Annotated in this window: 48 protein-coding genes and 2 tRNA genes; 14 read left to right on the plus strand and 36 right to left on the minus strand. The window is 46.0% G+C overall.

Annotated elements, in window-relative coordinates:
* Positions 1-104: 104 nt before the first annotated feature.
* On the minus strand, positions 105-482 hold the full coding sequence (locus tag QUB13_RS14945) for a Mo-dependent nitrogenase C-terminal domain-containing protein (protein WP_333382039.1): 378 nt from the start codon (positions 480-482) through the stop codon (positions 105-107).
* A gap of 469 nt (positions 483-951) precedes the next feature.
* On the opposite strand from QUB13_RS14945, the gene QUB13_RS14950 reads away from it, so the two are divergent.
* The gene (locus QUB13_RS14950; RefSeq protein WP_333382041.1) at positions 952-1,542 is read left to right on the plus strand and encodes a rhomboid family intramembrane serine protease; all 591 of its coding nucleotides are present in this window, start codon (positions 952-954) and stop codon (positions 1,540-1,542) included.
* Positions 1,543-1,813: 271 nt separating this feature from the next.
* Here the strand turns inward: QUB13_RS14950 and QUB13_RS14955 are convergent, their stop codons facing one another.
* Complete coding sequence (locus QUB13_RS14955; protein ID WP_333382043.1) at positions 1,814-4,702, minus strand: PAS domain S-box protein; 2,889 nt, start codon at positions 4,700-4,702, stop codon at positions 1,814-1,816.
* Positions 4,703-4,717: 15 nt separating this feature from the next.
* A complete protein-coding gene (locus QUB13_RS14960) occupies positions 4,718-5,029 on the minus strand; it encodes a hypothetical protein (protein ID WP_333382045.1) in 312 nt (103 codons plus the stop codon).
* Between the two features lie 370 nt (positions 5,030-5,399).
* On the opposite strand from QUB13_RS14960, the gene QUB13_RS14965 reads away from it, so the two are divergent.
* Entirely contained in the window at positions 5,400-5,783 is a 384-nt protein-coding gene (locus QUB13_RS14965; protein ID WP_333382047.1) for a hypothetical protein, read from the plus strand.
* Positions 5,784-6,013: 230 nt separating this feature from the next.
* Positions 6,014-6,202, plus strand: a complete 189-nt coding sequence (locus QUB13_RS14970) for a DUF2949 domain-containing protein (RefSeq protein ID WP_194011192.1) — start codon at positions 6,014-6,016, stop codon at positions 6,200-6,202.
* A gap of 238 nt (positions 6,203-6,440) precedes the next feature.
* On the opposite strand, the gene QUB13_RS14975 is transcribed toward QUB13_RS14970, so the two are convergent.
* The 6 genes from QUB13_RS14975 to yqeK form a co-directional block, all read right to left on the minus strand.
* Positions 6,441-6,517, minus strand: a tRNA-Met gene (locus QUB13_RS14975).
* Positions 6,518-6,588: 71 nt separating this feature from the next.
* Positions 6,589-6,665, minus strand: a tRNA-Met gene (locus QUB13_RS14980).
* Between the two features lie 245 nt (positions 6,666-6,910).
* Positions 6,911-7,864 carry an asparaginase gene (locus QUB13_RS14985; protein ID WP_333382049.1) on the minus strand — a complete coding sequence of 318 codons (954 nt, stop codon included), beginning with the start codon at positions 7,862-7,864 and terminating at the stop codon, positions 6,911-6,913.
* A gap of 114 nt (positions 7,865-7,978) precedes the next feature.
* Positions 7,979-8,479, minus strand: coding sequence for a CGLD27 family protein (locus QUB13_RS14990; RefSeq protein ID WP_333087336.1), 501 nt, complete (start codon positions 8,477-8,479; stop codon positions 7,979-7,981).
* A gap of 1 nt (position 8,480) precedes the next feature.
* Positions 8,481-8,906 (minus strand): ribosome silencing factor, encoded by a 426-nt coding sequence (gene rsfS, locus QUB13_RS14995; RefSeq protein WP_333382051.1) that lies wholly within the window; start codon positions 8,904-8,906, stop codon positions 8,481-8,483.
* Between the two features lie 120 nt (positions 8,907-9,026).
* Positions 9,027-9,662, minus strand: a complete 636-nt coding sequence (gene yqeK / locus QUB13_RS15000; protein WP_333382053.1) for a bis(5'-nucleosyl)-tetraphosphatase (symmetrical) YqeK — start codon at positions 9,660-9,662, stop codon at positions 9,027-9,029.
* Between the two features lie 248 nt (positions 9,663-9,910).
* Here yqeK and QUB13_RS15005 point away from each other — a divergent pair, with 248 nt between their 5' ends.
* Positions 9,911-11,239, plus strand: coding sequence for a Na+/H+ antiporter NhaC family protein (locus tag QUB13_RS15005; RefSeq protein WP_333382055.1), 1,329 nt, complete (start codon positions 9,911-9,913; stop codon positions 11,237-11,239).
* Positions 11,240-11,254: 15 nt separating this feature from the next.
* Entirely contained in the window at positions 11,255-12,166 is a 912-nt protein-coding gene (locus QUB13_RS15010) for a DMT family transporter (RefSeq protein ID WP_333382058.1), read from the plus strand.
* Positions 12,167-12,304: 138 nt separating this feature from the next.
* Here QUB13_RS15010 and QUB13_RS15015 read toward each other — a convergent pair whose 3' ends face one another.
* The 6 genes from QUB13_RS15015 to QUB13_RS15040 form a co-directional block, all read right to left on the minus strand.
* Positions 12,305-13,573, minus strand: coding sequence for a WcaI family glycosyltransferase (locus QUB13_RS15015; RefSeq protein ID WP_333382060.1), 1,269 nt, complete (start codon positions 13,571-13,573; stop codon positions 12,305-12,307).
* Between the two features lie 162 nt (positions 13,574-13,735).
* Positions 13,736-14,173, minus strand: a complete 438-nt coding sequence (locus tag QUB13_RS15020; RefSeq protein ID WP_194065949.1) for an ATP-binding protein — start codon at positions 14,171-14,173, stop codon at positions 13,736-13,738.
* Positions 14,174-15,022: 849 nt separating this feature from the next.
* Positions 15,023-16,024, minus strand: coding sequence for an anti-sigma factor antagonist (locus QUB13_RS15025; RefSeq protein WP_333382063.1), 1,002 nt, complete (start codon positions 16,022-16,024; stop codon positions 15,023-15,025).
* A 524-nt stretch (positions 16,025-16,548) separates the two neighbouring features.
* Positions 16,549-17,217, minus strand: coding sequence for a DUF3318 domain-containing protein (locus QUB13_RS15030; protein ID WP_333382065.1), 669 nt, complete (start codon positions 17,215-17,217; stop codon positions 16,549-16,551).
* A 147-nt stretch (positions 17,218-17,364) separates the two neighbouring features.
* On the minus strand, positions 17,365-17,538 hold the full coding sequence (locus tag QUB13_RS15035; RefSeq protein WP_333382067.1) for a hypothetical protein: 174 nt from the start codon (positions 17,536-17,538) through the stop codon (positions 17,365-17,367).
* A gap of 260 nt (positions 17,539-17,798) precedes the next feature.
* Positions 17,799-18,053, minus strand: a complete 255-nt coding sequence (locus tag QUB13_RS15040) for a hypothetical protein (RefSeq protein WP_333382069.1) — start codon at positions 18,051-18,053, stop codon at positions 17,799-17,801.
* A gap of 153 nt (positions 18,054-18,206) precedes the next feature.
* Between QUB13_RS15040 and QUB13_RS15045 the strand changes: the two genes are divergently transcribed.
* Together QUB13_RS15045 and QUB13_RS15050 are read left to right on the plus strand one after the other, a co-directional pair.
* A complete protein-coding gene (locus QUB13_RS15045; protein ID WP_333382071.1) occupies positions 18,207-19,109 on the plus strand; it encodes a polysaccharide deacetylase family protein in 903 nt (300 codons plus the stop codon).
* Complete coding sequence (locus QUB13_RS15050; protein WP_333382073.1) at positions 19,099-20,631, plus strand: DUF5009 domain-containing protein; 1,533 nt, start codon at positions 19,099-19,101, stop codon at positions 20,629-20,631. Before QUB13_RS15045 ends, QUB13_RS15050 begins: the two co-directional genes overlap by 11 nt.
* 326 nt (positions 20,632-20,957) lie before the next feature.
* Here the strand turns inward: QUB13_RS15050 and QUB13_RS15055 are convergent, their stop codons facing one another.
* Complete coding sequence (locus tag QUB13_RS15055; protein ID WP_333382075.1) at positions 20,958-22,016, minus strand: hypothetical protein; 1,059 nt, start codon at positions 22,014-22,016, stop codon at positions 20,958-20,960.
* A 111-nt stretch (positions 22,017-22,127) separates the two neighbouring features.
* Between QUB13_RS15055 and QUB13_RS15060 the strand changes: the two genes are divergently transcribed.
* Positions 22,128-23,075 (plus strand): hypothetical protein, encoded by a 948-nt coding sequence (locus QUB13_RS15060; RefSeq protein WP_333382077.1) that lies wholly within the window; start codon positions 22,128-22,130, stop codon positions 23,073-23,075.
* Here QUB13_RS15060 and QUB13_RS15065 read toward each other — a convergent pair.
* The 7 genes from QUB13_RS15065 to QUB13_RS15095 all read right to left on the minus strand — a co-directional run bounded on the left by QUB13_RS15065 (position 23,049) and on the right by QUB13_RS15095 (position 30,854).
* Entirely contained in the window at positions 23,049-23,231 is a 183-nt protein-coding gene (locus tag QUB13_RS15065) for a hypothetical protein (RefSeq protein ID WP_333382130.1), read from the minus strand. The genes QUB13_RS15060 and QUB13_RS15065 overlap by 27 nt on opposite strands.
* The gene (locus QUB13_RS15070; protein ID WP_333382079.1) at positions 23,200-23,439 is read right to left on the minus strand and encodes a type II toxin-antitoxin system HicB family antitoxin; all 240 of its coding nucleotides are present in this window, start codon (positions 23,437-23,439) and stop codon (positions 23,200-23,202) included. Before QUB13_RS15070 ends, QUB13_RS15065 begins: the two co-directional genes overlap by 32 nt.
* Positions 23,440-23,516: 77 nt before the next feature.
* A complete protein-coding gene (locus QUB13_RS15075; protein WP_228049727.1) occupies positions 23,517-24,926 on the minus strand; it encodes a ferredoxin:protochlorophyllide reductase (ATP-dependent) subunit N in 1,410 nt (469 codons plus the stop codon).
* A complete protein-coding gene (locus tag QUB13_RS15080) occupies positions 24,907-25,197 on the minus strand; it encodes a hypothetical protein (protein WP_333382081.1) in 291 nt (96 codons plus the stop codon). Before QUB13_RS15080 ends, QUB13_RS15075 begins: the two co-directional genes overlap by 20 nt.
* A gap of 203 nt (positions 25,198-25,400) precedes the next feature.
* Positions 25,401-26,993 carry a DUF5331 domain-containing protein gene (locus QUB13_RS15085; protein ID WP_333382083.1) on the minus strand — a complete coding sequence of 531 codons (1,593 nt, stop codon included), beginning with the start codon at positions 26,991-26,993 and terminating at the stop codon, positions 25,401-25,403.
* 31 nt (positions 26,994-27,024) lie between these two features.
* Positions 27,025-27,891 (minus strand): ferredoxin:protochlorophyllide reductase (ATP-dependent) iron-sulfur ATP-binding protein, encoded by an 867-nt coding sequence (gene bchL / locus QUB13_RS15090; RefSeq protein ID WP_333087316.1) that lies wholly within the window; start codon positions 27,889-27,891, stop codon positions 27,025-27,027.
* An 806-nt stretch (positions 27,892-28,697) separates the two neighbouring features.
* Positions 28,698-30,854 (minus strand): CBS domain-containing protein, encoded by a 2,157-nt coding sequence (locus QUB13_RS15095; protein ID WP_333382086.1) that lies wholly within the window; start codon positions 30,852-30,854, stop codon positions 28,698-28,700.
* Between the two features lie 278 nt (positions 30,855-31,132).
* Between QUB13_RS15095 and QUB13_RS15100 the strand changes: the two genes are divergently transcribed.
* The 3 genes from QUB13_RS15100 (at position 31,133) to QUB13_RS15110 (ending at position 34,668) form a co-directional block, all read left to right on the plus strand.
* Positions 31,133-33,721 carry a PhoD-like phosphatase gene (locus QUB13_RS15100; protein ID WP_333382088.1) on the plus strand — a complete coding sequence of 863 codons (2,589 nt, stop codon included), beginning with the start codon at positions 31,133-31,135 and terminating at the stop codon, positions 33,719-33,721.
* Between the two features lie 244 nt (positions 33,722-33,965).
* Positions 33,966-34,241: a hypothetical protein gene (locus tag QUB13_RS15105; protein ID WP_333382090.1), complete on the plus strand. Its 276-nt coding sequence runs from the start codon at positions 33,966-33,968 to the stop codon at positions 34,239-34,241.
* A gap of 88 nt (positions 34,242-34,329) precedes the next feature.
* Positions 34,330-34,668, plus strand: coding sequence for a DUF6972 family protein (locus tag QUB13_RS15110; protein ID WP_333382092.1), 339 nt, complete (start codon positions 34,330-34,332; stop codon positions 34,666-34,668).
* A gap of 194 nt (positions 34,669-34,862) precedes the next feature.
* Here QUB13_RS15110 and QUB13_RS15115 read toward each other — a convergent pair whose 3' ends face one another.
* The 5 genes from QUB13_RS15115 to purQ all read right to left on the minus strand — a co-directional run bounded on the left by QUB13_RS15115 (position 34,863) and on the right by purQ (position 41,101).
* A complete protein-coding gene (locus tag QUB13_RS15115) occupies positions 34,863-35,093 on the minus strand; it encodes a hypothetical protein (protein ID WP_333382095.1) in 231 nt (76 codons plus the stop codon).
* Positions 35,094-35,264: 171 nt separating this feature from the next.
* A complete protein-coding gene (locus QUB13_RS15120) occupies positions 35,265-37,097 on the minus strand; it encodes a beta-propeller domain-containing protein (RefSeq protein ID WP_333382098.1) in 1,833 nt (610 codons plus the stop codon).
* Complete coding sequence (locus tag QUB13_RS15125) at positions 37,090-39,135, minus strand: ATP-binding protein (protein ID WP_333382100.1); 2,046 nt, start codon at positions 39,133-39,135, stop codon at positions 37,090-37,092. Before QUB13_RS15125 ends, QUB13_RS15120 begins: the two co-directional genes overlap by 8 nt.
* A gap of 138 nt (positions 39,136-39,273) precedes the next feature.
* On the minus strand, positions 39,274-40,077 hold the full coding sequence (locus QUB13_RS15130) for a DUF4058 family protein (RefSeq protein WP_333382102.1): 804 nt from the start codon (positions 40,075-40,077) through the stop codon (positions 39,274-39,276).
* Between the two features lie 322 nt (positions 40,078-40,399).
* Positions 40,400-41,101 (minus strand): phosphoribosylformylglycinamidine synthase subunit PurQ, encoded by a 702-nt coding sequence (gene purQ, locus QUB13_RS15135; protein ID WP_333382105.1) that lies wholly within the window; start codon positions 41,099-41,101, stop codon positions 40,400-40,402.
* A 6-nt stretch (positions 41,102-41,107) separates the two neighbouring features.
* On the opposite strand from purQ, the gene QUB13_RS15140 reads away from it, so the two are divergent.
* Positions 41,108-41,245 carry a hypothetical protein gene (locus QUB13_RS15140; protein ID WP_333382107.1) on the plus strand — a complete coding sequence of 46 codons (138 nt, stop codon included), beginning with the start codon at positions 41,108-41,110 and terminating at the stop codon, positions 41,243-41,245.
* 267 nt (positions 41,246-41,512) lie between these two features.
* Here QUB13_RS15140 and purS read toward each other — a convergent pair whose 3' ends face one another.
* Complete coding sequence (gene purS, locus QUB13_RS15145) at positions 41,513-41,797, minus strand: phosphoribosylformylglycinamidine synthase subunit PurS (protein ID WP_333382128.1); 285 nt, start codon at positions 41,795-41,797, stop codon at positions 41,513-41,515.
* 268 nt (positions 41,798-42,065) lie between these two features.
* Here purS and QUB13_RS15150 point away from each other — a divergent pair, with 268 nt between their 5' ends.
* Positions 42,066-42,458, plus strand: coding sequence for a Fur family transcriptional regulator (locus tag QUB13_RS15150; protein ID WP_194009360.1), 393 nt, complete (start codon positions 42,066-42,068; stop codon positions 42,456-42,458).
* 139 nt (positions 42,459-42,597) lie between these two features.
* On the opposite strand, the gene QUB13_RS15155 is transcribed toward QUB13_RS15150, so the two are convergent.
* Together QUB13_RS15155 and QUB13_RS15160 are read right to left on the minus strand one after the other, a co-directional pair.
* Complete coding sequence (locus QUB13_RS15155; RefSeq protein ID WP_333382110.1) at positions 42,598-43,557, minus strand: SPFH domain-containing protein; 960 nt, start codon at positions 43,555-43,557, stop codon at positions 42,598-42,600.
* Between the two features lie 329 nt (positions 43,558-43,886).
* Positions 43,887-44,318 carry an NfeD family protein gene (locus tag QUB13_RS15160; protein ID WP_194065929.1) on the minus strand — a complete coding sequence of 144 codons (432 nt, stop codon included), beginning with the start codon at positions 44,316-44,318 and terminating at the stop codon, positions 43,887-43,889.
* Between the two features lie 341 nt (positions 44,319-44,659).
* Here QUB13_RS15160 and QUB13_RS15165 point away from each other — a divergent pair, with 341 nt between their 5' ends.
* A complete protein-coding gene (locus tag QUB13_RS15165; protein ID WP_333382112.1) occupies positions 44,660-46,840 on the plus strand; it encodes a protein phosphatase 2C domain-containing protein in 2,181 nt (726 codons plus the stop codon).
* A gap of 25 nt (positions 46,841-46,865) precedes the next feature.
* Here QUB13_RS15165 and QUB13_RS15170 read toward each other — a convergent pair whose 3' ends face one another.
* The 5 genes from QUB13_RS15170 to QUB13_RS15190 form a co-directional block, all read right to left on the minus strand.
* Entirely contained in the window at positions 46,866-47,954 is a 1,089-nt protein-coding gene (locus QUB13_RS15170; protein WP_333382114.1) for an ABC transporter ATP-binding protein, read from the minus strand.
* 234 nt (positions 47,955-48,188) lie between these two features.
* A complete protein-coding gene (locus QUB13_RS15175) occupies positions 48,189-49,250 on the minus strand; it encodes an ABC transporter substrate-binding protein (RefSeq protein WP_333382117.1) in 1,062 nt (353 codons plus the stop codon).
* Positions 49,251-49,681: 431 nt separating this feature from the next.
* Positions 49,682-50,536: an ABC transporter permease gene (locus tag QUB13_RS15180; RefSeq protein ID WP_333382119.1), complete on the minus strand. Its 855-nt coding sequence runs from the start codon at positions 50,534-50,536 to the stop codon at positions 49,682-49,684.
* 419 nt (positions 50,537-50,955) lie between these two features.
* Positions 50,956-51,828, minus strand: a complete 873-nt coding sequence (locus QUB13_RS15185) for an ABC transporter permease (RefSeq protein ID WP_333382121.1) — start codon at positions 51,826-51,828, stop codon at positions 50,956-50,958.
* Positions 51,829-51,983: 155 nt separating this feature from the next.
* Positions 51,984-52,727: an OmpA family protein gene (locus QUB13_RS15190; protein ID WP_333382123.1), complete on the minus strand. Its 744-nt coding sequence runs from the start codon at positions 52,725-52,727 to the stop codon at positions 51,984-51,986.
* Positions 52,728-52,902: the final 175 nt, after the last annotated feature.

Genomic DNA, 52,902 nt, shown 5'->3' on the forward strand with positions numbered 1-52,902 from the left:
TGCAGTAGCGGTTTCAACCGCCGAATAATCTGAAAATAAAAAACCCTCCCCAACAAAGAGAAGGGAAGGTAAAAATAGAGTTAGAAATTAAAGTTTTTGGAAAATTAACAATAAGGAGTTACATCCACGCCGCACTCGTCAGCCAAATAACACAAAGCCCGAAAGCGAATCCCAACAACTTGCTCGTAAAGCGGATTTAACTTACACATTGGGGGAATGGAAAATAAAGTGCGATCGCCAAACTTGACTTCCCGCTCAAACGGACACTGCGACGGAATATATTTACACAAAAATCGAGCAAATTTTTGACTCTTAATTTCCGTGTTCTCGATCCACTCTTTCAGCGGATGTAACAAATCAAAGCGCGGCTTTTTACTATAAGGCTGAGAAATTGTAGCGAAAGTAACAGTAATTTCTTCTTTGCGATTCCATACCCAAATTGGCAGAATTCTCTGGGGTAATTTTTGCTCAAATACGTTCATATTGCTCTTCTCCTCTTTTAGAACGAGGTGCCAAGAACTCTTTGTAGAGCTTGTACTGGATTTTGTCTACAATAAGTACCTACAGCAGCTCGTTTTGCTTTACCGGATGAAAGTTCTTCAATTAATGACTAGAACCGAGACAAGTAGTTCCTGAGTTTTTAAAGACAGTGTGCGATCGCCAAAATGTCCTCACTGCCAGCTCAAGCATTTACCTATGGGGTAAAAACTCTGCCTGATACGTTATAACTTCAACCTTTGCTTAACTCTCCTAGTGCAGTTCTTCGATCATTGTGACGCATTAAGGTGAATTATTCCATACGTGAAAATGCGGAATTTCAAATCAAAGTTATAATAGTTTCAAATAAGCTCGACTGCAAAAAACCTGAAAGCTAGTGCCAAGTGTCGCTTCGCGCGATCGGCAAAAAACTCCTACAATTATAAATAATCGGTTTCACCGCCCTCACAACCCATGAGCAACCCAGAAAGCAAAAGCATCACCCGCGAATTGCAAAGCCACGCCGCCATTCTCGGCGGCTTCGTCTCCCTCCTCTGGATTATCGAAATTGTCGATGTATTCCTATTCCGAGGCGCGCTGAATGCCTACGGAGTCCGCCCCCGCAGCATCCAAGGACTTGAAGGCATCATATTCATGCCTTTTTTGCACGGCAGTTTTGCTCACTTAGCAGCTAATACCCTCCCGTTTGTGACATTTGGTTGGTTAATCATGCTGCGAGAAACTAGGGACTTTTTCATCGTGAGTGCCATCACTATCCTAGTCAGCGGATTCGGCGTTTGGCTGACAGGCGCGCCCAATTCCGTCCACATTGGTGCCAGCGGATTAATCTTTGGTTACTTCGGCTTTCTGCTGCTGCGGGGCTATTTTGAACGCAGCTTTACCTCTATTTTGGTATCTTTAATTGTAGGTTTCTTCTACGGCAGTTTAATTTGGGGAGTTTTGCCTTCGCAGCCGGGAGTTTCCTGGCAAGGGCATTTCTTTGGCTTTGCTGGCGGGATATTAGCAGCTCAACTTTTGGGGCGGCAGAAACGGCAAATTAACTAGAATAAGACTGAGGGTGCATCGTATCATCACCTTGGTTTCTTGCTCATAAATTATCGGAAAGCGCAGGTTTTTTGGCAAGAAACCCGATTTATTTTGTAATACAACTTATGAAAAATAGGGCTAAATATAGATTGTACGTGAGCATCTGTAGAGACACGCCATTGCAGTCTCGGGCTCCAAGAGCAGCGACTTTTAATAATTGGTATACTATTTGATAATTGTAGCCAAACTTTTTTTAATTGGTATAACAAGTGCGTCCCGGATAGCAAGACTAACTGCTGACCAATAATTCAACTTGAGCCGGCAAGCATACGATGAAAACCGAACCGCAATCTAACTGGCTTTGAACCTGCATATCGCCCCCCATCATCAAGCAAAAATGACGGCTAATAGTCAATCCCAAACCTGTGCCGCCGTACTTGCGCGTAGTTGAAGCGTCGCCCTGCATAAAAGCTTGAAATAAATGCTGCATTTGTTCGGCCGGAATCCCAATGCCGGTATCAGCAACGCGAAAAATTATTAAGTCGGAAGGTTCTGCTATTTCTTGAGTTGTTAAGCTGTCATGTTTAACTCTTTCAACGGATAGGGTAATAGTGCCACCTTCCGTAAATTTGGCTGCATTGCTCAGCAGGTTGAGCAATATTTGACGGGTTTTGGTAATGTCAGCATACATCATTCCCAACTCGCTAGCACAATTAACTTTAAACTGATTATTATTTTTCTCTACCAATGGTTCGACTGTCGAAACTACCTCCTCAATTAAATTAACTGGGTTGAAAGTTTCTAGGTAAAGTTCCATGCGCCCTGCTTCAATCTTAGAAATATCTAAAATATCGCTAATTAAAGACAGCAAGTGTTTGCCGGCAGTTTGAATTTTTTGCAAGTCTGGGATAATATCTTCGTGGCCTAAATCTTCAGCATCTTCTTTGAGCATATCGCTGTAACCGATAATTGCGTTGAGGGGAGTACGCAATTCGTGGCTCATATTGGCTAAAAAAGCGCTTTTGGCTTGGCTTGCAGCTTGAGCCGTTTGAGCAACTTTTTGGAATTCTTCTGCTAATTTGCGCTGGGTGATGTCTTCTGCAATGCCGACGATGCGGTAAATTTCTCCGGTTTCGTTGCGGACTGGAAAAGCCCGATCGCGCACCCAGCAAACTGAACCGTCAGATCGCACTACCCGATACTCCTCATCATAATCGCCCCGCAGGTGTTTCTCAAAAGCAGCCTTGACGCGATCGCGATCCTCCGGGTGAATAGCATTCCAAAAAGCATCCGGTTCTGAAAGCAAAATCTGATAGCTCAAATGCCATATTTTCTGGCAAGCTGGACTCACATAAATTATTTGCTGTTGATTTGGTTCTCTAATCCAAAATACCTCATGAATATTTTCTGCCAACTGGCGAAACCGCTCCTCACTAGCCCGCAACTGCTCCATCGCAGTGTGAAACTCCGTAACATCTTGAACTAGCGATGCCACTCCGATGATACAGCCGTCAGCATCAACCAAAGTAGTATTGTACCATTCACAAAGAATAATTTGGCCGTCCTTTCTAATATTCTGGTTAATGCTACTAACTCCTCCTTGATTAGTGAGCAAAGTAATAGATAGTTGCCTGACATACTCCTTAGCATTTTCAGGAACTATGAGATCGACTCCGTGGCGTCCCATTGCTTCCAAGCGATTGTATCCAAAAATTCTTTCGGCTGACAGATTCCAGTCGGCTACTTCAAAATTGAGATTCCATTCGATCGCCCCCAAAGGAGTTTGATAAAGATGGAGAGCGAGTTTTTGCTGAGATTGTTTCAGAGAGCCAATTAATTTAATTTTATCTGCGATCGCAGCTTCCACCCGTTCTTCGAGAGTAGCAAACGACTCTTCCAATTGACCGGCCATCGTATTAAAAGAGCGGGCCAGGACACCCACCTCATCCTCCCGCTCTACAGACACCATCAAGCGGGGATCTACCGCCATCGAGTCCCATTCTCCTCGCGACAGAGCCTCCGCAGCCTTGCTCAGACGCTGAATCGGGATCACAATCCACCTCGAAGTCAGAAACCCTAGAACCGTCGCCACCACCAAAGCACCGAAACACAGCCACACTGTGTAGCGAGTGTTGGCGTTAATTTCTTCCATAAAATCGGCTTCGGGAACCGCCAGCACAATCAACCAGTCGAGGCCCCTGCTGTCTGAGAAGGGTGTCACCTGTAGAAAGTGGCGTTTTCCGCCGATCGCAAAATCTAGCTGGTAAGTGGTGTCAATCTTGCTCAAATCCCCGAAGCGCTGTGTCAAATAGCGGGTTGTCGATCGAATTAAAACATTCTGGCTGCTCGCTGCAGCAATCCGTTTCGCAACGCCGTTGCTCACAATAAATGGCGGTTCTGGAGTAGAATTTGCGACCAATTGTCCAGATCTTTCTATAATAAAAGTTTTGCCAGACTTACCAATTTTTAGAGTTCCCAAGAATTGATTGATTTGGGAAAGTAGCAAATCCGAACCCACAACTCCAATCAATTCTCCTCGGTTGCCATAAACTGGTTGTGCAGCCGTAATCGCCAGTTTGGGAGTGTCAAAATAACTATAAATTTTACTCCAGGTAGGTTTGCCAGTCCGCACCGGAGCCGTATACCAAGGTCGGAGGCGGGGGTCGTAGCTGGGAATAGTCTTTAATAGCTCGATCTCGTCCCCGAACTCCGACGGCGCGTAGCTGTAAAAGTTATAGCCAGTAGATTGATTAGAAATCCGAACTTGCAACTTGCCGTTGTCGAGGCGTTCAACTCCCGTAAAAGTTTTTTGTTCGGACCCGAATTGAATGTAGCTAATTTTATCAAAGATTTTGATTTGCTTGGAGAAGTAACTGCGTAAACTAGCGGAATCCTGCACGTTCAAAATGCCGAGACGGATGGCATCGAGATTGAGTTGATTGACTTGGTGCGGCGTTTCGATATAACTATGAATGTGTTGCTCGATGCGCGATGTGACTTCCGCCCGCAGTTGCGCGGCAACATCGTTGACGGCCCTGCGCCCGTTGCGTAGCGACAGCCACCCCGTCAGCCCTACCGCAGCGAAAGTCTGGAGGGCAAAAGGCACGACAAGGACGATGCGAATTGGCATTTTACCCGACATTTTGAAAATCCGGTCTGTCAGAGATCTGATTGGCATGATCGAGCAGAAATATTACAAATCTACAACATTTAAGTAAGGTACAACCTGTTGAGCGCAGATTTTGAAAGTTGAGATTGTTTGAGCAGACCAAGTGCTGTTAAGAAATCGGAATCTGCCGCTGGTTACTGAATTTTTAACGGCTGCCACCGCCATCTTAACGCGATCGCGAGCTTTGGGAGGGCGATCGAGATGAGTCTTCGACACATTCTGGGACGATCGTACTCTGGGAGATTTGAGATTTGAGACATCGGCGCACGATCGCCCTGACGATTTAGATTGAGACAGACTTTTGTTAGCTCTTTGGTAAAAAACCGGGTTTGACAATCGACTATACTCCATCTAGACCTTTAATCCCCATCGAAACCAGATTTCTGCACTATTAATGCGTCCAGCACCGAAGCGTGTTTCTTGTTTAGTCCTCCGTGCGTAAGTCCTAAGTGTTTGAGCGTTGCTGCAACTAAGTATGTTAGTAAACGTGGTTTCATGGAACGGTTTCTGTATATTTCTCGATTTGTATTCCTCCAACAGTAAAATCCTCTCCTCCTGATCTTCTTCTCTCCCTCTCTCCGTCAAAAATCACAGACAATTCCAGATGGCGGCAGCTTATTTTCACAACCAGCTACTTTTGATAGAGCGCAACTAAACTCCGGTTGGGTACAATTAGGATAGTAGGATGCAGCTAGCGGAGGCATGGATGATGAACGCAGTTATGGCTAATTTTGGTACTGTTCTCGGACTGAGTTCAATTTTGATCGGTTTCACCCCGGCAGTTTTCGCCCAACAAAGAATGCAATCAGAGTCCCAAAATTCGGAAACGACTTTATCGGGGGATTCTCTGAGGACTGTGGAGGACAGAACAGTGGACTCGGACTACCAAAACTTGATTGGTGAATCAAAAACGGGGGCTAATTCTGCTAGGAGGGAGCGCAGCTTGGCTGATACATTTCGCCTCAAAGTTGGCCCGGAATTGGAATTTATTACTACTCCTTCCGACGCCCGACGCCAAGGAAATCCCTTACCTATTAAACCGAGCGACAGCGGCACAGAAGCGGGAGTTCAGCTTCAGCTAGGACTGTAGCCATTTTAAGTGAATTGATGTCAAGCGATCGATCGCCCGATCCTATTTTTGAGGCTGGGAGATATTGTGACTGCGATCGCCTTTTTTTATGAGTTTTATCACAAGTTGCGTGCGCTTTCCATCACACCACATCGCCCCTTATCAACAGAAAATTAGGACTATTAAACTTCAAATTCAGTCAAATCGGATACATATCTTTACAAAATCGCATAAAACAGGCGGTGAATGTGATGGGAAAGGCTCAACTGATCGATTATTTGCGGGGAGAATTGGCGCTATCGAATTCTGCGATCGCCGTTGCTCTCAGACACGGCGAAGAAGATGCCAGCCAACTGCCGATGGTGTTGTGGCAGTACGGGTTAGTGACGCTGAAACAGTTAGATTTGATCTTTGATTGGCTGCAAGCTCAATCGGCTTAGCAATTTAAAATGCAAAGTTTAAAAACAGGGATATTGAATTGCTGATTTTTGAGAAATAAAGCTTGCACAAACGGGCGTAGAAAAGTATGGGGTTGATTGTTGAGGGTCTAGTTGATTTTTTCCTTTGGAACACAAATATGCGGTAGGGACACAGCAATGCTGCGTCCCTATTTTATGAATTTTCCGATAAGATAAGCCCCAGCAACTTTTTGGTTGCTGGGGCTTATCTGATTAAATTTGGTGGCGGGAAGTGGATTTGAACCACTGACCTTCGGGTTATGAGCCCGACGAGCTACCAGACTGCTCTATCCCGCGTCGCTTTGTCTACTCTCTACTCTCAAAAATCAAACCCTGGAACTTCAACAATTACAGGGTTTGTTTCAAGTTGGTGGCGGGAAGTGGATTTGAACCACTGACCTTCGGGTTATGAGCCCGACGAGCTACCAGGCTGCTCTATCCCGCGTCGCTTTGTCTACTCTCTAATATAAACATACCTTCCGAAAAATTGCAACCCCTAAATCAAAAAAAAAATTGAGATTGTGGGAGGGGTTGCTGAAATCGGCTCAGAGTATCGAAGAGGGAGAGGGGAGGGGGAGAGGGGGAGAGGGGGAGAGAGGGGGAGAGAGGGGGAGAGGGGGAGAGAGGGGGAGAGGGGGGGGGAGGATTTTTGGTCGGTTATTTAGATCTACAATTTGAATGCAGAACAACTTAGAGCATCGAAACTTCCCCGACTACCTCCAAGCGCTTAAAATCGCTGAGAGTCAGGTAAGTGTCCGAAAGAGTTTCGGCTTGAGTCGGAGTAATCCACCCCAACTGCTTGAGCAAGTGAATTGCCACAGCAAATTTAGCGCGCTTGCCACCATCGGCGATTTTAATGGCCAAGCCCATACCTTCACCAACGCGGCCAATGCACTGCACCCCTTCTGCGCCGGACTTGCTGACCAATTCTCCTTGAGTCAAGCGCATCAGTTCCGTGTCAAATCTTCCCTCACCGGCAACCATCATCGGGTGGTGAGTCATAGCGCGGACAATCCGCTCCATATCCACATTGTCGCCGGAGGCTAACTTAGCGTACAAAGATGCCATTTGTCCCAACTGCAACAAATAGGTAGGAGCGCCGCAGTCGTCGCGAGCGCTGATAAACTCTTCGGCAGGCATGGCCAGCAAGTCAGCCACCTTGCCCAAAATAAGTTGCTGGACGGGATGTTTGCGGCGCAAATAAGTATCCAGCGGCCAGTGCATTTGCTGACAGACAGCCAGCATTCCGGCGTGTTTACCGGAACAGTTGTATTGCAGGGGGCTTTTTTTGCCTTCAGGAATGGGGCATTGAAGTTTAGATGGGTCTATGTCGCAGCGCCACAGGACGTTAAATACCTGTCGCGATTGCTCGATCGTACCTTGATGAGAACTGCAAATAATCGCTAAATCTCGATCGGTCAATTCGTAGCGTTCCAAAGTCCCGCTCGCCGTCACAGCCAAAGCTTGAAACGGTTTGAGAGAAGAACGGACAAATGTCGCCGTTTCCGAGTTACCCGCAACGGACAGAACGCGCCCGCGTTTGTCACAGACAGCGGCTTGGGCGCGATGCCTAGATTCCACAATACCTTCGCGCAGCAGTGTGACTTCCAGTTCGGGAGCTTGGGTTCGTTTTCCCCTTGTCATATCAATTTTAGATTTTAGATTTTAGATTTTAGATTTGGTGGAGGAAGTTGTAAGGGGGCGGCGACAAAAGCACACCGCCCGGACAACTCAAAACTTCCCTGTCACGATTCCCGATTACAAACAATTCCAAATTATTCCCCCGGCAACCAGCAATACAGTCAAACCATAAAATGTCTGCCGCAAACGCCTGAGAATTGGTTCTAGTTCGTAGTTGACTATCAACTGGTCTTGAGCTAAAATCTCCGGTGTTTTAGGCCAAGATTGACAATCGTACCAGCCTGACTCTTCGTAGACGACGGTGGGATTTACAAGGCGCGATCGCACGTAGAACCAACCCAAGTAAAGTCGCAGCAAAGCCAATCCTAGAATAAAACTGGCACCGGCTGCCGCGCACAGGGCAAACTGAACTGGATACTTGAAGGGAGCAAAGCTAGAAGCAGCTATCGGCCCGGATACCAAGCAACTCCAACCCCAAACCCAAGCTAGTTTTGCCAAATACTCAGGCCAATCGAGAGTTACCCAGCTAAAAAACCCAGACTCTGTAAGTTCTTGGTATTCATTAACCGGGCGCTGTTCTTGCGGAACAGGACAAATAGAAACAGAAGCGTTTTTCACATTAGCATTCCTCTGCGCTGGAAAAATCAATCCGTTCGGCGTGTCCCCAAAACGCTTCTAAATTGTAAAACTCGCGCTCTTGGGGTTTCAAGATGTGGATAATCGCGTCGCCGTAGTCCATGACTACCCAACTTGCGTCTGATAGCCCTTGTGTACGCAGCGGCAACCGTCCCCATTCTTCTTCTACTTGGTCGGCGATGGCTTGGGAGATGGCTCGTACTTGGACGTTGGAAAATCCGGTGACGATCGCAAAGTAGTCTGCCAGATAGCATACTTCTGACACTTTGAGCAATACAATATCAACGGCTTTGCGGTCATCGGCAGCTTGGGCAGCCGTCACGATCAGGCCGCGCGTTTCGTCTGAGGTGGCGCTGTCTGTTGCTGTAGACTGAGTTCTGGAATATTCGAGTTGGGTTAGATCTGACATTAAGTGTTTAAGTTCCTAATTGAGACAGTAAAGGAAAATCGGTTGTTGGCGGTTTGAGATTGGAAATAGGAGTTAGGTGGAAGTCAGAAGTAAGTAAAGGATTGCTGGTAAATTTTACTTTTAACTGGTGATTTGTTCGATCGACTTCCCTGTCGAATTTCCTGTTTCCGGTGATTGGCGAGCCATTTGCAGCGCCCAATTGCGCGTAAGTACGGTGCGCGGGTGAATGTAGCAGCGAGTTTCTAGCAAATATTTCAGAGAATAATCGCTAGTTTGCCACACGCCTGCATAAAGATTTTGCCAGCTTGCCTCGCGCAGTGCTGCTAGTTGGGGGGTGTTGCCGCGGCTCGGCTCTATAGAGTCTGCTACAAATACGGCACAACTGAGCTGGCTCATGCTTGGTCGGCCGAGGGTATGATTGGCGATTGCGTCCAAAATTTCTCGATCGACCACCCCGAATTCGTCTCTAGCGACGATCGCGCTGGCGTCTGCGTGCAGCAAATGCGGGTGTGCTTCCAACACTGAGTCTAACTCTAAACCTTCCTTCTGAGCCATTTGCAGCAACAGTTGGGGTTTGAAGTATTTTGCTGCGTCGTGCAACAATCCGGCCGATCGAGCTTTTGCTTCGTCGAGGCCGTAATGGCGAGCCAAGTCACCTGCTGTCTGTTCGACTCCGAGGATGTGTGTGATGCGGGCGGCAGGAACGCGGTGTGAGAGCCAAGCTAGGACGTTTTCGCGCGTAGGTGCAAGTGTCAAATATTAACTCCCAAATTGTAGGATCTACTATTTTAGCCTTTTGTTTTAATGAATTGCGGTGTCAGGTAGCAGTTAGGTGATATTTTCTGGTAACTGCTTGAATATTAGACTCCAATTGCATAAATCTTTGATGCACTCTTGGAAACCGCAGATCGACGCTTGCTTAACGCAGATGTTTTTCCTAATTATTTGCCTAGACCGGCAATTTACCTATTTTTTCACCTGTCCCTACTCTGAAACTTGGTCTGATGGACTTGATATTATTTCTAATTATTTCATTTGTTTTACTTTTAGTTAGTGCCATCAAAGGTTATTTTGTACTTTATCCGTTGCTAGCTTCTATGGCAATTTTTATTGCCATTTTGTTGAGAAGGGGATTTCAGATAAACAGCTTAATCAAAATGGCTGTGGCTGGCAGTCAAAAGTCTTTTTCAGTAATCGGTATTTTACTGTTAATCGGGGCAGTCATGGCCGTATGGATGGCTGCGGGGACGGTTCCGGTTCTCGTATATTGGGGAATTAAATTAATTAGCCCTCAATATTTTATTTTTTGGGCGTTTATCTTAACTAGCACGGTTTCTGTGCTGCTGGGGACTTCCTTTGGTACTGCGAGCACGATCGGCATTGCTTTAACGATCGCAGCCAAGGGCAGCGGTGTCAATCCCAATACGATCGCGGGGGCAATAATTGCCGGAGCTTATTTTGGCGATCGGTGTTCTCCCATGTCTTCTAGCGCTAATTTGATTGCCGCCATTACCCGCACAGACATTTATAAGAACCTCAAAAATATGGCGGTAACAGCTTTTTATCCGCTGATAGTTTCCAGCATCTTGTATTTAATCTTATCCTTAGCAAATCCCGTAGAAGTTGCTGGCAATAACCTGGCTTTGGAACTTGGCAAAGCCTTCAATCTCAACTGGATAACTTTGCTGCCAGCCTTGACAATTTTAATCCTTTGTGTATTGCGAGTTGAGGTCAAAATTGCCATGACTGTTAGTCTAATTGCCGGAAGTGCGATCGCCATTTTCGTGCAAGGTTATTCGCCGCTGGACATTCTGCAATTCGCGATCGCCGGATTCAAGTTAGAATCAACTTCGAGTTTAAAAGATATTGTGGCGGGAGGAGGGATTTTGTCGATGGTCAAAGTTTCAATAATTGTAATTGTATCGACAGCATTTGCCGGCCTTTTTGCAGGAACAAAAACGCTAGAATTTATTGAATTGTATCTAAACAAAGCTCGAACGAGAGGCGATTTATTTTGTGGAACGACAATCATAGGAATTTTATCGGCTGCATTTGGCTGCACCCAAACAATCGCCATCCTTCTGACTCATCAGTTAGTTGAGGAAAAATACCGAAAAGAAGGATTAGATAATTATCAACTTGCTGTAGATTTAGAAAACACCGCTGTTGTGATTTCTCCCTTAATTCCTTGGAATATTGCCGGATTAGTGCCTGCAACCATCTTGAGCGTCAATGCAGATTTTATCCCTTATGCCTTTTATTTGTATCTCATTCCGTTGTTTAACTTGATTCAAATTAAATTGGCTAAACCTCATAAAAATTCGCCCTACTAATAAATGAATAATAGAATGTCAATCGGTTATGTTTTGGCAGTAGTTGCGACTGCTATTTGGGCCGGTAACTTCATCGTTGCTAGAGCTTTGAATCAGGATGTTTTGCCGATCGGTCTAGCTTTCTGGCGATGGACGATTGCTGTGGCTACATTAGCACCATTCACCGTGCGGGCGGCAGTTGCAGATTGGAAATTGATTCAAAAATCTCTCCCTTACTTGACTGTATCGGCCCTGTTAGGCGTGACTACTTTTAACACTTTGATCTATGTTGCCGGTCACACAACCCTGGCGGTGAATATGGCGTTAATTGCCAGTTGTTCCCCGGTTTTTATTGTACTTATGTCTCGTCTTTTTTACGGAGAAACTATCTCGTTAATGCGCGCTGCCGGCATTGCGATCGCCGTCAGCGGTGTTGTATTGTTAATCGCGGGAGGCTCGTTAGAAAGGCTGCTGAGTATTTCCTTTGCGATCGGCGATTTGTATATGCTATTGGCATCTATCATCTTTGCTGGCTACACTATGCTGGTGAAGCGCAAGCCACCAAACCTGCGGATGACAACTTTTACTTTATGCACTTTTAGTTTGGGGCTGTTGTTTTTATCGCCCTTCTATGCACTGGAATGTTGGATTTATCACCCTGTGGCGTTCAATCCTTCGATCGCCCTAGCGTTACTTTATGTGGGGGTTCTGTCGTCGGTGGTGGCGTTTCTGGCGTGGAATCAGGCGATCGCCCTGATTGGCCCGAACCGCACAGCCTTAATCTATTACCTGATTCCAGTGTTTAGCGGTATTGCTGCGTGGCTGTTTCTCGGTGAAGCGATTTCGTTGGTGCATATTTTTAGTACATTGGCGATCGTCTGTGGCATTATTATTACTAATCGCACTAAATCAAGCCTTGTCGGAATCAGGAACATACCGAAAAATTGAATTATATTATCTCAGATAACATGACTATCCTCAAGTTTGTAGTGAGGACTTCAGTTTTTTCATCAGCCTTTTAGTCGATCGCGACTAAAGTCGTTACTACAAAAGAGCGCTACCTATTGCACTAATCCAATTATCTGATTACTTTGGCAGCGGTGCCAAGACTTTCTCAGCATGATTCGCCGCCACCGCCGCAAATAAAGCCTCATAATGATTCAAAGCTTCCTCAAATCCGTAATTCTCAACAGCATAATTTCTACCTTGCTCGCCCAACGCATTCACCTTAGCAGGATTTAAGAACAAATCCTCCACAGCATCAGCCAAAGCCTCCGCATCTTCCGGCGCTATTACAACCCCGCCACCGCTTTGCTGGACTGCTTTGTGCGCCGTACCAGTTTCGGGAACCGACGCCAAAATTGCCCTACCGCTGGCGAGAATTACTTGAATTTTTGAAGGCATATTGAAGTTAGTAACGCGCAGCTTTTGTACGACTAAACTCACATCAGCAGCAGCTAACAGTTCCGGCAATTTTTCTCGCGGTTCAAAGGGTAGCAACATTACATTAGTAGCTTTATAAGTTTCGCAATCTTTTTGCAAGCGCGCTAGTGCTGTTGATTCTCCGACAATTACAAAAGCAATTTCAACTATGTGTTTCAAACGGGCTGCTGCTTTGACAACTGTTTGCAATCCCTGAGTCAGGGCAATATTTCCAGCATACAGAACGACAAATTTGCCCTTGAGTTTGTGGGTTTCTCGAAAGGGGTTATTTTCTTTGGGTAAGGGGCGAATGAAATTGACATCAACCCAATTGGGAAGGCAAACTATTTTTTCTGGGGGTACTCCCTGAGAGTGCAATTTTTTGATAAAACCGCTGTCGATGACGCTGACTTGGCTGGCTGTGCTGTAGGCAAATTTTTCTAAGGCGTCAGCAATCTTAATTAGCAGTCCGTTTTTTTTCACCAAGCCGACGCGCACGGCTGCTTCTGAGACTATATCCTGTACGTTGAGGACGATCGGGCAAGCGCGACTCCAGCCGTAGAGGGCAACAGGGACGCAAATCGGTAAAGGGGGCATTGTTGAGAAAATTACGTCGGGGCGCCAGCCGCTGAAGGCTTGGACGGCGCTGGAGAGGACAAAACTGCCATCTAGTAAAAGTCTGTCTAGGAGGCTGGGATGGGGGCCGTTGACGCGCAGGTAGCTGCGCTGAATTGTGACGCCTTTGTGTTCTTCGGTGAGGTAAAATTTGCCCTGATATTGGGGATAAATCCGGCGCTGGGGATAGTTGGGCATTCCGGTGATGACTCGCACTTGGTGGCCGCGCTTGACTAAGCCTTGCGCTAGTTCTGTCATCAGGGGGGCAATGCCGATCGGCTCTGGATAGTAGTTATAGGAATAAATTAGAATACGCATAATATTTATTTTGCAGCAAATTGTCCTGCCGCGACGCGAGTCTACACCCGGTGAGTTGCAGAGGATGTGGTTGGGTTCCGGGTAGCACAACAGGGGGCGGTGCTGGAACCTTCCACTTTTTGCAAAAGAAGCCGCTCTGGATCGGGCGGGCCGCAAGCGCTTTCAGGTAAGGTTTTTTCGCATTACCAAGCAGTTGCGGCGATCGTCGGTACGGATATACCGAAGATCGTCTGTGAGCTTGTACATGAACACAAGTCCCCTTTCTCCTTCTCTGTCTAAGGGATCGCGCTGCTCTTGCATGATCGAGTGCAGCTTTGCTTCCAGGTTGAATGGTTGACCCCTGTCCCAAATCCTAATTTCTAAGTAATCGGCAAACACTTTTACCTCAATGTCGATCGGCGTCGCGGAGGGCAAGTTCTGGTGAGCGTGGCGGACAGCGTTTGTAAAGCCTTCGTTGACGATCAGCCGGCACTGCCACCAGAAATCCGCCGGCAGCAGCGGCAAAACTATATTCTCCAACCATTCCAAAATGGATGTTAAAGCCTCCAAGTCTGTTTCAACTTGAAGGTGCGACTCGGCCTTTGGTTGCTCGTTTTTCATTTTTTTTCCCCCTTGTCGGCCCCCACCAGCACTATACTCAGCACCAGAAAGAGAGGAAATTGAGGGCTCTGTCTTGGCAACATATTAGTTAAGTCAAGCTTGAGTTGAAGAAGCTCGTTTTGCCTCAAGGTGAGCATTCCTTTCGCACCATTTACTCGCACAGAAAATGAGAGACTTCCGATACTGTAACCCGCCTCAATAGGGCGTTTAAATTAGGAAAATTCCCGATTCAGCTTGCGACGAGTGGTTTGAGTTTCCACCGTGTTAGCAGTCGGTACTTTTGTGACGATCCTACTCTGAATCAAAGATTACAGTGTAGGCATCTGAGTCCTGTTAAGGATATCGAGATCTTCCTTCGAGGTACTCCAAAATGTTTCTCTCGCTCGGCGTTTTATAGTGAGGAACACGTCGGGCCCCACTGTTTTTGCAGTATATCAAAGATTGTTTGTTCAGGCTGTGAAGGTTTTCCCGTCCTACGGCTTCGGCGGGCTGCGCCAACGGCATCGGTCAACCTTCCATCCCCACACATAAACCGGGCTTTCATCCCACCCACCTATCAAAGATTAGGTCGTGGGGATTCCCGCGCCCGCTAGCTAAACATAGGTTAGTTTTTGTCGTCATTGAAAACCCTGGTGGCGTAATTCGAGCCTGACCAGAACTGCCAAATTGCTAATTCGTAGTTCGATCGCCTATTTAGCAACTAGCTGCCCATTTTTTCGGTGTGAATTTTAACACTTAATAGTAACTTAGCGATCGCTACCGAGTCTGCTTAACTAAATATCGAGTTCGAGTTCCAGCAGCCCCTCGGCAACAGCACCCGATAGTTCAGCAATGAGTTGTTGAGGACTCCTACACAGCACCGCTATTTTTGTTAAACAGGACTGTTATAGTTTTAACAATTAGTTTCAAGTCATAGATCAGGCTCCAGTTTTCTTGATATTTTAAATCTAAACGGATGACATCTTCAAAATCGCGGACTTGAGAGCGACCGTTGACTTGCCATTCGCCAGTCATCCCGGGCTTGACATCCAAACGCTGCCACTGAGGGACTTCGTAGCGATCTACTTCGTCTGGAGTAGGCGGTCTGGTGCCGACTAGACTCATTTCGCCTTTGAGCACGTTCCAAAACTGCGGCAGTTCGTCGAGACTGGTTTTGCGTAAGATTCGCCCGACTTTGGTAATCCGGGGGTCGTTGTCATTTTTGAAAAATGCGCCCGAAGCTTGGTTTTGAATTTGGTCTTTCATAGCTTCGGCGTTGGTACACATCGATCGAAATTTCCAAATCTGAAATTTTCTCCCCATCCAGCCGCAGCGGGTTTGTGCAAAAAATATCGGGCCTGGATCGTTGATGGTGATTGCTGCGGCTATGGGTACGAACAAAATTGCTGTAATCACCAAACCGACTAGGGCCCCAAGAATGTCTATCAGCCGTTTCACCAACGATTGCACTGAGGGGTGCGTCATCGGTAGGTGGTTGTCCGGGGAGTTGGTTTCTGCCGGAGTTGAGGTGGCAGGGGTCTGCTCGATCGTGAGCACTTGATCTAAACTGGTGAGAGCGAATACTGCCATCACCTGCGGCTTAAGGCTGCGAAGCACCAAGTCGCTGCCGCGCTGTTTGGCAAATTTGAGATTGCTGACTAAAGCACCAATTCCGCTACTGTCAATAAACGTCGTGTGAGTGAAGTCTAGGACAATTTTGCTGGGAGCGGTGCTTTCAGAGAAAAGTTGCTGGCAGGTTTTTTTGAAGTTTACGGCTTCAAGTACGCTCAAGCGCACGGGTATGTGAACCGAGGGAATCTCGTCGAAGTACGTAACCCGAAAATCTTCTGCCTCTGGGGTTGTGCTGACCATGAAGTCCTAGTTTCAAATTTCAAACTGATATCTTTAACCTATTCTGTCTTACCCGCTCCACCTTTACCAAATATTGTTTTTACCACCGGGCTAGCTTTATCGCAACTTTACAAAAATGCCAGAAAAGCTTGTTGCCGATCGTCCCGATATCGAAGGCCGAGGTAAACTCTAGTCTACCAGTCCCTGTTTGGGCGGAAAAATAATTTTGAACGCAGCCGCCGCCCAACTTTCACCTTTGATATCAGATACGTTCCATTGACCGCAATATGTAGTGCGGACGACCCTCCGCCCTCAGCCGGAGGACTTGCATTGGACACGGGCGATCCGTTTTTGTTCTACTAATCCACCGGACATGATATGAATCAAGATTTTTATCACTTCTGGCCGATTAATTTTGTCTTTAAAAATTCCGATGTCTGTCTTGTAGCGGGATAGCAAGCGCAGTTAACGCTTAACAGTTAACTGGAAAGTCAAGAGTTAACCGTTAACTAAAAAATCCCTGCACCAAACGTCGGGAAATGAGGTTAAGAATTGTAGACGTTTTCTGACTGGGAGGTTTCGCGGGTGATGGGTTTGACTTTGGCTTTGGCCTTGGCTGCGTTGCGTTTGAGGGCCTGGAGACGAGCTTCGTATTTAGCCCGCTGCTGTTTTTTGGAGGTTTGCTCGATTAAGGTTTTTAAGGCGCTACCGAGGCTTTTGTAGGCGTTTGGGAGAGTGTAGCCGAAGCGGGTGGCGAGGGTAAGGGCTTTTTCGTCTGCATCTACTGCTTCTTTTAGACTTTTCTCTCCGTTGTTTTTTTGGTAAAGCCTCCAGCCGGAGACGCCGCAGAGGGATAGGGCCAACACCAGCAGCAAGCCGTCTTGCACCCAAAGTTCGCCGACTGCGCCGCCTAAACCAATGGCGAGGGCTGCCATTTCCCAACCGTCTCTGGGGATGGTGTCGTTTTGGATTCTGGCGACTTCGTGCCAAAATAAAAGATTGCGCTGATCCATTGCTAGCTGTTCCCAGCGGATCAGGTCTATTTGAATTTCTACCTGGTCTTTGCCTATTTCTTCGCTGCGGATCAGGGTTGGATTAACTTCTATTGTTTTTTCTACTGTTACCCAACTTTGGAGTTCTGGGGGCAGTATATTTTTCAAGCGCCGGATCTCACTCATCTCGGCTCTTGCTGTAGAGGTTGCATAGGATGTCATAGCTCCGGCCTATTGATTTTCCAAAGGTTAATATGTGTCTATTTCTGTGAGTATAGCAAACCTTGAATCAAAATTTTGTCTGGCAGCGGGGGCGATTCACGCTCGGGATAGCTACGTTTAACGACCTTTTGGCAATTTTACTCGATTTTACTCTTTGGCGGGGCGATCGCAACTGCCTGCTACATCCTTAACTTTCGACTCTTTGATCAAAGGTTGAATTTCTTGCCGCAATTTCGACCAAGCCGCCAAAATATCAGGCTGAGAAGTTATCCTTTTTTTTGCTAAAAATAGCACTTCTGCATCGAAGGAGAATCTTTTCAACTGTTGATAGTTAAAAATATCAAATTTTTCTAATTTTTATACTCAGGGTTCGAGTTGTTCGAGGGATTACGCTAAGTCGCCATTCATGAAAAAATGCAGTCTGTGTCTAAATATTTACATCATTTTTTGAACGCATATTCTTTGCCTTGACGCTGGCTGTAAGAAATTAGTTAAATGTGATGTGTGGGGAAAGCTTTCAGTTTATTTTAGAGGATTTTTAGGGTATTGCCGGTCGAGCCGTCGTTAACAATGATAAAATTCTAACCGTGATTTTTTTGAGAAAATTCTAAAATTTTGTCACAGGTTTGCTCTATGCAATTTGCTTTGTCGTAAACAGGCTTAATTACTGCGATTTTCGTGATAGTTGTTCGATCGGGCGATCGCTCAAAGATACTACCACCTAGGGCGGGAAACCACAAGTCAAAAATTACAGGTAAAACTTCGGGTAAGAAATAAGCACAGTCAACTTTGGGCGCTAGTTGCATGAAAAGTGCGATCGGTATAAATTGTATCATGCTAGACTTGCCTTAGCCGATATTTAAGGACGACACGGGCGATCGACAATCTCAATGCTCCCAGCACCAGGCCCCGAAAAACCCTCATACTGCCGCCATAACCCTTTACCTCAAAAGCTTGTAATTGTCAATGGTAAATTATTTGATTAACAAATGGCCCGAGTATTTTCAGCCTGGTATTACGCCAAAAAAAAACGAATTATTAGCTTTTTACTAGCCTTTCTCCTAACTTTCATCACATATCAAACTATCTTAGAAATCGTCACAGTAGAAATTCCGATTTTTGGCTTTCACGATATTGTAAACCTTCAGAATCCCCAGGAAATACCGCCGCAGCGGCGAGATTCTCCCGGCGACTACAGCCAGCAAAACTTAGAACCTTTTTTAGAAGATTTAGTCATTCATAACTATTGGTTTTTGTCAACCCAAGAACTTTACGAATATTTCATCGCCAATCCCAGAAAACAGGTGCCGAGTGAATATCGCGATCGCAAAAAAGTTATGATTACCTTTGACGATGGAAACAAAAGCATTTATACCCACTTACTGCCGATTTTAGACAAACTTGAAAATAAATACGGCAAAAAAACTAAAGTAGTTGTATTTGTCAACTCTGGCTTCTTGGGCCGTCAAAACTCACTCATAAAAAAAGTAACTTGTCAAGACTTGAGACACGGAATGCAGCAAGGTTATTATGATATTCAATCCCACGGGCTGAATCACGAAAAACTCACAAAAATTTCTCTAAAAGCATTAGACAGAGAATTATCTCAAGACCAAATTAGACTGAGGAAATGCACCCAAGATTTAGACCAAAATCGCACAGTCGCCTCGCACATAGCCTACCCGTTTGGCGCTGTCAACAAACAAGTTGAAAAATACGTTGCCCAATATTTTTCATCAGGATACTTGTACGACAGTTCAAAATTAAAACTGCGCTTTTTTCCACCCAATAAATACCGAATATCGAGATTAACAGTGAATAAAAAATCCTCAACAAAAAGACTCAGCAGCTTAGCTTCAGGAAGCTGGCTGCACCAATTAATTGGCAAGTAAAATTTGGCAACTATACAGCATTCAAAACAAATCGGTAAGTGCATTGGAATACACAACATCAGATTCACAAAACACGGTAAAAAACGAAAAGCTTTTTGCAGTTGCAGCAGTTTCCCAACGCGCCGACGCGCTGGATGCGCTGCGGGGAATAGCAGTTTTAGCAATGGTTTTATCAGGTACCATAGCCCGCAAAACATTGCCGGCGTGGATGTATCACGCCCAACTCCCTCCACCAGACCACGTTTTTAATAACAAACTAGCAGGATTAACCTGGGTTGATTTAGTTTTCCCCTTTTTTCTGTTTGCAATGGGTGCCGCAATACCCCTAGCTTTGTCGCGCCGCATCGCCAAGGGATGGGATACAAAAAAAATAATTTTATTTATTTTGCAAAGAGGATGTTTATTGGCATTTTTTGCAATATTTCTCCAGCACATTCGCCCGACTGTAATTAGCCCGGAGGAAGCAAGCAGACTAAAGTGGTGGCTAGGATTGTGTGGATTTTTCCTATTATTTTTGATGTACGTTCGCTGGCCTCAAAAGTGGTCTGCATGGCTGCGTAGGGGATTGACTCTGGCTGCTTGGAGTGCGGGAATAGTCTTCGTATCTCACATCAAATATCCCAGCGGTGTAGGATTTTCAGTTGACCGCAGCGACATCATCTTGATGGTACTTGCAAATATGGCCGTTTTCGGGTCGCTAATTTGGCTGTTTACTCGTTCAAATCTGTGGCTGCGAGTAGGGTTTTTGGGCTTGTTGTTAGCGGCGCGACTGTCTTCTTCTGCTGACGGTTGGATTAACTTAGTTTGGTCGTCCTCTCCTGCACCTTGGCTGTTTCAATTTGATTATTTGAAGTATTTGTTTGTGGTGATTCCGGGTACTGTTGTCGGGGATTTACTGAATCGGTGGATAGAGTATTCTTCGCCGGCAGAGTCGAGTTATGCGAAGTGGAAGAATTGGCGCTATTTTAGCATTCTGGTTTTGATGTTGGCGATTGATTTAACCTTGTTAATTGGACTGCAAGCTAGATGGGTGTGGCAGACTTCGTTAGTGACGCTGATGCTGTGTTTGTGCGGTTGGGTTTTGTTGAAAAAACCTGGAAATGTCACGGAAAAGTTATTGAACCACCTTTATAAATGGGGGTTTTATTGGCTGGCTTTGGGTTTGCTGTTTGAGCCTTATCAAGGGGGAATCAAGAAAGATTCGGCGACGATGAGTTACTTTTTTGTAACGGCGGGAATGGCGATTTTTCTGTTAATTGGGTTGACGGTAATTATCGACGTGTTTCAGAAAAGATGGTTTTTGCAGTTGTTTATTGATAACGGGTTAAACCCGATGATTGGCTACGCAGGATTTGCGAATATTATCTGGCCGATTCTGGTTTTGACTAAATGGGAACCGGTGATTGTTGAGATGACTTCAAGGAATCCGTTTATGGGGTTTTTGAGGGGGTTTGGATATACGGCGATTTTGGCGTTAATTGTGATGGGGTTTACCAGGTTGAAACTATTTTTGAGAACGTGAGATAATTAAAGGGCGAGAACATCTTCACGTTTGGTAAATATAATTTCCTCATCGGCTTGCCTAAACTCAATATTAAACTTATCAAACACAACTTCTCGCCCTAAAAGCATGATATCATTTCCGGTTTGCGATCGTCAGAAAAAAGGTTCGTAGTACGGACTTGCATAGGCTTTCATTTTGCGGACTTAAGTCCGCACTAGGAACGAATCTGATTGCGGTAAATCGAACGGACATAATATGACATCTGCTTTTGCAGGGGTTTTGTTCATAGATGATGCTGTGATTTGCTAGAAATATTTGCTGGGAAAATCCTAGGGAGTTACAGTCTATGAAACTGACTTGAGAATGCCACTTTCTAGCTGATAAATTGCTGCCATAATTCCAGTTTCAGGATTTGTGAGCAGGGATTTTTTGACATCTTTCAAGTATTCTACAATGTGTTCCCGCAAAATCGGTCTTTCTACTGTGACTGTGTGATTGTAATCCCACAAATCCCAGATGATAATGCCGATGCCGACAATCGGGTCGATTAAACCTACTCCCAACTGACTTGCAACTGTACCGCCTGTTTTTGTAGCTACTTTGGCTGCGGCTTTGCTGGCAACTTTTGCGGTAACTTTGCTGCCAATTTTTGCAGCCATTCCCAAGATTAACGGCTTGGCAATCAAGTAACCGCTGCCGCCAACTAATACTTTTAATGATAAATTAGAAATGTTTCCTTGGTCATTAATTGTGGTGGCAATATCGTTAAGATATTTGTCCCAATGTACTTGCGGTATGTTATAATTATTTTGAACTACTTTTACATTTTTGCTAACTTCGGCTATGTACAAGTTAGCAGTATCTTGAGTGATCAATTGAAATCGCATTTGAGCGTTTTTGGGAACCAGCACGCGGTTAGCAAATTCTCTTTGGAAGTCTTCGGTTAATTTTTCAGCAACAGATTGAGATGCTGCTGTCATGTCAAATTTGTTGAATACGGCGGATTTGACGAAAGTGAAAGGGACTGTAAACTCCATCTTTTTTTGATTGAAGTAATCGAAGTACCAATCGAGGAAGTTGTTGTCTACTCGTGCAATTACTTCGGTTTCCCATTTGTCCAATTCTTTTGATGCAAAAGCTTCGGCTGTTGTATGGGATTGTTGGATGGCGTTTTTAATGTCTTGGTTGACTTTGCTAAAATCGTGGGGCGGGGAGACTACAACGGCTGTGGTTGCAGTATTTGTTAGGGACTGGGATATGAGAAAGTTACCTAATAGGGGAATGATGACTACTAGAATGACAACTGTCCAAACCATCGGTGTCACGGTTTTGATAAACTGAGCGAGCACCTTGAGGCGTTCTGTTTTTTCTGAATAGGTAGTTTTTTCCTTGTCTTGACTCATGGCGGTTCTACAAGTGATGAGAATGGGGGCTAGTTTTGATTATAGGCGGCGTTTTGGGCGATCGACCTACGGGTGTGGTTTAAGATTCTAGAATAGTGGAGGGGAAAGCGCGTGAAGCGCAGCTATCCGACACAAAATCGCCAGTTTTTAATTCTTGACTGCATAGAAATTAAAGTGGTACTATTTTTGAATATATTTCAAGCTGTCAATATGACTTCAGATCCTTTTATCCGCAAGCTAGCAGCCATAAATCAAGCTTTATCTTCCCTATCAGCACAAACCTGCACGGAGCCCGGATGCAATCAAGCAGTTCCAAAACCCGGTCACAAATTATGCTACGAACATTGGAAAGCTAACAACGCTCAACCCGTGTCAGCGCCCAAAACTAAACCCCAACAACTCTCTTCTCCCTCACTTCTGTCCGCTACCAGCATCAGCGATAAATTAGAAATATCAAAGCACAAAGTTAACCCAATTTTAGCAGAGTTAGGATTAGTAAACAAAGAGCGCAACGGCTGGGTAGCAACTAAGCGGGGGATGGGTTTTGGGGCGGTGCAAAAAACTTACCCTCAAGACAACACTCCTTATGTGCTTTGGCCAGAATCTATACTGACAAATCAAGTTTTTCTGGCGACTCTTGAGAGTTTGAAAGGTGAAAATTCAGAACAGAGCAAAACAGAAGTCAACACAAAGCTAGGGTTCCGCGAGAAGTTTCGGGCGAGTGCACAGCATCGAACAACCGACGGTCATTTTGTGCGGTCTAAAGCTGAAGTTTTGATTGATAATTGGCTCTATATGGCGGAGCTCGTTCACGCCTATGAACGCCGACTACCCATAGAGGAAGAAGCTTACTGTGACTTTTATATTCCTGGGGGAAAGGTGTATATTGAATACTGGGGATATGAGAACAACCCGGAGTATGCGGCGCGCAAGAAAGTCAAGCAAGAACTATATCAGAAGTACGAACTAAACCTGATTGAGTTAACAGATGAACATATCAAGAATTTGGATGATTATTTGCCTAGAATGTTATTAAAATTTGGCGTAATTGTAAATTGATTTAAAAGTTCGATCGCATTTTTCATCCGCGTTCATCTGCGTTAATCTACCTTCATCAGCGGTTGACCAAAAAATCCAAGAGCGATCGCCCTTTACCGCCCCTGAAACTCGATCGTCCTTGATGCTAAACATCAGCCGCAGGTAAAGGAATCTCATCACCGCACTCACAAGCAGTCTCTATCCACAATTCCCTAGCTTCCTCAATGTTCTCCATCGCTTCCGACAAAGTTTCACCCACAGACATACAACCCGGAAGGTCTTTAATTATCACCGTATAACCTTCCGATTCTGGATAAAAAGTAATAGGATATTTCAGACTCAAATAATAATCCAGAGATTTGAATTGACTTTCATCCGCGTTCATCCGCGTTCATCCGCCTACATCAGCGGTTCAAAAAAATAAGGTGAGCAACGCCCACCTTACCATCTTACAAAAAACGATTAAACCTTCGCTTCATTCTTCACCAAATTACCCCAACCCAAATCCTTCAGCGAATTATTCCGGCGCAGCGGGCGAGTCACCAACTCCAAAATATCCCGCGCATTTCCAAAGCCGTGAATTTGAGCAAAAGTAAATTCTACTGACCACTTAGTATTAATTCCCCGCGCTTCCAAAGGATTAGCGTGAGCCATACCAGTAATCACCAAGTCGATGTTTTGCTCGTAAATCCGTTGTAGCTGATTGTAATTGTCTGGTTTCTCGACAATCCGGGGAGTAGGAACTCCCATCTCGTGACAAGTCTTTTCTAACAAAGCCAATTCAGCAGCTTGATAGCGTTTGTCCATGTAGGGAATGCCGATTTCGGGACAAGTCATGCCGCAGCGAATCAAGAAACGCGCTAAAGAAATCTCTAGCAAATTGTCGCCCATGAAGAAGACAGATTTGCCGCGAATTATTTGCAGGTAATCTTCTAAGCCGGCCCAGATTTGCGCTTCTCTTTCGTCTAAACCTTTGGGTTCAATTCCCAACACTGAGCAAATCTTTTCAATCCACGCGCGAGTGCCGTCTGGCCCGATCGGGAATGGCGCACCAATTAGCTTACACTTGCGGCGGCGCATCAAGGTAGAAGCGGTACGGGACAAGAACGGATTCATGCCCGATACATAATAACCTTCTTCCAATACAGGCAATTCAGTGTAGCGCTTGGAAGGCAGCCAGCCGGAAACTTTGATTCCTTGCTTCTTCAATTCTAAGGTTAGCTGAGTGACAACTGGGTCTGGCAAAGATCCGAAAAGTACCAGCGGTGTGTGCTTGACATATTCGGATTCATCGGCTGCAACTTCTTCTTTTTTCTTGCCGAAGTTTAGCAGTTGAGAGATGGCGTTTCTTTCCTGCTTCTGAGATTCTACTACAGGAGCTTTGTCAGGGCATTTAGCGGCCATTGCTGCTAAAACGGTATCTTCCCCTTGGGTAAAGGCGTAATCCAAGCCGTTAGCGCGGGCTGTGACGATGGGAATGCCGATTTCGGCTTCCAGCTTAGGCGCTAAGCCTTCCAAGTCCATTTTGATGATTTCGGTGGTGCAGGTGCCGATCCAGACAATGACGCTGGGGTTACGATCGCGCTTAATTTGCAAGCACAGCCGCTTCAACTCATCAAAATCGTTTAACTGAGCGGAAATATCGCCTTCTTCCAACTCAGCCATCGCATAGCGGGGTTCGGCAAAAATCATTACGCCCATTGCGTTTTGCAAGAAATAGCCGCAAGTCTTGGTACCGATGACTAGGAAAAAGCTGTCTTCAATTTTTTGGTAAAGCCAAGCTACGCAGCTAATGGGACAAAATGTGTGATAATTGCCGGTTTCGCATTCAAAGTTTAAAGCTTCGGGTTCGTTAGTAGTAATAGCAGTCATATTTCAAGTGTTCTCCCTTTAAATTGTTTTTAGTCTCGAACTGGACAGGCGCGCGATCGAGTAAATACTTGTTTTGGGCGATCGCATCTCTTGCTGCGGAAAAGCATAGGTTTTTTTCATCTCTAAGGATAAAAGGTGCAGCGGCGAGAAAATAGCTGTTTTGTGCGATCGCGCTCGAATTGCAGCGAACAATAATAGAAATACCTGGTTTTGGCGCAAGTCCTCTGACAATATAGATGCAGCAAACTGAATATTTATGCAGCCGGAGCATCCCAAATTGAACTTCAAAAATTCGGTACGAGGGTTTACAATCTCTCACTGCGAGGAGAGCCTTGTTTTTCAACTCGCTAAGCTAAAAACCCTTTTGATAGTTGTGAGTTTGAGTTAATTAAAAATTAACAACTCGCAACTCACAACTCACAAATAGAGCGGACAAATTTCAGACTAAGATAGCCTTGGGCGATCGCAACAACCTCATTTAAAATCAGACAAAAAACCCGAAATTTCTTCATCTTCATCATCGACATCCAAATCACCGAGACCTAGAGCATCTAAGTCATCTTCATCAGGATCTCCGGTAGTTGCTTCTCCCAGATCGTCAAGTCCGAGATCGTCGAGGTCATCATCATCATCAGACAGAGAGAAATCGTCCATACCGTCATCGTCCAAGTCGCCCAGATCCAGGTCTAGGTCTAGGTCATCTGAAGTCGATGCCCCAAACGGATCGGGTATTTCTTCCGCGACAAAATCTGGCTCTTCTTCCCCAAACGGATCGGATATCGCCGCTTCGAGGTCTCCAGAGGTCAAAGTCCCAAATTGTGATGAGGCTTCTTCCTCATCGTCATCGCCGAGGTCGAAACCGTCCAAAGCCGAGGCTTCTTCCTCATCGTCATCGCCGAGGTCGAAACCGCCCAAAGCCAAGGCTTCTTCTTCCTCGTCATCGCCGAGGTCGAGACCGTCCAAAGCCAAGGCTTCTTCTTCCTCGTCATCGCCGAGGTCGAGTTCGTCATCGCCGAGGTCGAGACCGCCCAAAGCCAAGGCTTCTTCTTCTTCCTCGTCATCGCCGAGGTCGAAACCGCCCAAAGCCAAGACTTCTTCTTCTTCTTCCTCGTCATCGCCGAGGTCGAGACCGCCCAAAGCCGAGGCTTCTTCTTCCTCGTCATCGCCCATATCGAAGCCAGATACGGCATCTTCCTCGTCATCGCCCATATCGAAGTCAGATAAGGCGTCTTCCTCATCGTCGCCGAGGTCGAGACCGTCCAAAGCCGAGGCTTCTTCTTCCTCGTCATCGCCCAAGTCGAAGTCAGAGACAGCTTCTTCCTCGTCATCGCCCAAGTCGAAGTCAGAGACAACTTCTTCCTCGTCATCGCCCAGGTCGAAGTCAGAGACAGCTTCTTCCTCAAACTCATCGAAGGATTCATCCTCGGAACTGAGTGCATTAGCAGCCACCAGACCGGCGACTCCGGCTACTCCCGCGACTACTCCGGCTGCTAATACCGCACCGCCCAATTGATTCGATTTCGCATCAGCGGGTGCAGCAGTTACTGTTGGAGTTGCTGCGGGTGCAGCAGTTACTGTTGGAGTTGCTGTGGGTGCAGCAGTTACTGTTGGAGTTGCTGCGGGTGCAGCAGTTGCTGTTGGAGTTGCTGCGGGTGCAGCAGTTGCTGTTGGAGTTGCTGTGGGTGCAGCAGTTGCTGTTGGAGTTGCTGTGGGTGCAGCAGTTACTGTTGGAGTTGCTGTGGGTGCGGGAGATTCGCCTGCAGTCTGCAGTCCGGTAATTGAGGGCATACCCAGCGCTATGTCTGGGTCAAAATTTAGCCCCAACACTTCTATCAGACTGTCTGCATCCGGCTTTAGTTTTGAGAAGGGCAGCATTAGTTGCTGGAGTTCCGGCTCCAGGGCAGCCGCAATTCCCAGGATGAGGTAAGAAACAGGCCTTTTCCCGCCGTCGGGTGTAGCGACCGTGTTGTCAGCCGTCATGTGCAGGAGCAGCCAAGCGCGATTCGTCTGGTAGTAGTCCAACCACTTCTGTTTGAGAGCAACTGAAAAAGTATCAAAAAAAGCCATAACCTCATCCTCATCCTGATCGCTAGACGTATTAAACCATCATCAGGTCTAGCTCATCTTCCTCCTTCTTGACCACTGGTTGCACAGGATTTAGATAAAAATCTGACAGCAAGGAGAATAATTCGCGATCGGGCGTGTCGTTGGGCACTACTCCTTCAGGCATTGCCAAAATCTGGTCGGCGATGTTGAGGTAGTAATCGCAGACGTAGTTTAGGGATGGATCGCTTTCGGCCATCTCAAACAATGTTTTACCTTTGACGCGAGAAACGCGGATGTCTTCAATTAGGGGCAGCACTTCTAGCACCGGCATGGGTACGGTGTCTATGTACTTGTCAATCAAGTCGCGCTTGGATGTGCGGTTGCCAATTAAACCGGCGAGTCGCAACGGGTGAGTGCGGGCTTTTTCGCGGACTGAGGCGGCGATGCGGTTGGCTGCGAATAATGCGTCGAACCCGTTGTCGGTGACGATCATGCAGTAGTCGGCGTAGTTCAACGGGGCGGCAAAACCGCCGCACACTACGTCGCCGAGCACGTCAAACAGGATGATGTCGTATTCGTCGAAGGCATTGAGTTCTTTGAGCAGTTTAACGGTCTCTCCGACTACGTAGCCGCCGCAACCAGCTCCTGCCGGGGGGCCGCCTGCTTCTACGCAGTCAACGCCGCCGTAGCCTTTGTAGATGACATCTTCAGGCCAAACGTCTTCGTAGTGATAGTCCTTTTCCTGAAGGGTGTCGATAATTGTGGGTATTAAAAAGCCTGTGAGGGTAAATGTGCTGTCGTGTTTTGGATCGCAACCGATTTGCAAAACTTTCTTGCCGCGCTTGGCTAGGGCAACGGAGATGTTGCAGCTTGTTGTCGATTTGCCAATTCCACCTTTTCCGTAAACTGCGAGTTTCACTCTTTGTTCTCCTATAGGTTTCTATCAAAACGATCGGGGCTGGGGTTTCGCACTTTGATGTTGCGATCGCCCAAATGAAATAGCCTTTCCTCCAATGCCCCTACTGCTATGCCATTTTTGTCTATTTGGGGGTCGGCCGTGTCTTAGCTCGTTGAAAGCATTATTAGCTAACTTGCGAGGAAAAGAAAGGGGGCTGACAAATGAAAATGCTAGTAATTTGATTTATTTTGCATCTTCAGGAATCTTAGCTGCTTTTTTGATTTACAAATCAATTTTTAGCTTTTTTTTAGATTCTAAGTTAATTTTATAATACTTTTTTTGGTTAAAGAGGAACAAAAATAAAACAAAAATTAACTTCTCCAACAATCTGGGCTTTTGGCTTCGGGGCTCTGATGCGGGCAGTTGATGACTTGTACGGCGCGAGGGGAACGCGCACAAAGGCGCTGGTAGATGAGCCAAAGGGGAGAGTGAGTTCGATTAATTGGGTATGGGGATGCCAAAGTTAGACGATTTGAGATTTTGCATTTTTCGATTTGAGATTGGGAAAGATTGATTTTGCTAGGGTTTCTGGTGTTATGTAAAAAATTGTGAATTTTTAGGATTTAGCACAACGGGCTGGGGGACTGGGAGATTTGGGCGAGATTGGGAGATTTGGCAGATTTGGGAGATTTGGCAGATTGCTGGAGAGTGGGAGATGAGGAAAATCTTCCTTCTTCCTCCAAAATCAGACTAATGACTGATGACTAATGACTAAAAACTGCCAACAAACAACTGCCAACTAACCACTGCCAACAAACAACTAACAACTAATGAGTGCTGGCGATCGGAATTTCGATCGCAAATTCAGTACCGAGTCCGGCTTCGGAAACGCATTCAAGCCGCCCTCGGTGCTTTTCTACAACTAAGTGGTAAGAAATAGACAGCCCCAAACCCGTACCCTTACCGACTGGTTTGGTAGTAAAAAATGGGTCAAATAATTGGCTGCGAATGTCATCCGGTATGCCCCGCCCGTTGTCAGAAATCCGGATCGTTACAGAATCGCCAACAACTTCAGTGCGAATGGTAATAGCGGGAATAGTCAATGGAGAACTAGGAATTGACGGTGGTGGATTTTCCCCGTTTCTCTTCGCCCACTCCCCGTTATAGATTTCTTCATCTAAGGCATCAATCGCATTACCGAGAATATTCATAAAGACTTGATTTATTTGACTGCCACAGCACTCGACGCGGGGCAAATCGCCGTATTCCTTAATAATGTGAATTCCTGGATGTCTGCCTTGAGCTTTGAGTCGGTGCTGCAAAATCAACAAAGTGCTGTCGAGTCCTTCGTGAATGTCAACGGGTTTGACGTTAGATTGATCCGATCGCGAAAAATTACGCATGGACAAAACTATTTGGCGGATCCGTTCGGTTCCTACTTGCATTGAAGACAGCATCTTAGATAAGTCTTCCACCAAAAAATCGATTTCCATCTCTGCTGCTGCTTCCCGAATTTCCGAGACTGGTTCGGGATAGTGTTTCTGGTAAAGATCCAAGAGCTTGAGCAATTCTTTGATGTAATGATTGGTGTGGGAAAGATTGCCGTAGATAAAATTCACGGGATTGTTAATTTCGTGGGCGATACCGGCAATCATTTGTCCCAAAGAAGACATTTTTTCGGTTTGGACTAATTGACTTTGAGTTTGCTGCAATTTCCGCACTGTTTCTTCTAATTGCTGTGCTTGATTTTTCAAGCAAGTTTGCTTTGTCCGCAGCACTTTTTCGACTCGCTGGCGCTTAATAATATCTCGTCTCAATAATTCGTTTGATTCTAAAAGTTGGGCCGTGCGTTCTTCAACTTGTTTCTTTAAGTCGTCGTGGGCTTGGCGCAGGGCTTCTTGGGCGCGCTGCTTCTCTAAAATTTCTTGCTGCAAAAGTTGGTTTGTTTTCTGCAATTGGGCGGCTCGATCGTCTACTGCTTGCTGCAAAAGCTCGATCGTCCCGTACATTTCAGATTGGTTAAAAACTTGCGGCAAACTTGTGAGAGAGATGACGCCCAAAAGTTCTCTCTGACTGCCAACTACTACCAAACGGCGGACTCCGTGTCGCTGCATTTCTTGGTGGGCCCGGAAGAGGGAATCGACAGGAGATATACAAAATAAAGGTGCACTCATCACCTCAGCGGCGGAAATTTGGGAGAGGTTTAATTCGAGGGCGTGAAACTGCACGATGTCGCGTTCGGTGACAATGCCGACGGGAATAAGGTAATTTTCTATTGGTACGATCGCCCGCTGTGGATGCTGAATTGGTTTTTCGACAATGACGATACAACTAACTCGATGTTTGACCATTAGCACGGCTAAATCGAGGGCTGAGGCAGTTTCTGGGGCACAAATGACTTCCTTAGTCATTACATCTTCTGCACTGCGTAAATTCGTGAGTAAGTTGACCGGTTGCAGGGCTTCGTGAATGGCTTCGCGGGTGATGATGCCCACGAGTCGATCGCCGTCATCCACTACGGGTAAGTGCCGGATTTGGTACTGGCGCAAGGTGAACATAGCTGTGAAGATGTCTTGAGACTCGGATTGTTTGAGGGTAATTGGCGATCGAGTCATGACATCAGCAATTGTCAGTTTGATGGCGCAAGCTTCGACGGTTGTTAGCTTGACGATATCCCTTTCTGTAAAAATGCCGATCGGGCGATCGTCCTCCACAACTATGACGCAACTGCGCTTTGCCGCGCCCGGAAGAGCTTTTTGTTTTTCGCTACAAAGCTGACACGAGACGCGCATCGGGTTCATGAGAGCTAACACTTGGGCGATCGGGGTTTCTGGAGCCACTGTGAGGGGGTGGCGGTCGATCGCCCGATCTAAAGGTGAGAAGTAGAGCGGTGGGCTGTTGCGCTCTACAGGGGATTCTGATGGTTTAATTACTTGTTGCGGGACTGAATCTAGGAAATGCTGTAAATGTTCTTCTTGTAGCATGGTGATTATTAATTTTTCTTAATGACTTGTTACAATTTTGCGCGCGCGGGTTGCCAGAATTAGCATTAATTAAGCGGTTTACCCGACCGATAAACAGATACAACCCTCCCCCTGGCTGTGGTGGAAAGCCCCCAATTTTCGACTGATGTTCGGACTCTTTCGATCGATCTGTGAAGTAAAGGGAAAATGGAAAATTGAAAACTGACTCACAGACGATCGATCACCTCAAATCTGATTGCTAGAAAACCTCTGATTAAATTTTTATTTGTTTAAACCCTATGTCGTGGACACCATTAAATCATCGAATTCATCACTTACCGCTCATCCTTGCCGGCCCGATTTTGCGCCGGACTGAAACAGGGGCGGTGACAGTTTGGCTGGCTCTGAAAGCACCCCGCGAAGTCGAACTCAAGGTTTATTCGACTGAAGGCGGCACCGGCGAAATTCTTGGTGCACCGTTGCTCCAAGGTACGAACACTACCGTGGCGATCGGGAAATACCTGCACGTAGTGGCCGTGACGGCTAAATCGATCGACAGCAAAGTCTTGACATACGGAAAAATTTATGCTTATGACATAGAGTTTGCTGCGAGTCCTGATGCGCCCTCGGAGGTTGCACTTCCAGACAAAGAGAAAGAAAATCTCCTTTCTTGCTTGTGGCCTGCATCCCCTAATTTGTCAGTTTCCTCGCCGGAGACGATCGGTTATTTCCCTCACGGGTTGCCGACTTTTGCCCTGCCACCGCAGGATTTAAACTATTTGCGTATTGTTCACGGTTCTTGTCGCAAGCCCCAGGGAGACGGCAGAGATGCGCTGCCAATCTTGGATAATTCGATCGCACAGTTTGCAGGAATGGCAAATTTCCGTCCCCACCAACTGTTTTTAACAGGCGACCAAATTTACGGGGATGACGTTGCAGATCCGATGCTGTGGGCTTTGACTGATGCTGGCGATACACTTTTGGGCTGGGAAGAGAATCTGCCCCTGATGAATGATGCCCAAATTAAAAAGAATTTGAATTTGTGTATCAGTATACCTAAAAATTCAGAAAACGAAAATGTAGTTGGCCAAAAAAGAGAAATTTTTAGAGAGTCGCCTATTCGGAAACAATCTAAGGCTGAGTCTGACTACAAAAAGCCAATTGAGTTAAAGCCGGGAACTCGCAGCGATATTGCTAGAGATTTTGGTGGATTTACGGCGATGTTGGTGAATAAACCGGATAAGGCGAAAAGTCATTTATTCGGTTTGGGGGAATATTGCGCTATGTATTTGTTAGTTTGGTCGCCTGTACTTTGGTGCGATAATTTTCCGAAGGGTAAGGATATTTGTAAAGATTCTAAGCTGGCAAAAGTTTGGGATAGAGAAGTTTCTGAACTTGGGGGTTTTGCGGGAAATTTGTGGAGGGTGAGGCGGGCGATGGCTAATATTCCGACTTATATGATTTGTGACGATCATGATGTTAGTGATGATTGTTATTTGAATCGGGAGTGGTGTTACCGGGTGCTGGGTAAGCCGCTTGGCCGCCGGGTGGTGCAGAATGCTTTTCTGGCCTATGCTGTGTTTCAGGCTTGGGGAAATACGCCCGCACAGTTCGATCGCGAAAATGTCGGAGATAAGTTATTAAAGGCTGCCCAAAAGTGGTCGAATTCGGCGGGGACTGATGTTGCTGTTTGGGAAGAGGCGGCTTCGTATTTGGGGATTCCGGCGGTTGATATTGAGACTGGTTTGCCGAAGTTAAAGTTAGATGATGATGTTTTGATTTTGGATCGCGATTGTGACGGTGTAAGTGAGGTTTTGAGTTGGCATTTTACTGTGAGAAGTTTTAAGCATGAGGTGATTGTGCTGGATACGCGGACTTGGCGGGGGTATCCGGTGGAAAGTGCGATCGATCCGCCGATGCTTTTGACTCACAAGGGTTTTGAGGAGCAAATTCAGCAGCCTTTGCGGGAGACTGATTTGTTGAATAAAACTGGGGAATTTGCGATCGAGGCGACGCTGGTAGTTTTACCGACTAATTTGGTGGGTTTGTGGATTATTGATGCGGTGCAAAAGTTAGATTTGAAACAGGGAAAGGTTTTTAATAGTGATGCGGGGGATGCTTGGAATTTTCATGAATTGGCTTTTATGAAGCTGTTGTCGGAGTTTTTTAAGCAGCGCGATCGGGTGGTTGTTTTGACGGGGGATATTCACTATGCTGCTGCTGTGCGGCTGAGTTATTGGTCTGACAAGCATTTTGGCATTTCTCGCCCGGATGTTGAGTGTTTGCCACCTGGATCTGAGTTGGATATAAAATCTCAAATCGCCGGTAGAAAATATTCTGTATTGGCGCAGTTAACGGCTAGTGCTTTGATTAATGAAGAGTGGAAAACTCATGTGATTCATACTAAGGTTAAGTCGCTATTGCCAGAGCGATCGCACGAATGTTTGGGATGGAACGAGCCGCTGGAGTTGGTGAAAATTTCGAGAAGTAGCAGAAAGAAAGCTTTGGCTGCCGCTGTGAGGAATAGGCAATCTTTTCCTGATTGGGGCTATCGAATTGACTGGATGAAACGACAAAAAGCTAGGGTGTTTTTGCATTATGAAAATGGTGAGTTGTCAACTAGAACGCACACAAATAAACAATTGTCGTGGCTGCATAGGTTGTGGAATTTTATAGCGCTGTTGTGGCGCAATCGCTGGCTGCAAGAGGGTGATGAGATTGTGGGATATAGTAATATTGCGATCGTCAGTTTTCAGTGGCCGGCTGAGGGTGATGGGGAGAAAGCGGTGATGCAGAATGTTTATTGGCGGCCTCTTTGGGAGCCTGGTAGTGTGGTTTACAGTCAGTATTTTGTGCCGCTGGGATTGGATGAGCCAAGGGTTGATTGATCGGGTGTTCTGCATTTAAATTTAACTTTTTGGGCGTTCCTCAGAGCAACGGCACAAGGGTTGAAGAGTCGATCGCCGATTTCCCAAAAAGTCGTGAAGCGTAGCTATCCCGTAGGGAATCGCCGATTTCCCAAAAAGTCGATCGCCCTGCCCATTCTCCCGCAGTTGGGTAAATTTGACAAAATTTGATATTTTTGCTATAATTTCCTGAAATTAATCACAATTAAAGCTCAACTATAAATGTATGGAAGCTGTAATTGAAAGCATTGTAAGTAAGCTGCGTTATTTAGGTAAACCGCAGCTAGAAGTTGTTCTTAATTTTGTTGATTTTCTAACTTGGAAGTCAGGGCCCGGTCTGTTATCAAGAGTAAGTGATTCTGAGGCAGAAATTAGCGATCGCGAGTTTGAAATACTTTTAGATGAATTGGCTGATTATTTTATTAAAAACAGGGGAGTAAATGTCCCTACGCTATCGGATTTTGCGGTGAGTCGTGCTGGTATCTACGAGTATCGTCCATAGCAATGTTGTGTCTTGTGGATACGAATATTTTACTGCGGTTTGCCGATCGCTCTCATTTTTTATATCATGTAATGTTAGTAATTAATTGATGAGTGGAATTAATCGCCAAATCACTCTTGACAGCAGGCACATTGCTAAACACTTGCCAGACACGGCACAAATGAGAAGACTGCTGAATAAAGGACGTGCTGCTCATGTTTTTAACAATGAGGCTACTATGAATCAAGTAGCTCAAGCTATAATAGAAGATGGAGTATTTACAGGTATAATTCGCGGCTACGATCGTTATGGTATGTTTTTTGTTGAATCTATTGGTTATAGAGTTGACCCGGATGGTAGCCATCTTTCACTTTATTATGGAGAGATAAAAATCGATGCTGAAAACCGATACCACGTTACCCCTCGAAGCCGATTTAGTCAGGAATAATTGGGAGTTTACAGAGGTATGGATCGATCCAAATCTTTCGCCTCCTTATCTGCTTTTGTTACTCAGTGATGCTGAGGGAAATTGTCGGATATACGATCCGGCTGAGGGTTATAAAGTTGTGTTTTCTAGTCAGAGTTATGATGAGGCACAGTATTGGCTTTTGGAGGATGAGTATGAACCTATGGAAGGGCGGCTCAGAGTGTCAGAGTTAGCTTGAATAATTGATGGTGAAAGTCGATCGCACATCCACAAAAAACCCGATCGCCCATCCACCAAAAAATTCGATCGCCCATCCACAAAAAACCCGATCGCCCATCCACCAAAAAATTCGATCGCCCGATCAACAAAAAACCCGATCGCCCATCCACAAAAAACCCGGCGGTTGAAACCCAAAAACCCCGGCGGTTGAAACCGCGGCTACACAAACAAAACCCGACGAAAGCGGGTTGAAGATTTCACCCGATGATTTTCAATCTCCAAATACCCTCTTCGTCCGCGTAGGCGGACATCGTTTGTGTAGACGCGGTTTCCAACCGCCGGGATTTCAACCGCCGAGGATTTCAAATTAGATCGCCCGAATCGACCCAAAAATCCGATTATCGCCCGCCGCTAACTCCCTCCAATCGCAGGAAATGCACCCGGTTTGATCGATCGCCCGCTACAACTGTCACTCCATCAGGGGCGATCGCACAGCCAGCAAACGCATAATCTCCGTTGAAACTAGCAACCTCTTTGCCACTAAGCAAATCCCAGATTTTCAGGGTGCGATCGTGTGAAGCGGAAATCGCTGTTTTACCGTCTGGTGCGATCGCCACTGCTGTTACCCCGAAACTATGACCCGTGAGAGTTTTCAGTTCCCTGCCTGTCTCGGTGTCCCAGATTTTCAGAGTTTCATATGAAGACGAAATCGCGGTTTTGCCGTCTGGTGCGATCGCCACTGCTTTTACCTCGGAACTATGACCAGTGAGAGTTTTCATTTCTCTGCCTGTCTCGGTGTCCCAGATTTTCAGGGTAAAATCCCTTGAAGCGGAAATCGCTGTTTTACCGTCTGGTGCGATCGCCACTGCTGTTACCTCAGACCTAGGACGCATGAGAGTTTTTTTCAGTTCCCGCCCTGTCTCGGTGTCCCAGATTTTCAGGGTAAAATCCCTTGAAGCGGAAATCGCTGTTTTAGCGTCTGGTGCGATTGCCACTGCTGTTACCTCAGACCTATGACCCATGAGGGTTTTCAGTTCCCGCCCTGTCTCGGTGTCCCAGATTTTCAGGGTATTATCCTCCGAAGCGGAAATCGCTGTTTTACCGTCTGGTGCGATCGCCACTGCATATATCCAGTTACTATGACCCGTGAGAGTTTTCAGTTCCCGCCCTGTCTCGGTGTCCCAGATTTTCAGGGTTTTATCCCCCGAAGCGGAAATCGCAGTTTTGCCGTCTGGTGCGATCGCTACTGCTGTTACCTCAGACCTATGACCCGTGAGAGTTTTCAGTTCTCTGCCTGTCTCGGTGTCCCAGATTTTCAGGGTTTTATCCCCCGAAGCGGAAATCGCTGTTTTACCGTCTGGTGCGATCGCCACTGCATTTACATAGGAACTATGACCCGTGAGAGTTTTCAGTTTCCTGCCTGTCTCGGTGTCCCAGATTTTCAGGGTTTTATCCCATGAAGCGGAAATCGCGGTTTTACCGTCGGGTGCGATCGCCACTGCATTTACCCCCTCACTATGACCCGTGAGAGTTTTCAGTTCCCGGCCTGTCTCGGTGTCCCAGATTTTCAGGGTAAAATCCCTTGAAGCGGAAATCGCTGTTTTACCGTCGGGTGCGATCGCCACTGCTTTTACCTCGGAACTATGACCCGTGAGAGTTTTCAGTTCAGAGCCTGTCTCGGTGTCCCAGATTTTCAGGGTAAAATCCCTTGAAGCGGAAATCGCTGTTTTACCGTCTGGTGCGATCGCCACTGCTGTTACCCCGGAACTATGACCGACAAGCGTCTGCAGCGCACCTTCCCCAGGCCGCTCTAAATTAGCCTTCAAAGGCCGCAGCCAAGGACTATCTTTCGATTGCTTTGCCTGTTCCAACATCGCCTGAATTTGGGGTATTTCAAAATCCAGCAACCTTCCCCACAAATGCTCTACGAGTTGTGTTTTATCCTTCTCCAAAACGTGCGCCGACTTGCGAATAGCCCCTTGAATCAACTTCAGCGTTCCCGCTTGCCCCTCCGACAGCAAAACATCAGAAACTCTCGCCAAATCGTAATCCTCAATTAACGCTTGAACCCCCACCGCATCCAACTTCGCCTCAATAAAATCAAAATCCGTCAACAACTGATGCAGCCGTTCCCCTTGAACACTCTCCGCCAAATGCCCCGGCAGAGTTTCCAAAGCATAAAGCCGCTTTTTCGGCGACAATTTCCCCAACCGTTCTTTAAACTTACTCATCGCCGTACAAATCCTGCCACAAATTATCAGAAATCGCCGTTTCAATATCCCGCAGCGACACCCCAGCTTTCTGCACAACATCTATACGATGCAGAAATCTTTGGAAACTCGCGTGATAAATACTGTAATCGGGAGGACTATCACCGCTGCGCCGCAGAAACTGTTCCCAATCATCGAGAACTTCCTGCACATCCAAAGCATCTTCCTCAGCAAAATCCGCCAAAATATCGCAGGAAACAGGCTTGCGAGTTTTCGTCAACAAATAAATCACCTTCAACTTCCGGCGGCGCAATTCCCTATCTCTAACCGCCATTTCCATCCGCGCCCAATGCTTCTCATAATATCCTTCCAACTCCCTCGGCAAATCTTGCAAATTCACATCGCTGTACTTGCCGCTATCGATATCATTCAGCACATAGCGCAGGTACATAAAATTATTCTGACTTTTTTCCGCCACCGCCGCCACAAACTGCGATAGCTGCAAATTTTGACGGTTAATCCAACTCTGAATTGACGTGCTGTTGCTGGTGCGTTTGTCAATATAAAGCTTGACATCCGCCAAACTTTCTGCACTGTACTGCATCAAATCAAAAACCTGATGATTTGGCAAAGGCAGAGTTTTCGGCTGCTTGGAAACAATAAAATAAACATTATCCGGCAAAGCATCTGGCAAATAGAGGACATTACTGCCACGCCCATGATCGCTCCGATCGACTTCATCGAGGGCATCCACAACAAAAACTAACTTTTTTCCGCCCAATTTAGGACTGACTTCCCCCAACAATCGACTGAGAAAATTGCCATCTCTGGTCGCATTTTCCGGCAATTTTGGGTAATCCAGTTTAAAGGCTTGAATTAACTGAGTGCAGGCATTTTCCAGAAATTGCTTTGCCTTAACCGTGCCTTGAGATTGCGAGTTAAAATGGACAACACAGCGCCGCTGCATCAGCAGCACTAACTTTGCCATAATTGAAGTTTTCCCCACACCAGGATCGGCTTCTAAAACAAAATATCCTTTTGGCTTTTTCTGCAAAAATTCAATTATTGCTTCAAACACAAATCGGCGGCCGGTAAAGTCTTGAGTCCGATCTGCAATAATCGTTTCGCACTCGTAGGGAAGCGGCAATCGGGGCGCGGAAGTATCAACAAATCGTTCCAGTAAATTCGGAACTTGCGCCAAATCGGATCGGATGCCAATTTCTATGGCTTCCAATTTCACCATCACTTGACAAATCTGCTGCCCAGTTGCCACGGCCTCCAACTTTTGCAGAATTTCCCCATTTTGCAGCCCTAAATCTTTGAGTTCCGCCAAAGCAATTTGGTGCAGATTCAACAGCATCGCCGCAAACTTTTCTCCTCCCTCCGCCGCATCCAGTTTCAGCACTTCGCGGTACGCTTTCGGGAAAGTTGCGTACAGTTTTTCCGCGACAAATTCCACAATTTCCGCATCGAAGGATTTGCCCTCGCTGGTGGCGAATTCGTTGACGAAACTTGCCCAATCTGCCGTTGTCAATCCGGTAACTCGATCGAACTCTTCGGCATCCGCAGAAAAAATCTTGGTTAACTGGTCTTCGGAAATATTTAAACCCCTTGACAAGTCGGCTGTATTCGTGTTAATATCCAGCCAGTATTCAGGAGTTTTCTCGGCTAATTGACTGAGAGCTGTTTCTGGATAAGGCAATTTTTTGGTTTCGGCGATCGCAATTAGGCGATCGGACTTCGCAACCTCTCTCAAAATATAGCCGATCGCCTCACCCGCCGCCTTAATCAAATCGTGATTATCGAGAATCCTCGGATTTTTGCTCAACCCTTCCGTCATCCGATTTGCCAGTTCATCAGCGGCCATAGTCTCAGCCATACTACCAGCAATCGCTGCTAAGATAGAAACTCCCCCAAGTGCGATCGGGCCGCCCATCATACCCGCTGCTGCTTGAGTTGCCGGATTGGCGATCGCATTTGAAATAAGTTGCCCGACAGCCATCACCGCACTGCATCCAATTACCCTAGTTTTAAAATTAGCTAAGTTCATTCGCGACATAAAATAAATATTCTTCTTTTAAATACTTGGTAGTAATTATATCTTGCCGGCTGCCGTTTAGTCCGTCGCTGGGAGATTTTCTAGTTGATTTAGAGATTGTCGATCGCGACGCACCCTACGATATAAAGTAAAATATAATTAATTATCTCGAAGTTCTTTTTCTTGCAAAATTTGGGTAGCCCAAACCCGATCTTCTTCCGATAGAGACGGTACGGGTTCTCGATCGTAATCGATCCGATAATCATAGCCAGCGCGATCGTAAATACCTCCAAATATTTCTGGTAAATTAACAATAGGTTCTACATCTTCCTCGCGCAAGGGAAGCGGAAATATAGGTAGAGAATCGCGGAGATTAAAAGCATAAAGTTCGGCAAACGGACGGCGATTACTGGGACTGACCAAAACCCGATAATCGCTTTGAATAGAATTATTAAGAATGGGCATAGATTCCCATTTTCGTAGTAAATCGATTTCGACTAAATTGGTTAAACTACCTAAAATACTCTGGCGTTTTTTGAGATAAGTAATTCTTCCTTCTCCACTACGTTTGTTCACAGGAGAAAGAATTTCAATTGCGGTGACAACTTGTTTCGTTGCCATTTCTCGCACTTCCAAGTAAGTCTGTTTAATTTTTTCAGGAGCAGGCACTTTGACGGTAGTCGGAAGTGTTATATTTAAAGTGGCAACTGAACCTGTAGGAATATTCGGGTTATTAGATTGACGCTTAATCGCGATATCGGGGATACCTACTAAAAGGGAGTCGCTGTTACTGTCATTTGGATCGGTAATTTCATAGATGCGTTTGTCGATTGCAACCTCATATTTAGGGCGAATTTGAGGCATGATGGTATCAGCGATCGCGATAATCAATCGATTGTGAGTTTCCTGCCAGAAATCGGGGTGTTCTAAGTAGGGGTCCATTCCAGGAAAGGGTGAAGGCATAGGACTGTTTTCCGATGTATTGACTTTCAACTCATTTTAGCATTTTAAATTTTGTAGGTGCGTCGGTTTACAGCGAGGCAGAGCCTCTGGATATGGGTTCCCAGGCTCCAGCCTGGGAACCAGTTAACCAGTTAAACCAGTTAACAGCGAGGCAGAGCCTCTGGATATGGGTTCCCAGGCTCCAGCCAGGGAACCAGTTAAGGCTGGAGCCTGGGAACCAGTTAAAACAGCGAGGCAGAGCCTCTGGATATGGGTTCCCAGGCTCCAGCCAGGGAACCAGTTAACAGCCTGTTCATAAAATTATAGACACCCCAAATATCAACTACAAAATTGCAGCCACAGTTGCCATCAGCAACCCTTGAAACAATTTGATTCCATCAGTTTCGCCCAACATCGGATCGGATGCCCTCTCAGGATGCGGCATCATTCCTAACACATTGCCAGCCCGATTGCAAATGCCGGCAATATTATTTAACGAACCGTTTGGATTCCCAGCATCGTTAATTTTGCCCGCCTCTGTGCAGTAGCGAAATAACACTTGATCGTGTTCTTCTAACTCTGCTAATGTATGCGGATCAGCATAATAATTTCCTTCGCCGTGGGCGATCGGCAAATCGATGATTTCACCCGTAGTATAAGCCGCAGTCCAACGAGTATTACCGCGCTCGACTTTCAAAGAAGCGCGATCGCAAATAAAATGCAATCCCGCATTCCGTACCAGAGCACCGGGCAATAAACCAGCTTCAGTCAACACCTGAAAACCGTTGCAAATGCCCAATACAAGCTTTCCTTGTTTCGCGTGTTCCGCAGTAGCTCGCATCGCCGGAGAAAAACGGGCGATCGCGCCACACCGCAAATAATCTCCGTAACTGAAACCGCCGGGAATTACAATGATGTCAATATCCGAAATATCGGTATCTTCGTGCCAAATCATCCGCGTCGGTTGGTGCAGCAACCCTTGAGTTACCCACACCACATCGCGATCGCAATTTGAACCGGGAAAAACAATAACTCCAAATTTCATAAGCAGATGTTGAAGGAAGAAGGAAGATGGAAGATGGAAGATGGAAGATGGAAGATGGAAGATGGAAGATGGAAGAAGTCAGTAGTCAGTAGGGGCGGTGCCCCCGTGCCCGCCCTCTTAGTATCATTAGTCATTAGTCAGTAGTCATTAGTCATGTTTTGCTGTCCCGTTCGAGCTTTCCGTCCAACGTCATCAGGAAGAGGGAAGAGGTGTTAACTTAAGACTGAAATCTTAGGTTTCTCTTGCTTGTATCAAAGTCTAGATTCCCCTAAATCCCCCTTAGATCGGACACTTTGAGTGTTCGGAGTTTTCGTGTTTTTAACAAAGACTTTGAGAACCCTCTTATCCCCCCTTACTAAGGGGGGTTAGGGGGGATCTCCGGGTTTAAAAACACGGTAGGGACGATCGCATTTATGCCGCCACTGTCTCCACAGCAACAGGAATTGCAGTCAAATCAAAGCGATAATTCTCAATAACTGGATTTGCCAAAAGTTGGTCGCAAACGCGATCGAGTTGTTCGCGGGCCTCCGATTCGCCCGCAGCAGTCAGCGTCAATTCAACGTACTTTCCGATGCGGACGCCCTCAACATTGTCGTATCCCATGTGTTGCAAACCGGACTGTACGGCAGTGCCGGCCGGGTCTAAAACCGAAGGGCGGAGGGTAACATAGATTTGGGCAAGATATTTCTGAGTCACGGGAATGTTGCGGTGGGTGATGTGCAAGTTAGCGCCATTGTATTCTACAACCAGGTTGCGCGCGATCGACCTTGGAACTCCAATAAACTGCTACCACCCCCGGAAAATCGTCGTGGAGTACCCAAAATTTTAGACTGCTGTTGGTGTTCCCAGATTAATCTGCAGCAAGTAAATCTAAAATCTACAATCTAAAACCAACTGACTCTCCCGAGTAAGATAGCCTAGAAGCAGGGACAAATGTGATTCCAGCAGATTACACAAAAAAATTATGAGAACCAACCGCACCCGCAGTCAGGAGCGTATTTTAAACTTGCTCAAAGTCATGAATCGATCGCTCTCAGCGCAAGATATCTACTTAGAACTGCGTAACAGCGACCAAAGCATGGGCTTAGCAACCGTTTACCGCTCCCTCGACGGTTTAAAGCGAGAGGGGTTCGTTCACGTCAGAACCCTTGCTAGCGGCGAATCTCTCTACGGTGCCGCCCATCAAGACCAACATCACCTCACTTGTCTCGAATGCGGCGCATCCATCACGATCGATGAGTGCCCCGTCCATCACTTAGAAAGCCAATTACAACAATCTCATTCTTTCAAAATTTATTATCACACATTGGAATTTTTCGGATTGTGCGATCGGTGTACTTTGGCTCAAGAATCTTAAATTTGGTAATAGGTAATAGGTAATGGGGCATTGGGCATTGGGCATTGGGCATTGGGCATTGGCACTCACAAATAACAAATAACCAACAGTCAACAGTTAACAGTCAACAGTCAACTGCCAACTGCCAACTGCCAACTGGCTAATCAGCCTTATTACCTTCCCCAACGATCGATCGCAATCCTTCCATCGTAGCGGGGATGCTGCGCGGGTCCATAAACATCACCTTGCTGCTGTCGCTGCTGCCAATTTTTAAGCCCATATCCAGATAGTTTTGAGCTAACAAAAACTGTAAAGCTTCCCGCGCGCTGGGGTCATTTTGCAGGGTTTTGCCGATAATTTGCAAAGCCTCAGAAGTAGCTTGTGCTTTCAAAACCTGACTTTGGCGTTCTGCTTGGGCTTTCAGGACGATCGCCTTTTGTTGAGCTTCCGCCTCCAAAATAGTAGCTTTTTGGCGCGCTTCTGCATCCAAAACCTGCGCTTCCGCCTTACCTTTGGCGCTGTTAACTGCTGACTCGCGTTCGCCCTCGGATGTCAAAATCGACGCCCGTTTCCGGCGATCGGCTGCCATCTGCAATTCCATCGATTCCTGTACAGTTTTAGAAGGGATAATATCGCGCAATTCTACCCGCGTTACTTTCACTCCCCAAGGATCGGTAACAATATCTAAATCTTTGAGCAAGATTTCATTAATTTGAGAACGAGCCGTAAAAGTTTGTTCGAGATCCAGTTGACCCATTTCCGCGCGAATTTGAGTCAGCACCATATTTACCATTGCTGACTGAAGATTTTCAACTTTGTAACAGGCTTTGTCCAAGTCTACAATTCGCCAGTAAACCACAGCATCAACCGTGATCGAAACGTTGTCGCGGGTAATACAAGCTTGCGGGGGAACATCTAAGACTTTTTCCCGAATAGTTTGCTCGTAAACTACGCGATCGAAAAACGGTGTCACAAAATTCAAACCAGGTTCGAGTTTCTTGCCATTATATTTACCTAAAGTCTCTACTAATGCTTGATTTCCCTGATTGATAATCTTCACGGAACCTGCGAGGGCTGAACCGCCTAATGCTAAAAACACGAGTAAAAATAATTGTTCCACAGTTGCCTCCTATCAATTTTGAATGTTGAATGTTGACTGTTGAATGTTGAATGTTGACTGTTGACTGTTGACTGTTGACTGTTAACTGTTAACTGTTAACTGTTAACTGTTGTTCACTAATAACTAATGACTAATGACTAATGACTACTGACTACTGACTACTGACTACTGACTACTGACTACTGACTAATGACTACTGACTACTGACTACTGACTACTGACTAATAACTAATGACTAATGACTAATGACTACTGACTACTGACTACTGACTACTGACTACTGACTACTGACTACTGACTAATGACTACTGACTAATTACGCATTTGGTTTAAGAATGCAATAAGTTTTCTGGTAAAACTATCAAAGTAGTGCCTTTTCGTCCCACAACAATGACGTTTTGGTTGGGAGGGATGGTGGCCTTGGTGTCTTCGCAACGAGCTTGCCAAGAATTCCCCTCATAAATCACCCGTCCAGCTTCGCCGGGGGGAATTTCTGTTAAAGTTTTAGCTTCGTGAGAATCTGCGATCGCCCTTACCTTGCCTTTTGGTATCAAGCGCCGGGACACCAGCACAAAAACTGTCGAAAATACCATCCACAGGAATATCTGTAAATTAACATAAGGTAAAACTAGAGAGCATCCAGCTACAGCGAAGGCGCTCAGCCCCATCATAAAAGCCACAAAAGCAGTCGGGAGAAATAACTCTGCCAAACAGAGCAAAGTCCCAGCTAGCAGCCAAAGAAGCGTGGGAGTCAAGATCATAAAAGAATTGGTGATACTATGAAATATCTTAGATTGGAAATTTGAGATTTTAAAAGTGCCAACAACAGACTCTGCAAGGGTTTGCGAATTGCTGGCCCGATCGCGGTATCGGGTTGAGGCTGCTCCGACCCCCCGTCAGGGTTCGCTCGTACTCAAAGTTAAAGTTTTAGTAACTTAGATTACAATTCTAGCCGGTCTCCATTGACAGCAACTACAATTTTTAGGGCCCCAAAGGCAGTTAAAAAATTGATAGGGGCTAAAATCAGTTTATTCTTAAGCTCGTGAAGTTGGGCTGGCGAATCATAATATCTTCAGAATGTTTTTACACTAACTATATCGATATGATCAGTAGTTTCTCAGAACCCATTTATTGCCCGAATCTGAGCTGTCCCGAACCCCGCAATACCTTTGGCCGCCAGCACTGTGCAGCTTGCGAAACCACTTTAATTTATCGGTATTTGTGGGCGGTGGGCCCAGCAGCCGAGGAAGTGCCGGCGGGTAAGGTAATAGCCGATCGATATTTTGTCATTGCACCCCAACTCTGGCTAGAAAGCCGTCCATCTATTCCTCCTAGCGTCCCCGAACAACTGCCCGATAGCATCGCGCCATACCTGCATTTGTATCCCCAACGGCTGCATACGCCGGAAGTATACGGTTTTTGTTCCGTGGGGGAAGCACCCGAAGCCACTGAGGTGCTGTTGCTGGAAAATGTGCCAGTTAATAATTTTGGTAGCCTGCATCCTTCTATTTTAGAAGCTTGGGCTCACACCGGTGCGGCGCGCCAAGTTTACTGGCTGTGGCAAATGCTTCAACTGTGGACACCGCTTTCGGAACAAGGAGTGGCTGCGAGTTTGCTGGTACCGGAAAATTTGCGGGTGGAAGGTTGGCGGGTACGCCTGCTGCAACTGCACCCTGGGAATTTTGTACCGACGGTTAAGGATTTGGGAGATGTTTGGTCTGGTTTGGTGGAATCGGCCGCGCCAGAGGTGCAGTCGAGACTCGGAGAGATTTGTCTGTTTATGCGCCGCAGCAGCATGAATTTAGAGGCGATCGCCCTAGAACTCAACGATTTATTATTAGAACAAGCGGCTTTATTGCCCCTGCACTTAGAAGTAGTAGGCATGACTGATACCGGGCCGCAGCGCGCCAAAAATGAAGACAGTTGCTATCCCGTTGCTGCGGATTTACAATTTAGCAAAAATTCAGATGGCGACAAACTAATTCCTTACTTAACAATGGTTTGCGATGGGGTTGGAGGCCACGAAGGAGGAGAAGTTGCCAGTCAATTAGCGGTGCAGTCCCTGAAAGCTTTAGTTCAAAATTTGCTCGCAGAAATCGCTGAACAAGAAGAGTTGATGACGCCAGAAATGGTAATTAAACAACTCGAAGAAATAGTCAGAGTTGTGAACAATGTTATTTCCAATCAAAATAACGAGCAGGGAAAAGAGTTGCGGCAGCGGATGGGCACGACTTTGGTGATGGCCCTCCAGTTGCCTCAAAAAATTAAAGTTTCCGATGATTTACCGTACAATAACAGTCACGAACTTTATTTGATTAATGTTGGAGACAGCCGCGCTTATTGGATTGGCAAAAATTACTGTCAGCGGCTGACTGTGGACGATGACGTAGCGTCAAGGGAAGTCAAGCTAGGACACAGTTTATACTGGGAGACTCAATTGCGATCGGATGCAGGAGCCCTGACTCAAGCTTTGGGCACGCGAGACGGCGATTTCCTGCGCCCGACGATTCAGCGATTTATTCTCGAAGAGGAAGGCTTACTGCTGCTGTGTTCCGACGGTTTGGCCGACAACGACTGGGTAGAGCAATCTTGGGAGAATTACGGCCCTCCGGTGCTAGAGGGCCAAATGTCTTTGGAAACTGCTGTTCAGTCTTGGATTAGCCTCGCCAACGAGAAAAACGGTTACGATAACACCTCTGTCGTGGCGACTTACTGTCGGACGTCGCCGGAGAAATTGGTACTGTTTCCTCCCGCCTCAGCGCCAGTATCAGCGCCAACAGCGCCGGTGTCAGCATCGTCGGTGTCCCTGCCGATGTCAGAAGGGTCGGCATCTCTCCAAAAGACGGGGAGGATTCCAGAATCTCAGCTTTCAGAATCTTCTAAACAGTTGCTGTACCCGGAAACTGCTCCCGCCCCGGAACGAGTACAAAAAACGCAGTCCAAGCGTTGGCTGCCGCTGCTGGGGCTGTTGGGGCTGATGTTAGCCTTTGCAGGTTTAGGTTTGTGGGTACGCAGCCTCCAAAGCCCTCAGCCAGAGCCCGAACAACTTCCGCCACCGCCGGAAACTTCCGCCCCGAGTCCTGCTGAAAGTCCCTCGCCCGGTACTGAGAGTCCCGCGCCCGGTGCTGAAAGTCCCTCGCCGTCCCCAGAATCAACTCCTGGCGAAATTCCCGCGCCGCCGCCAGAATCAACTCCTGACGAAATTCCCTCGCCGTCGCCAGAATCAACTCCTGGCGAAATTCCCGCGCCGGAAGCGGAAACTCCTTCGCCTTCACCGCAATAAAGGGGATTTCAATCAGCGGGACTTTTTAAAGAATGCAGATACTTTCCGGCGGCACGGCAACTCGAACTCGATCGCCAATTTGGTGCCGCTGTAAGTCATCTCGGTGCAAGTTTTGTCGGCGAAGGGCGATCGAGCTTTTAGCGGTCAGGCGCACCCTATAGCGCGTATCAGTGCCAATATAAATCGCCTCTTCTACTGTTCCCGGCCAGCTATTTTCAGCATCATAATTAGCCGGATAAATAGCAGCTTTTTCCGGCCGCAACACCAAGGTAACAGTTTTGCCAGCCGGCAAATCTTCTGCAGTCGCAACTAACACGGGCAACTGCTGGTCAACCAACACGACTACTTGACCCTGTTGCCTTTCTACTACTCGCCCGGTCAAAAAATTGCTGTCGCCAATAAAATCAGCAACAAACCGCGTTTTCGGATATTCATAAATATCAACAGGTGTCCCGACTTGTTGCAGTTTTCCTCCTTCCATCACTGCAATTCTGTCCGACATTGTGAGCGCTTCTTCTTGGTCGTGAGTTACATAAATAAATGTAATTCCCAATTTTCGCTGCATTTTTTTTAATTCTAATTGCATCTCTTTACGCAATTTTAAATCCAGCGCTCCCAGGGGTTCATCTAACAGCAAAACAGAAGGCTCTTTGACCAACGCCCTCGCCAGCGCTACTCGCTGCTGCTGTCCCCCTGACAGTTGGCGGGGATAGCGTTTTTCTACATCTGTCAACTGTACTAATGCTAAGGCTGCCGCCACGCGATCGCGAATTTTTGGCTGAGGCAAATTCTCCATTTCCAACCCAAATGCAGCATTTTGTGCTACTGTCATGTGCGGAAATAAAGCATAATTTTGAAATACCGTATTCACTGGGCGGTGAAATGGCGGGCGATTTTGCATCGGTTGGCCGTGAATGTAAATTTCGCCTGCTGTGGGAGTTTCAAAACCTGCGATCGTTCGCAAAGTTGTAGTTTTGCCGCAGCCGGAAGGGCCGAGCAAAGAAAAGAATTCGCGATCGAAAATTTGCAGGTTGATGTTATCTACAGCTAAGAAATCTTGACTGCGGACACTTTTAAATATTTTGGAAATGTTGACAAGTTCGACTGCGTGCATTGCGATCTATCCTGGTAGGGTGTAATCCGCACTAACTAATCTTGTATGGTGCGGATTTCGCACCGATCGATCGGCGTTTCAATTTCAATTTAGGCTCTAAAACTTAATAACTTAAGCACCTCCTACACTCCTCTCTCCTGTAAGTTGCGAGAAAGAAGGAGGCAGAGCCTCCGGATCTGCATTACCAGGCAGAGCCTGGTAACGAGCAAAACCAGTCCGCCACCTGTTTGATATCTACTTTCCCGATCCTGCTTTAACTTCCGTCCAAGCTCGATCGTACAATGCAGTTGTTTTCCCGACATCCTGCAAAAACTTCATTTTAGCAAGCACCTCAGCCGGCGGATAAATTTGAGGATCTTTTAAATCTTTAGGATCGATTAAACCTCGATCGAGGGCTGCTTTATTCGGCGAACCAAAGTGGGTAAAATTAGAAATTTTTGCTCCTATCTCTGGTTCCAAAGTGAAGTTGATAAATTTCTCGGCTAACTCTTTGTTGGCTGCACCTTTGGGAATTGCCATATTGTCAGAAAACACAATGCTTCCTTCTTTGGGAATAGCGTAACGGAGATTTGGGTTCTCTTTCATCACCTGAAAAATATCGCCGCTCCATTCCATTGTCAGATTTACTTCTCCTTGATCCAGCAGAGCTTGACCCGTGTCTGGGACAAAAGCTGCAATAATATTTTTACTTTTAATCAGCAAATCGCGGGCTTTGTTAATCTCTTCGGGATTTGTGGTGTTTGGGTCAAATCCTAAATACATTAAAACTCCTGCAAAAGTGTATCTGGCATCATCTTGCCATGCGACTTTTCCGGTATATTTGGGGTCGAACATCGCCGCCCAACTGTTGATATCGCCCTTGGTGGCTTTCAAGTTGTAGCCAATTCCCATTGTTCCCCACTGGTAGGGTAGAGAATACTTATTTTGGGGATCGAAAGATTGATTAATAAACTTAGCATCAAGGTGGATTTTGTTGGGGATGTTCTGCAAATTTAGCGGCTCAATCATATTCTCCGCTGCCATGACTTTTACCATGTAATCGGCGGGGAATATTAAGTCGTAACCGGGGTTTCCCTGTTTTAGTTTGGCGTATAGTGCGTCGCTGTTCTCGAAAGTGTCGTATTGAATTTTAACATTGTTCTCTTTCTCGAATTGGGCGATCGCTTCTGGGGCGATATAACTTGCATAATTGTAAATGTTGAGGACTTGCTGTTGGTTGCCACCTGTGGGGCTGCAGCCGAAAGCTACCGTTGCACTCATCACAAACAAAAGTAGAAAATTCAGCAGGCGTTTCATAAGAAGAACTCGGCAAGTGGGAAACTCAGCGACTTCAGTCCTGAGAGGAAAACGGCTCGGCGATTTCAATCGCCTTGAATCCCCTTTCGGGGCTCAGAGAGGGAATTTAATTAACCTCTCCGATGAGGTATGGTTGCCTCAATCTCCCTTGCGGGGTAATGTTCGCTTGTCGGTCAAGGTTATAAAGGCTTGTTAGGCTAGCAGCACTGTCGAGAGTGACTTTAAGACTGTTTAACAACTAGCGACAGAGCAGAAAACTAGCGTCGCATTCAAGGAGTGTCGTGACCTAAATAACGTAGTCAGTTAAGACTTAGGCTGGTCAGAATAGCTTGCCAGACAAGTGTCTTACAAGCTCAGTGTCTTTAGACCTGAGTTCCTGACAGGTTTGGTGAGTTATATCGAACAATAATTATGACACAAAAAACATTTATTTAACTTTTTTGAACTTTGAGCGACGATACAACCAGCAACAAGGAAGCCAGCAACATCAAAGTTGAAATAGCATTAATCGCTGGCGTTACTGCAAATTTTATCATGCCGTAAACAAATAGCGGCAGAGTCATCGAACCCACGCCAGTGGTGAAGAATGTCACGACAAAATCATCTAGGGACAAAGTAAAAGCTAGCAATGCTGCGCTAAAAATAGCGGGCCAAATCAGCGGAAAAGTGATGCGCCAAAAAGTCCGCCATTCGTTAGCGCCCAAGTCAAAAGCTGCTTGTTCTAATTGAGGATCGAGTTCCGCCAAACGCGCCCTGACAGTAATCGTCACAAATGAAATATTAAAGACAACGTGACCGATAATTACTGTAGGTAAGCCGAGATTGAGGCGAATTCCGGTGAGATTTTCTACGATCCGAAATGCGAGGGTAAAGAAAACTAGCAGCGAAATGCCGATCGTAATTTCGGGCATAATAATCGGCAAAAACAGTAAAACTTCTACCGCTTTCCGTCCCGGAAAATGAAAGCGTTCCAACGCTAGCGCCAGCATTGTACCGAAAATTGTCGCTACCACAGTGGAAATAGCTGCAATAAGCAAGCTGTTGTTGAGTGCGGGCAAAATTCCGCTGCTGCTGCTAGCAATCGTCGCACCTGTATTGCTAAATAAGCTGCGATACCAATCGAGGGTAAAACCGCGCCAAACGGCATTGAATCTGGAGGTGTTGAAGGAGTAAATAATTAAGATGAGAATTGGCAAGTAAAGAAAGGCAAATGCTAGTGTAGCTTGTACCCACAGCCATTTTTTCCCAGTCGCCCGCACGAGCAAATCTAGTTTAGTTTTAGTCATTAGTTAGTGGTTAGTAGTTAGTGGTTAGTGGTTAGTTGTTATTTATTGGTTGGTTGTTATTTGTTATTTGTTATTTGTTAGTTGGTAGGGGCGGTGGATGGTGCGTGCCCGCCCTCTTAGTTGTCAACAGTCAACAGTCAACAGTCAACAGCCAACAGTCAACAGTCAACAGTTAACAGTCAACAGTTAACAGTCATTGGTAATTCGGAATTAAAACCAACAAATAACAATCAACTACCAAAAACCATCGCCTCAAATAAATAATCTCATAAACCCGCCCTCACCTAACTGTAAATCTCAATTTATAGCGGTTCTCAAGCTTAGTGAAGTATGCCCAATGCCCAATGCCCAATGCCCTATATCTTATGCCCAATGCCCACTTCTAGCACCTCATGTTACGCTCGAAAAGCTATACCTCTTTAAGTTTCATCAGAGACGCGGAAGTAAACCAAAACAGGAATCAATATGATTACTGTTAATAACATAGAAAGGGCGGAACCAAAGGGCCAATCGCGGGCTTTCATAAACTGATTTTGAATCAAGTTTCCCACCATTACTGTTTTAGATCCGCCCAATATATCGGGAGTAATAAAAGCGCCAACTGAGGGGACAAACACTAAGATCGAACCTGCAACTATTCCGCGAGTTGTTAATGGGAAAAATACGCGCCAGAATGTTCTAATATCATTTGCTCCTAAATCTTGAGCGGCTTCTACTAATGAAAAGTTGAAGCGTTCTATGCTAGAATATAAAGGTAGAACCATGAAAGGTAAATAGCCGTAAATCAGACCGATCGCCACAGCGAAAGGTGTAAAAAGCAAGTTTAACGGTTCGCTAATAATTTGCAGGCTTTGCAGGGCTGTGTTAACTACTCCTTCGCTACGCAGCAAAATTATCCAGGCGTAGGTTCTTACCAAAAAGTTAGTCCAAAATGGAATGATTACTAGCAAAAGCAAGGCATTTCGCCAGCGGGGAGGACGGGTGGCGATGAAAAATGCTAGGGGATAGCCAACTAAAAGGCAAGCAATGGTTGTTAAAAAAGCTAAAAAGAGCGATCGCCCAATTACTCCTAAAAAAAGTCCGCTGAACAAACGCTGGTAATTGTTGAGAGTAAATATCGCAGTAACGCCGCCGTATGTACCGCGTTCTAAGAAACTGTACAAAAGTACAATTAGCACCGGCAAAATGAAGAAAACGAGCAGCCATGCAGTGGCGGGGAATAATAGCAGTAACAGGCTATACAATTTTCGATTTTCGATTTTCGATTTTCGATTGGTAAGGAGCGATTTCATAAGGGTTTGTGGCTACCCGCGCGTGTTCTGGCTAATAATGATCCAACACATTTTATATCAAATCAGGCTTAAATACTTTCTTGATTTCTCAGTCTGCGGAGGCAAATGAGAGTTGTGCGGTAGCGGTTTCAGCGGTAAATTGCGATCGGGAATTTTCATTTTTTACCTTCGGAGGATGGTAATTGGCGGTTTAAGTCAACATTCAAGTTTTCGCGGCGGAATTGGAAGCGGAAGACGACTTTGCGATCGCCCGCTGCATTTTGATTCGGATTCGCATCTAATTCTCCCCGCCCAGAAACTAATACTTTCTGCTGCAATTGGGCTTTTTTAGGAAAACTTACCTCCTCGGAAAACATATAATTAGAAACAGCTAAAGCCCTTCGCAAACTCAGTTCCAGATTTTTTGGTTCTGCACCGGCAGAACTGGTATGTCCTTCAATGACAACACGAGAAATTTGTTTTTCAAACTGTTGGTTAGCAAAAAGCACTTGGCTGTAAATGGGAATGAAGGCTTGCAAAAACTTTTTTCCTTCTGCTTTGAGCACAGAACTGTTATTATCAAACAAAATGCGATCGCGAATGCTGACATCTCCGGTTCCTGGGTCAACCGTAAAAATATCTTTGTTTCCAACTTTCCCCTCTAAAGCATTGACAATAATCTGCGGTAATCCTTTAAATGCGTTTTGATATTGCTGCAATTCCTGCCGCAGTTTTTCCACCTGCAGAATTTTTTCATCGAGCATTTTCACCTTTTCGCTGAGTTGAATTTGCACGGTGATGAACAGGAGGGCGAACAACATCAGCAAGCCGGACATTAAATCGCCGATGGACAGCAGGACGCTGGAATCTTCCTCTTCATCTATTGCCGGTACGTTGTCTAAATCTGATAAATCTTTCATTTTTGCACTGTGCCTGATTTGTTAATTTGGATCGAAAACTTAATAACTTAAACACATCCTACAGTCCTCTCTCCTGTAAGTTGCCAGAAGGAGGCAGAGCCTAGGCTGTGTACTTTGTGGTATTTTTGAGAACAAAAGTTCATACAGTTTTAGTGTCCCAACTAATCCGAAAACA

Source organism: Microcoleus sp. B4-D4, assembly GCF_036705185.1.
Lineage (GTDB): Bacteria > Cyanobacteriota > Cyanobacteriia > Cyanobacteriales > Microcoleaceae > Microcoleus.

Excerpts from the sequence above, each read along its gene's own strand:
- QUB13_RS14945 (WP_333382039.1), bottom strand. The coding sequence starts at position 482 with ATGAACGTATTTGAGCAAAAATTACCCCAGAGAATTCTGCCAATTTGG.
- QUB13_RS14950 (WP_333382041.1), top strand. The coding sequence starts at position 952 with ATGAGCAACCCAGAAAGCAAAAGCATCACCCGCGAATTGCAAAGCCAC.
- QUB13_RS14955 (WP_333382043.1), bottom strand. The coding sequence starts at position 4,702 with ATGCCAATCAGATCTCTGACAGACCGGATTTTCAAAATGTCGGGTAAA.
- QUB13_RS14965 (WP_333382047.1), top strand. The coding sequence starts at position 5,400 with ATGATGAACGCAGTTATGGCTAATTTTGGTACTGTTCTCGGACTGAGT.
- QUB13_RS14970 (WP_194011192.1), top strand. The coding sequence starts at position 6,014 with ATGGGAAAGGCTCAACTGATCGATTATTTGCGGGGAGAATTGGCGCTA.
- QUB13_RS14985 (WP_333382049.1), bottom strand. The coding sequence starts at position 7,864 with ATGACAAGGGGAAAACGAACCCAAGCTCCCGAACTGGAAGTCACACTG.
- rsfS (WP_333382051.1), bottom strand. The coding sequence starts at position 8,906 with ATGTCAGATCTAACCCAACTCGAATATTCCAGAACTCAGTCTACAGCA.
- QUB13_RS15005 (WP_333382055.1), top strand. The coding sequence starts at position 9,911 with ATGGACTTGATATTATTTCTAATTATTTCATTTGTTTTACTTTTAGTT.
- QUB13_RS15010 (WP_333382058.1), top strand. The coding sequence starts at position 11,255 with ATGTCAATCGGTTATGTTTTGGCAGTAGTTGCGACTGCTATTTGGGCC.
- QUB13_RS15015 (WP_333382060.1), bottom strand. The coding sequence starts at position 13,573 with ATGCGTATTCTAATTTATTCCTATAACTACTATCCAGAGCCGATCGGC.
- QUB13_RS15020 (WP_194065949.1), bottom strand. The coding sequence starts at position 14,173 with ATGAAAAACGAGCAACCAAAGGCCGAGTCGCACCTTCAAGTTGAAACA.
- QUB13_RS15025 (WP_333382063.1), bottom strand. The coding sequence starts at position 16,024 with ATGGTCAGCACAACCCCAGAGGCAGAAGATTTTCGGGTTACGTACTTC.
- QUB13_RS15030 (WP_333382065.1), bottom strand. The coding sequence starts at position 17,217 with ATGACATCCTATGCAACCTCTACAGCAAGAGCCGAGATGAGTGAGATC.
- QUB13_RS15040 (WP_333382069.1), bottom strand. The coding sequence starts at position 18,053 with ATGATACAATTTATACCGATCGCACTTTTCATGCAACTAGCGCCCAAA.
- QUB13_RS15045 (WP_333382071.1), top strand. The coding sequence starts at position 18,207 with ATGGCCCGAGTATTTTCAGCCTGGTATTACGCCAAAAAAAAACGAATT.
- QUB13_RS15055 (WP_333382075.1), bottom strand. The coding sequence starts at position 22,016 with ATGAGTCAAGACAAGGAAAAAACTACCTATTCAGAAAAAACAGAACGC.
- QUB13_RS15065 (WP_333382130.1), bottom strand. The coding sequence starts at position 23,231 with ATGAGATTCCTTTACCTGCGGCTGATGTTTAGCATCAAGGACGATCGA.
- QUB13_RS15070 (WP_333382079.1), bottom strand. The coding sequence starts at position 23,439 with ATGAACGCGGATGAAAGTCAATTCAAATCTCTGGATTATTATTTGAGT.
- QUB13_RS15075 (WP_228049727.1), bottom strand. The coding sequence starts at position 24,926 with ATGACTGCTATTACTACTAACGAACCCGAAGCTTTAAACTTTGAATGC.
- QUB13_RS15080 (WP_333382081.1), bottom strand. The coding sequence starts at position 25,197 with ATGCTCCGGCTGCATAAATATTCAGTTTGCTGCATCTATATTGTCAGA.
- QUB13_RS15085 (WP_333382083.1), bottom strand. The coding sequence starts at position 26,993 with ATGGCTTTTTTTGATACTTTTTCAGTTGCTCTCAAACAGAAGTGGTTG.
- QUB13_RS15095 (WP_333382086.1), bottom strand. The coding sequence starts at position 30,854 with ATGCTACAAGAAGAACATTTACAGCATTTCCTAGATTCAGTCCCGCAA.
- QUB13_RS15100 (WP_333382088.1), top strand. The coding sequence starts at position 31,133 with ATGTCGTGGACACCATTAAATCATCGAATTCATCACTTACCGCTCATC.
- QUB13_RS15105 (WP_333382090.1), top strand. The coding sequence starts at position 33,966 with ATGGAAGCTGTAATTGAAAGCATTGTAAGTAAGCTGCGTTATTTAGGT.
- QUB13_RS15110 (WP_333382092.1), top strand. The coding sequence starts at position 34,330 with ATGAGTGGAATTAATCGCCAAATCACTCTTGACAGCAGGCACATTGCT.
- QUB13_RS15120 (WP_333382098.1), bottom strand. The coding sequence starts at position 37,097 with ATGAGTAAGTTTAAAGAACGGTTGGGGAAATTGTCGCCGAAAAAGCGG.
- QUB13_RS15125 (WP_333382100.1), bottom strand. The coding sequence starts at position 39,135 with ATGTCGCGAATGAACTTAGCTAATTTTAAAACTAGGGTAATTGGATGC.
- QUB13_RS15130 (WP_333382102.1), bottom strand. The coding sequence starts at position 40,077 with ATGCCTTCACCCTTTCCTGGAATGGACCCCTACTTAGAACACCCCGAT.
- purQ (WP_333382105.1), bottom strand. The coding sequence starts at position 41,101 with ATGAAATTTGGAGTTATTGTTTTTCCCGGTTCAAATTGCGATCGCGAT.
- QUB13_RS15140 (WP_333382107.1), top strand. The coding sequence starts at position 41,108 with ATGTTGAAGGAAGAAGGAAGATGGAAGATGGAAGATGGAAGATGGAAG.
- QUB13_RS15150 (WP_194009360.1), top strand. The coding sequence starts at position 42,066 with ATGAGAACCAACCGCACCCGCAGTCAGGAGCGTATTTTAAACTTGCTC.
- QUB13_RS15160 (WP_194065929.1), bottom strand. The coding sequence starts at position 44,318 with ATGATCTTGACTCCCACGCTTCTTTGGCTGCTAGCTGGGACTTTGCTC.
- QUB13_RS15165 (WP_333382112.1), top strand. The coding sequence starts at position 44,660 with ATGATCAGTAGTTTCTCAGAACCCATTTATTGCCCGAATCTGAGCTGT.
- QUB13_RS15170 (WP_333382114.1), bottom strand. The coding sequence starts at position 47,954 with ATGCACGCAGTCGAACTTGTCAACATTTCCAAAATATTTAAAAGTGTC.
- QUB13_RS15175 (WP_333382117.1), bottom strand. The coding sequence starts at position 49,250 with ATGAAACGCCTGCTGAATTTTCTACTTTTGTTTGTGATGAGTGCAACG.
- QUB13_RS15180 (WP_333382119.1), bottom strand. The coding sequence starts at position 50,536 with ATGACTAAAACTAAACTAGATTTGCTCGTGCGGGCGACTGGGAAAAAA.
- QUB13_RS15185 (WP_333382121.1), bottom strand. The coding sequence starts at position 51,828 with ATGAAATCGCTCCTTACCAATCGAAAATCGAAAATCGAAAATCGAAAA.
- QUB13_RS15190 (WP_333382123.1), bottom strand. The coding sequence starts at position 52,727 with ATGAAAGATTTATCAGATTTAGACAACGTACCGGCAATAGATGAAGAG.